We start from the raw sequence: 57,327 nt of genomic DNA, 5'->3' as shown, positions 1-57,327 counted from the left end.
GTCCTTGAACTCCTGGGGCAGCTCGAAGTCCTCCGGGCCCTGGCCCGCTCCGGGCAGCCCGAAGGCGCCTCCCTGGCCGGCCGCGCGGCGCTCGGCGAGGGCCTGCTCGTCGGCCTTGCGCTTCATCGGGTTGCCCGAGCGCTGCTTGCCCTTGGCCTTCTTCTGCTGCTTGCCCTTCTTCCGGGCGCCGCCCATCCCGGGCATCCCCGGCATCCCCGGCATGCCCGGCATCCCGCCCTGGGCCATCTTCGACATCATCTTGCGGGCCTCGAAGAAGCGCTCCACGAGGTTCTTCACCGCGCTGACGTCCACGCCGGAGCCGCGGGCGATGCGGGCCCGCCGCGAGCCGTTGATGATCGTGGGGTCGGTGCGCTCGGCCGGGGTCATCGACTTGATGATCGCGGCGGTGCGGTCCACGTCGCGCTCGTCGATGTTGTCGATCTGCTCCCGGATCTGCCCCATGCCGGGCATCATCCCCAGCAGCTTGGAGATGGAGCCCATCTTGCGGACCTGCTCCATCTGGGCCAGGAAGTCGTCGAGCGTGAACTCCTTGGGACCCTTGGCCAGCTTGGCGGCCATCTGCTCGGCCTCTTGCCGGCTGAAGGTCTGCTCGGCCTTCTCGATGAGGCTGAGGACGTCGCCCATGCCCAGGATGCGGGACGCCATGCGGTCCGGGTGGAACGCGTCGAACTCGTCCAGCTTCTCGCCGTTGGAGGCGAACATGATCTGGCGGCCGGTGACGTGGGCGATCGACAGGGCCGCGCCGCCGCGGGCGTCGCCGTCGAGCTTGGAGAGCACCACGCCGTCGAAGCCGACGCCGTCGCGGAACGCCTCGGCGGTGTTGACCGCGTCCTGGCCGATCATGGCGTCGACGACGAAGAGGACCTCGTCGGGACGGACGGCGTCGCGGATGTCGGCGGCCTGCCGCATCATCTCGGAGTCGATGCCCAGGCGGCCGGCGGTGTCGACGATGACGACGTCGTACTGCTTGGCGCGGGCGTACTCGATCGAGTCCTCGGCGACCTTCACCGGGTCGCCGACGCCGTTGCCCGGCTCCGGCGCGTAGATGCCCACCCCCGCGCGCTCGGCGACGACGGTGAGCTGGTTGACGGCGTTGGGGCGCTGGAGGTCGCAGGCGACCAGCAGAGGGGTGTGCCCCTGGGTCTTGAGCCAGCGCCCCAGCTTGCCCGCCAGGGTGGTCTTGCCCGCGCCCTGCAGACCGGCGAGCATGATCACCGTCGGCGGGTTCTTGGCGAACCGCAGGCGGCGGGTCTCGCCGCCGAGGATGCCGATCAGCTCCTCGTTGACGATCTTGATGACCTGCTGGGCCGGGTTCAGCGCCTTGGAGACCTCGGCACCGAGGGCGCGTTCCTTGACCTGCTTGATGAAGGCCCGCACCACGGGCAGGGCGACGTCCGCCTCCAGCAGGGCGATACGGATCTCGCGCGCCGTGGCGTCGATGTCCGCCTCGCTCAGACGGCCCTTGCCCCTGAGGTTCTTGAACGTCGCTGTGAGGCGATCGGAGAGAGTGTCGAACACGTCGGTCGCGGATCCTTCGCGTTGGTGGCGGTGTCGGCGGTCGACCTCCAAGAGTATCGGCCCGCCCGCGGTGCGGTCAGCCGCCCAGGGCCCGCTCCAGCTCCCGGGCGAGCCCGGCGGCCTCCCGCGGCGGCAGCGGAGCGCCGTCGGGGCCGGTGACGTAGAAGGCGTCCACCGCGTTGGCGCCGAGGGTGCTGACCCGGGCGCTGCGCACGGTGACGCCGGCGTCCTCCAGGGCCCGCCCGATGCGGTACAGCAGTCCGGGGGCGTCCTGTGCGCGCACCTCGATCACCGTCGCCAGCCGCGACCCGGCCGGGGCGAGGGCCACCCTCGGCGGCGGGGCCCCGGCGCCGCGCCGGCGGGCGCGGGAGTGGGCCCTCTCCCGTTCGGCGAGGCGGGCGGGGACGTCGAGGGAGCCCTCCAGGGCGCGCGCCAGGTCGGCGCGGAGCCGGGCGGCCTGCGGCAGCGAGCCGTACTCGGCGGCCACCCGCCAGTTCAGCAGCAGGACGGGTCCCCGGCCCGGGAGGTCGACGGCACGCAGGTCGGCGGCGCGCACGGTCAGCCGGTGCAGGGCCAGGACGCCTGCGGCGGCGGGCAGGACGCCGGGCTGGTCCGGCAGGGCGATGAGGAGTTCGACGCCGACCGGTTCCGGGCCCGCGTCCTTCCCGGCCTGGTCCGCCCGGTCCGCCTCGGCGAGGGTCTCGGCCCGGGTGCGCAGGGAGAGCACCGGCCCGCCGGTGCGCCACGCCTCGGCGGCCAGCCGTTCGGCCTCGGCGGTGGGCCGGGGGGCGGGGCGCTCCCGCTCCCCCGCTTCCTCCGTCTCCCCCGCGAGCACCGCGCCGGCCCGCTTCACCAGGTCGGCCACGAGTCCGGCGCGCCAGGCCGACCAGGCGGCGGGCCCGGTGGCCAGGGCGTCGGCCTCGGTCAGCGCGTGCAGCAGTTCCAGGGTGCCGGTGTCGCCGACGGCCTCGGCGACGGTGCGGACGGTGGCCGGGTCGTCCAGGTCGCGCCGGGTGGCGGTCTCGGCCAGCAGCAGGTGGTGGCGGACGACGGTGGCCAGGGTCTGGGTGTCGGCGGCGTCGAAGCCCATGCGGGCGGCCAGGTCGCGGACGATGGTCTCGCCGGTGACGCTGTGGTCGCCGGGCCAGCCCTTGCCGATGTCGTGCAGCAGCGCGGCGACCAGCAGCAGGTCGGGGCGGTGGACGCGGCGGACGCGCGCGCCGGCCCGTACCGCGGTCTCGATCAGGTGGCGGTCGACGGTCCAGCGGTGCACGGGGTTGCGCTGCGGTCGGCAGCGCACCCGCTCCCAGTCCGGCAGCAGGGCGGTGACCAGCCCTTCCGCCTCCATCGCCTCCCACACCCCGACGGCGGCCTCGCCCGCGCCGAGCAGCGTGACGAACTCCTCGCGGGCCTCGGCGGGCCAGGGCACCGGCAGCGGCGGCGCGGCGGCGGCCATCTTCCGCAGGGCGGGGCGCGCCAGCGGCAGCCCGGCCTGGGCCGCCGCGGCGGCGGCGCGCAGCGGCAGTACGGGGTCGCGTTCGGGGCGCGCGGTACGGGCGAGCACCACCTCGCCGTCCTGCTCGACGACGTTCTCGGCCAGCGGGGCGCGCGGGGCGGACCGCGCGGCGCGCCCCGGGCGCGGGCGGCGGGCGCGCAGCACCCGGCCCACCTCGCGCCAGGTGACGTCGCCGGCGTAGGAGATCACCCGCGCCGCCTCGTACACCCGGCGCAGCAGCGCGTCCGCGTCCGGCAGCGCGAGGGCCTCGGCGACCTGGTCCTGGTCCTGGAGGGCGAGCCGGTCGCCGGCGCGGCCGGTGGTCAGGTGGAGGGCGTCGCGCACGTCGAGGAGGGTGCGGCGGGCCTCGTCCAGGCCATCGCGGGGGGCGTCGGCCAGCCAGGAGGCGGCCACCGCGCGCAGGGCGGTGGCGTCGCGCAGGCCGCCGCGGGCCTCCTTGAGGTCGGGTTCGAGGAGGAAGCGCAGCTCGCCGTGGCGGCGGGCGCGCTCCTCGACCGCCTCGCGCAGCTCGGGCAGCCGCCGGGGGGCGTCGGCGCGCCACCGGGCGAGCATCCGGGTGCGCAGCGCGGCGGTGAGCTCCGGGTCGCCGGCGACGTGCCGGGCGTCGAGCAGGCCGAGCTGCACCTTGAGGTCGCCGGCCGCGGCCCGCTCGGCCTCGCCGGGGGTGCGCACCGAGTGGTCCAGGGCGATCCCGAGGTCCCAGACGGGGTACCAGACGCGGTCGGCGAGGGCGGCGACCTCGTCCGCGCCCCGGCCGGTGTGCAGGAGGAGCAGGTCCAGGTCGCTGCGCGGGGAGAGCTCCCCGCGGCCGTAGCCGCCGACGGCGACGAGCGCGACCCCCCGCCCCGCGTCGCCCAGCAGCGAGGCGAGCCAGGCGTCGGTGATCCCGGCCAGGGCGGCGCGGCGCGGCGGCCCGGACCGCGACCCCCCGGTGAGGAGGCGCAGCCGGGCCGCCGCGTAGCCGTCGGGCGCCGTGGTCATGCGGTCTTCCGCCCCGGCCCGGTCACAGCGCGTCCGGGCCGCGTTCGCCGGTGCGGACGCGTACCGCCGTCTCGACGGGGACGCTCCAGACCTTGCCGTCGCCGATCTTGCCGGTGCGGGCGGCCTTGACGACCACGTCGACGAGCTGCTCGGCGTCCTCGTCCTCGGCCAGGACCTCGATGCGGACCTTGGGGACGAGGTCGACGGTGTACTCCGCGCCGCGGTACACCTCGGTGTGGCCGCGCTGCCGTCCGTACCCGCTGGCCTCGGTGACGGTGAGGCCCTGGACGCCGAACGCCTGGAGCGCCTCCTTCACCTCGTCGAGTCGGTGCGGCTTGATGACTGCGGTGATGAGCTTCACGCGTCCACCTTCCTGTCGGGCGACGGGGCCGTCGCGCTGTCGTTGTGCGCGCCGGCGAACCCGGCGGTGCCGCGGGACGCGGGCGAGCCGCCCACCGCGCTGAAGTCGTACGCGGTCTCGGCGTGGTACGCCTGGTCCAGGCCGGCGGTCTCGTCGTCCTCGCTCGCCCGGAAGCCGACGGTGACGTCGACCAGCTTGGCGAGGATCCAGGAGACCACGAAGGAGAAGGCCATCACCGAGAAGGCGCCGGTGGCCTGCTTGCCCAGCTGGGTGAGGCCGCCCACGCCGTCGACGGCCAGGACGCCGACCAGCAGGGTGCCGATGACGCCGCCGACGAGGTGGACGCCGACGACGTCCAGGGAGTCGTCGTAGCCGAGCCTGTACTTGAGGCTGACGGCCCAGGAGCAGACCAGACCGGCCACCAGGCCGATGACGATCGCGCCGACGGCGTTGACGTGCGCGCCGGCGGGGGTGATGGCGACCAGGCCGGCGACGGCGCCGGAGGCGGCTCCCAGGGTGGTGAAGGCGCCGTGCCGGACGCGCTCGTACAGCAGCCAGCCCAGGATGGCGGCGGCGGTGGCGACCTGCGTGTTCAGGGCCATGGTGGCGGCGGTGCCGTTCGCGCCCAGCGCGGAGCCGGCGTTGAAGCCGAACCAGCCGAACCACAGCAGGGCGGCGCCGAGGACCACCAGCGGGAGGCTGTGGGGCCGCATGGGCTCCTTCCTGAAGCCGATGCGCTTGCCGACCACGAGGACGGCGGCCAGCGCGCCGACGCCGGCGTTGATGTGGACGGCGGTGCCGCCGGCGAAGTCGATGACCTCGAGTTCGAACAGCCAGCCGCCCTCGGCCCACACCCAGTGCGCGACGGGGAAGTAGACGACCGTGGCCCACAGGGTGATGAACAGCGCCCAGGCGCTGAACTTCACGCGGTCGGCCAGGGCGCCGCTCATCAGGGCGGGCGTCAGGACGGCGAACATGAGCTGGAAGAGGACGAAGGCGAAGACCGGGATGCCCTCCGTGCCGCCGGTCAGCGTCTCGACGTCGATGCCGCTCAGGCCGGCGTACTCGAGGTTGCCGATCAGGCCGCCGGTGTCGGTGCCGAAGGCGAGCGAGTAACCGTAGAGCACCCACAGGACGCTCACGACGCCCAGGGAGATGAAGGACATCATGAGCATGTTCAGGGCGCTCTTGACCCGGACCATGCCGCCGTAGAACAGGGCCAGACCGGGCGTCATCAACATGACCAGCGCCGCGCTGATCAGTACGAAAGCGGTATCCGCGCCGTTCAATGTGGGCGTCTCCTCGCGTACGCGACCCGTGGGGGCGGATCTGGGGGTCAGGATGAGCCACAGATTTCCGAAGCCCCGTTTCCGCCGGTGCAGCGCGGCGTTTCGCGGCCGTGACGAAGGCGCGTCCCGTGTTACGGCCGGATGAACGCACCCGCCGGCGGAGGCAGCGCGGCCGCGGGTCCGGCCTGCCGCCGCCCGTACCGCGTACCGCCCCGACCGGGCGCGGAGGCCGTGCGGGGCGGGCGCGGGCCGGCACGGCCGTCACGGTCGTATAACAACCCGGGAACGGCGCGGAGGCGGCCGGGAAGGGACGGCGGGGGCGGCGGGGTGGGACGGCGGGGCGGAGTGGAGTGGGGCGGCGGCGGGATCGGCCGGGCCGGGTCAGCCCGCGAGGGCGGCCTCGCCCTCGGGCAGCGCCCCGGCGAGCCGCTCGGTGAGCTCGACGACCTCGGCGACGTCCCCGAACTCCCGGGCCGCCGTGGCCACCGTCTTGCGGATGCGGTTGTCGACCCGCTCCGAGCGGAGACGTTGCGCCACCTCCAGCGCCCGGCCGGCCATCTCGGCGCACCACTCGGGCTCGCGCTGCAGCAGGTGGACGGTGGCCATGCCGGCGAGGCTGAGCGCGTAGGAGCGCTGGTGGCCGCTGCCGTCCTCGCCGCACTCGCGGCCGAACAGGTCCACGGCCCGCTGCATCGCCGGCTGGGCGAGCGAGGTGTAGGCGGGGCTGCGGCCCGCCACGTAGGCGAGGTCGCGGTAGGAGTGGGCGTTCTCGGCGTTCAGCTCGGCCTCGGAGAAGAAGGAGATCCAGTCCGGGTCGGCGTCGCCCGGCGCGGCCTCGGCGAAGGTCTCCTCGGCCATCCGCACCGCCCGGTGGCACTTGTCGGGCCGGCCCATGTTGGCGTACGCGCGCGCCTCCAGCGCGTACAGCATGGCCTGGGTGCGGGGGGTGGCCCCCTCGCGGCCGCCGTACTGCGCGAGGTGGATCAGCTCCAGCGCGTCCTCGGGGCGGCCCAGGTGGATCATCTGGCGGCTCATGCCGGACAGCACGTACGAGCCCAGCGGCCGGTCGCCGGCCTCCTTGGCGGCGTGCAGGGCGAGGACGAAGTACTTCTGGGCGGTGGGCTGGAGCCCGACGTCGTAGCTCATCCACCCGGCCAGCTCCGCCAGCTCGGCGGTGACCCCGAACAGCCGCTGCCGCACCGGCTCGGTGTGGTGGTCCTGGAGGAGGTCGGTGACCTCGTGGAGCTGGCCGACGACGGCCTTGCGCCGCAGTCCGCCGCCGCACTGGGCGTCCCACTGGCGGAACATCACGATCGTCTGCTCCAGCAGTTCCAGCTCCGGCCCCGACAGCCGGTGCGCGCGGCGCGCGCCGCGCTCCCGCGGGGGGGCCGCCGGGGCGCCGGGGGTCCGCTCGCCGGGGAGCGGTCCGGCCGGGTTGGGCACCAGCCAGCGCTGCATCGGCTCGATCAGGGCGGGCCCGGCGGCCATGCCCAGGGAGGCGCCCAGGAAGCCGCTGCGGGCCAGCATCAGGTCGCTGCGCGAGAACTCACTGATCATCGCCGCGGTCTGCGGCCCCGTCCAGGGCAGGTCGACACCGCCGGCGGAGGCCGTCTGGCGGACGGTGCGCAGCCCCAGGTCCTCGACGGCGACCACGCAGCCGAAGCGCTCGGAGAACAGCTCGGAGAGGATGCGCGGGATCGGCTCGCGCGGCTGCTCGCCGTCGAGCCAGCGGCGCACCCGGGAGGTGTCGGTGCTGATGTGGTGCGCGCCCATCTGGCGTGCGCGGCGGTTCACCTGCCGGGCCAGCTCGCCCTTGGACCAGCCGCTGCGCACGAACCACGAGGCGAGCTGTTCGTTCGGGCGCTTCCCGGCGGTACCGCTTCCGCCGCTGCTGCCGTTGCCGCCCACTGGAACGCCCCCATCCCGGCCCGTACGCGTCCTGTCCCCGGCCCGCATGGCCTCTCGGCATGCCTCCGGCATAGGCGCACGCCGGACGTCTTCCGTGTGTCTGTGTCGCCGTGTGAACCGAAAGTAATCCTACGATCACTGATGTGGCGAGTGAAATTGCAAAACCGCCACCATTCGCCACCCCTTCGGATGAATCCAAGGAGCGCTCCGCGCGGTTCACTTGACCCAGGGCGCCCGCGACCGGTTGAAGCGATGCGTACCAGGGGCGCGCGTCGACCGGCGCACCCCTATCCAGACCCCGTCGCTCCACTTCGACCCGGGCCACCCGGCGTCGCTCCGTGCGACGGTTTCGTAACCAAGAGCACACGGGACCCGTTGGAGGGGGCATGGGCTTCACCATCGGCAGCATCCGCGAGATCCGGGAGCTCCGGGAACTGCGGTCCGGCACCCGGCGCCGGGGCCGCGCCCCGGTGTGCACGGCCGTGGCCGAGTACACCGGTCTGTGGGGCTGGGACGTCGTCCCCGGAGCGCGCGCCACGCGCGGCGGCGGCCGTACCGAGTGCACCTGCGGGGACCCCGGCTGCCCCTCCCCCGGCGCCCACCCCCTGGACGAGTCGCTCCGGGTGCCGGCCGGCGCGACGCTGGACGAGGCCACCAGGGCCTGGGAGCGGGTGCCCGGCGCCGCGCTGCTGCTGCCGGTGGGCCGCGCCTTCGACGTCATCGAGGTCTCCGAGGCGGCCGGGCGCCGCGCGCTGGCCCGGCTGGAGCGGATGGGGCTGCCGCTCGGACCGGTCGCCGTCGCCCCGCACGGCCGCGCCTGGTTCTTCGTGGCCCCCGGCGCCGCCGCCGGCCTCCCCCGGCTGCTGTACCGGATGGGCTGGGACGACGCGGTGCTGGACCTGCGCGGCCTCGGCCCGGGCGACCACGTCACCGCGCCGCCCTCCGACCTCGGCGGGCTCGGCCCGGTCCGGTGGCTGCGGCCGCCCACCCTGGAGGGGGCGGGCCGTCCCCCGCAGGCCAGGCTGCTGGTGGGCACCCTGGCGTACGTCTGCCACCGCGAGCTGCCCCGCGCCTGATCCGCGTCCGGGCGCTCCGTCCGGCGCTCCCCGCCCGGGCCCCGCCGCGTTCCCGGCCGCCCGCGGCCGTTCGCGGCGGGGCGTCTCCCGCGCGGTGCGTCAGTCGCCGAGCAGGGCGTCGACGAACGCCTCCGGCTCGAACGGCGCCAGGTCGTCCGCGCCCTCTCCCAGGCCCACCAGCTTGACCGGGACCTTCAGCTCGCGCTGGACGGCGATGACGATGCCGCCCTTGGCCGTGCCGTCGAGCTTGGTGAGCACGATGCCGGTGACGTCCACGACCTCGGCGAAGACCCGGGCCTGGATCAGGCCGTTCTGCCCGGTGGTGGCGTCCAGGACGAGCAGGACCTCGTCGACCGGGCCGTGCTTCTCCACCACGCGCTTGACCTTGCCCAGCTCGTCCATCAGGCCGGTCTTGGTGTGCAGCCGTCCCGCGGTGTCGACGAGCACGACGTCCGCGCTCTCGTTGATGCCCTCCTTGACCGCGTCGAAGGCGACCGACGCCGGGTCGCCGCCCTCGGGGCCGCGGACGGTGCGGGCGCCGACGCGCTCGCCCCAGGTCTGGAGCTGGTCGGCGGCGGCGGCGCGGAAGGTGTCGGCGGCGCCGAGGACCACGGACCTGCCGTCGGCGACCAGGACGCGGGCGAGCTTGCCGGTGGTGGTGGTCTTGCCGGTGCCGTTGACGCCGACGACCAGCACCACGCCCGGCCGCACCACGCCCTCGGACGACACGCCGCCCTCGGTGTGGACGGTGCGGTCCAGATCGGTGCCGATCAGGGTCAGCAGCTCCTCGCGCAGCAGGGCGCGCAGTTCGGCGGGCGTACGGGTGCCCAGCACCCTCACCCGCTCGCGCAGCCGCTCGACCAGCTCCTGGGTGGGGGCGACGCCGACGTCGGCGGTGAGCAGGGTGTCCTCGATCTCCTCCCAGGTGTCCTCGTCGAGGTGGTCGCGGGAGAGCAGGGTGAGCAGGCCCCGGCCCAGGGTGTTCTGGGAGCGCGACAGGCGCTCGCGCAGCCGCACCAGGCGTCCGGCGGTGGGTGCGGGCACCTCGATCCCGGGCTGCGGGGGCGCGGGGGGCGCGGCGGCCTCCGCGTCCGTCGCCCCGACCGGGGGCTGCGGCAGCTCGACCTCTTCGATGGTGCGGCGTTCCTCCGCGCGGGGAGGCCCGGCCTCCTCACCGACCTGCGGTTCGGTCGGGGGCGCGGTGATGGTCGGAGGGGGGGCGGAGCGGTCCGGTCGCGGCGTCTTCTTCTTGCGGACGCCGGTGACCACCAGTCCGCCGATCGCCACGACGGCGACCACGGCGATGACTACGGCAAGGATGAGGATGTCCATAACTCGTCCAGTATCGGCCACGGGCGGCCGCGGCACGCCTGTCCGCCCCGGCGGCGCCGTGCGCGTCCCGGCGCGGACGCGGGCGCCGCCCCGGCTCGGTGGAGGCCGGGGCGGCGCCCGTGGCGGCGCGGGGAGGGGCGGGGAGGCGCGGGGCTCAGCCCATCTCCTCCAGCGCCCTGCCCTTGGTCTCCGGTACGAACTTGAGGATGAACGGGATGGAGAGCAGGGCGAAGACGGTGTAGATGACGTACGCGCCCGAGAGGTTCCAGTCCGACAGGCTCGGGAAGGTGACGGTGATCAGCCAGTTCGCCACCCACTGGGCGCCGGCGGCGACGCCGAGGGCCGCGGCGCGGATGCGGTTGGGGAACATCTCGCCGAGCATCACCCAGACCACCACGCCCCAGGAGAGGGCGAAGAAGAGGACGAAGGAGTGCGCGGCGACGAGCGCGACGGTGCCCTGGAGGTCGGGCAGGGTGATGTCGTCGCCGGTGCCGCTCTTGTAGGAGAAGGCCCAGGCCGCGGCGCCGAGGGAGAGCGCCATGCCGGTGGAGCCGATCAGGGCCAGGGGCTTGCGGCCGATCCGGTCCACCAGGAGCATCGCGATCACCGTGCCGACGATGTTGATGATCGAGGTGGTGAAGGAGTAGAGGAAGGAGCTGTTGGGGTCGATGCCGACCGACTGCCACAGCGAGGCGCTGTAGTAGAAGATCACGTTGATGCCGACCAGCTGCTGGAACAGCGACAGGCCGATGCCCACCCAGACGATCGGCAGCAGGGCGAAGCGGCCCCCCAGCAGGTCGCGCAGGCTCGGCTTGCGCTCGCCGCGCATGCGCTCCTCGATCCCGGCGATCCGGGCGTCCAGGTCGGTTCCGGCGGGCTCGACGTCCGCGAGGACGGCCCTGGCCTCGTCGGCCCGGCCCTGGGCGACGAGGTGGCGCGGGGACTCGGGTATGCGCAGGGTCAGCAGCCCGTACAGCACCGCGGGGACGACCTCGATGCCGAGCATGAGCTGCCATGCCTCGACGCCCAGCAGCCGCCCGCGCTGCTCGCCGTCGGCGAGGTTCAGCACGCCCCAGTTGACGAGCTGGGACACGGCGATGCCCAGCACGATCGCGGCCTGCTGGAAGGAGGCGAGCCGGCCGCGGTACTCGGCCGGGGCGACCTCCGCGATGTAGGCGGGGGCGATCACCGAGGCCATCCCGATGGCGACACCGCCCAGGGTCCGCCAGAAGGCCAGGTCCCACAGGGTGAAGGGGAGCATGGAGCCGATGGCGCTGAGGGCGAAGAGCACCGCGGCGATCTGCATCACCCGGATGCGGCCGAGCCGGTCGGCGAGCCGGCCCGCGGTGGCGGCGCCGATCGCGGCACCGATCAGGGCCGCGGCGATGACCTGGGCGAGCGCGCCGGAGGCGACGTCGAATCTGCCGCGGATGCCCTCGACCGCACCGTTGATCACGGAACTGTCGTAGCCGAAGAGGAAGCCCCCCATCGCCGCGGCGGCGGCGATGAAGACGACGTGTCTGAGGTGCCGGTGCCGTACGGCCGGGGTGTCCGGCCCGTCCGGTCTCACCTGCGCGGTGCTGGTCACGGTGTACTCCTGCGGTCCCCGGCGACGGTGCCGGGTGGGGTGCCGGGTGGTGGTGTCACGTTGTTGCCGCCTTGTACCCGGCACGCACGATGGCATGCCGCTGCTTGAAGGCACGGACAACCATGCAGAGACTATTCCTTCAAAAATTGAAGTCAATAGCGGGGCAGGATCCGAAATGGATCACGAGTGTGACTTTTTACGTTCGGGAAGTGAAGCAAGAGTGAAGGCCGAAGCCGCGTGCGGGAGCCTCAGCGGAGCCGTTGGCTGATGACCTTCGACACCCCGTCGCCCTGCATCGAGACGCCGTAGAGGGCGTCGGCGACCTCCATGGTCCGCTTCTGGTGGGTGATCACGATGAGCTGGGAACTCTCCTGCAGCTCCTTCATGATCCCGATGAGCCGCTGGAGGTTGGTGTCGTCCAGGGCCGCCTCGACCTCGTCCATGACGTAGAACGGGCTCGGCCTGGCCTTGAAGATCGAGACCAGCAGCGCCACGGCCGTCAGCGAGCGTTCGCCTCCCGACAGCAGCGACAGCCGCTTGACCTTCTTGCCCGGTGGACGGGCCTCGACGTCCACGCCCGTGGTGAGCATGTTCTCCGGGTCGGTGAGGACCAGCCGCCCCTCGCCGCCGGGGAAGAGCCGCGAGAAGACGCCCTCGAACTCGCGGGCGGTGTCGTGGTAGGCCTCGGTGAAGACCTGCTCGACCCGTTCGTCCACCTCCCTGACCACCTGGAGCAGGTCGGCCCTGGTCTTCTTCAGGTCCTCCAGCTGCTCGCTGAGGAAGCGGTGCCGCTCCTCCAGGGCCGCGAACTCCTCCAGCGCCAGCGGGTTCACCTTGCCCAGCTGCTGGTACGCGCGCTCGGCCGCCCGCAGCCGCTTCTCCTGCTCGGCCCGGACGAAGGGGACCGGGCGGTTGCGCGGGTGGTCGGGATCCTCCGGGAGCCGCTCGCCCTCGGCCGGCGGGGACGGCGGCACGGGCTGGTCGGGGCCGTACTCGCGGATCAGCACGGCCGGCTCCACCCCCAGCTCCTCCAGGGACCTGGTCTCCAGCTGCTCGATCCGCAGCCGCTTCTCGGCGCCCAGCACCTCGCCGCGGTGCACGGAGTCGGTGAGCTTGTCCAGCTCCTCCTTCAGCTCCCGCCCCCGGTTGCGCTCGGCGACCAGTTCGCGCTCCCGTTCGGCCTTCGCCCGCTGGGCGGTCTCCCGCTCCTCCTCGGCGCGCGCCAGCGACACCTCCACGTGCGCCAGCAGCTGCCGGGCGCCGGAGGCGACGGCCGAGGCGACCTCCCGTTCGTGCCGCAGCCGGGCGCGCCGGCGCTCCGCCCGCGCCCGCGCCTCCCGCTCGGCGCGCGCCGCCCGGTCCAGGGCGTCCGCCCGTCCGGCGAGCCCCTTGACGCGCTCCTCGTGGGTGCGCACCTGGAGACGCGCCTCCATCTCCGTCTGCCGGGCGTTGGCCCCGTCGGCCGCCAGCCGGTCGCGCACCGAGGTGTCCGGCTCCTCCTCGCCCGGCTGCTCCTCGGCCACCGCCAGCCGCTCGGCGAGCTCCTCGGCCTCCTCCCGTGCCCGGGCGAGCGCCTCCTCGGCCTTCGCCACGGCCGCCGCCGCGCGCCCGGCCTCCCCGGCCGCGGCCCGCGCCTGTCCGCCCAGCCGCCCGAGCCGGCCGGCGACCTGCGACTTCTCCCTCTCGGCGGCGCTGCGCCGCGCCCCCAGCTCCTCGACCCGGGCGGCGCACGCGCGCCGCCGCTCCCGGGCCCGCTCCCGTTCCCCGGCCAGTTCCTCGCACCGGCCGTCCAGTTCGGCCAGTTCGGCGGCGGCCTCGTCCACCGACGCCCGCACCTCCAGCAGCGACGGCGCCCCGGCGGAGCCGCCCTGCGCGACGTGGGCGCCGAGCAGGTCCCCCTCGGCGGTGACGGCGGTCAGCTCCGGACGCGCGGTCACCAGGTCCACCGCGTCCTGGAGGGTGCCGACCACCGCCACGCCGCGCAGCAGCCTCCGCAGCGCGGGCACCAGCGCGTCCGGCCCGGTCACCAGGTCCGCCGCCCACCGCGCGCCGGGCACGTCCGGGGCGCCGGGCGCCTCCTTCTCCGGCTCCTCCGGCGCGCCGCCGAGGACCAGCGCCGCGCGGCCGGCGTCGTGCTTGCGCAGCAGGCGCAGGGCGTCGGCGGCCGTGGCGGGCCCGTCCACGGCGACGGCGTCCGCGGCCGGGCCGAGGGCGGCGGCGACGGGCACCTCGAAGCCGGGGGTGACGGTGAGGAGTTCGGCGGCCGGGCCGAGCAGTCCGGTGAGCCGGTCACGGGCGCCGAGCAGGGCGCCGGTGCCGTCCTTGCGGCGCAGTCCCAGGGCCAGGGCGTCGCGGCGGGCGGCGGTCGCCGCGCGCTCGCGCTCGGCGGCCGACAGCGCCTCGCGGGCCGCGCTCAGCGCCGCCTCGGCCTCGGCCAGTTCGCGCTTGGCCGCGTCGTGGCCCTCGGCCAGTTCGGCGTCGTCCGCGTCCAGGCCGTCCACCTCGGTGCGCAGCGCCTCGTACTCCTCCTGGGCCGCCGCCGCGCGCTCGGCCGCCTCGTCCCGGGCGGTGGCCAGCCGGTCGATCTCGGCCTGCGCGGAGGCGGCCCGGCCGCGGGCGGCGGTGACCTGGCCGTGCAGCCGGGCCAGCCCCTCGCGGCGGTCGGCGATGGCGCGGGCGGCGTCCTTCAGCCGCCGCTCCTCCCCGGCCAGGGCCCGCTCCAGCTCCGCGCGGTGCGCGACGGTGTCCTCCAGGGCCCGGCTCGCCGCCTCCAGCGCCGCCGTCAGCTCCGCCTCCTGCTCGCGGATCCGGGCGGCCTCGCGCTCCATGTCCTCCGGGTCGCGCCCCCGGCGCTCCTCGGCGGGCTCGGCGGAGGCGCTGCGGACCCGGGCGTCGGCCAGGTTCATGGTGCCGCGCACCCGCTCGGCGAGCTGCGACAGCTCGTACCAGGTCCGCTGCGCCCGCTCCAGCCGCGGGGCCAGCTCCCTGAGCCGCTCCTCCAGCACGGCCTCGCGCCGCAGCGCCTCCTTCAGGTCGCCCTCCACCGCCTCCTTGCGCCCCTTGAGCGCGGCCTCGTCGGCGAGTTCGGCCCTGAGGGCCGCGCGCAGGGCGACCAGGTCGTCGGCGAGCAGCCGCAGCCGGGCGTCGCGCAGATCGGCCTGGATCACCGCGGCGCGGCGGGCGACGGCCGCCTGCCGCCCCAACGGCTTGAGCTGGCGGCGCAGTTCGTCGGTCAGGTCCTGGACGCGGGCGAGGTTGGCCTGCATCGCGTCCAGCTTCCGCAGCGCCTTCTCCTTGCGCTTGCGGTGCTTGAGGACGCCGGCCGCCTCCTCGATGAAGGCGCGGCGGCCGGCCGGGTCGGCGTGCAGGACGGAGTCGAGCTGCCCCTGTCCGACGATGACGTGCATCTCGCGGCCGATTCCGGAGTCCGACAGCAGCTCCTGGATGTCCAGCAGACGGCAGGTGTCGCCGTTGATCTGGTACTCGCTGCCGCCGTTGCGGAACATGATCCGCGTGATGGTGACCTCGGCGTACTCGATGGGCAGCGCGCCGTCGGAGTTGTCGATGGTCAGGGAGACCTCGGCCCGGCCGAGCGCGGGGCGGCCGGAGGGGCCCGCCGTCCCGGCGAAGATGACGTCCTCCATCTTGCCGCCGCGCAGCGACTTGGCACCCTGCTCGCCCATCACCCACGACAGCGCGTCCACGACGTTGGACTTGCCGGAGCCGTTGGGACCCACCACACAGGTGATGCCCGGCTCGAACCGCAGTGTCGTGGCCGAGGCGAAGGACTTGAACCCGCGCAGGGTCAGGCTCTTGAGGTGCACGTTCCGGACTTTACTCCCAGGTGTCGGTTTCACGACCGAAGCGAGTTTCGCCGCTGAACGGGTGGGGCACATCACACGGTAAGCGCCACACCCGGGCCGGAAACGACGAAGGGACGCCGAAGCGTCCCTTGCAGTTTTCTCCAGCGGCTTGGCGCTGTGCTCCCCGGACCGGCCGGTCAGGTGAGCGCAGGCTCCGCCTTGGATACGTCGATGCTGTCCAGCAGCGACTCGCCGTGCCGTGCAGCGGCGGCCGACAGCGCGTCGTTCTCGGCCTGGATCCGTACGAGCTCGGATTCCAGGTCCTGAACACGCTGCTGCAGCCGTCGCATCTCGGCGAGGACTCGGGGGTCGGAACCGCCGACGTAACCGAGAAGCGCCTTTGCCATGATGGATGGTCCTCCACACTGAGTGACCGACCGAAACGGTGGTGGGTCGTGAGGGATTCGCACCCGCGGTTGCTGTTATGCCTTCGTTCCGAAGGCCGAACAGCTGCGGTGCGCGGGGCTTCCAGCGTCTCACCAAAAGTTTTGACGGTCAACACGATCACGCCGCGCGCCCCGGCGGCCTTGACTCGACGGCACTCAAGTTGCCGGAGGGCCCGCGGGGTCCTGTGGGGGTGACACTGGCCGCAGCCTTGCACGTCACGCGGTGAAAGGCAACCGCTTTGGATCATCGGATCGCGAAGCCCTCGTAGCCCCCGCGCGGCGGACCCCAGATCTCGGTCACACCCTCCACCCGGCCCGGCGTGTCACCCGTACGGAGCCACTCCAGCAGCTGTTCGCAGCGCTCCCGCGGCCCCTCGGCGACCACCTGCACCCGGCCGTCGCCGAGATTGAGCGCGAAACCCTCCAGTCCGCCGATCCGCAGCGCGCTGGCCCGGGTGAACCAGCGGAAACCGACCCCCTGCACCCGCCCGCGCACCCAGGCCGTCATCCGTACGGCCTCCCCGGCCGCGCCCTCACCGGCGCCCTCCGTCTCCGTACCCATGAGGCGCACGCTATCCGGACGCACGCCGCTGCCACACACCCCACGCCCCTTCCCGCTCACGTTTCCGCTGTTCGCTCCTCCGCCTCCCGGGGATGCCGTACAGTCACGCCGCAACGGGTCTCACTCTTTCGAGTGACATAAGTGACGCCGATCACGTGAGGACTGCAGCAGATGGGACGCCACCGCCGCGCCGAACCGGTTCCCGCTCCGGCCCCCGTCACACCGAGCCGCGCGGCGGGCGGGCGCCACCGCGGCCCGCACCGCAAGCGGAGCGCCGCTCCCGTCCGCACCGGCCTCCTCGGGGCCTCGGCAGCGATGGCGATGGGCGCCGTGGCGGTGGCCTCGGGACTGCTCCCCGGCCCGAACGGCGACTACACCGTCGGTGGATTCGCCCCTCCCTCCGGCGTGACCCCGGGCGGCGGCCTGTCGGACCTGCAGACCCAGGGCGCGGTGACGCCGCCCGCCCCGGACGACCGCGGCGACGGCTCCACCGCCAGCCGCGGCGACGGCCGCACCACCTCGCCCGGCGCCGAATCCCCGCGCGGTCCCGGCCCGGAGAAGCCGGACGCCACACCGTCCGGGAAGCCGGCCGAGCCGACCCCGTCGCACAGCAGTACGCCCCCGGCCGGCGGGAACGACACCCCCCGCGAGTCCTCCGGAACCCCCGGCGCCCCGAGCGAGCCCCCCGCCTCCTCCCACAGGCCCACGGCCCCGGGCTCCCCCTCCCCCGACGAGGAGACGGCCGCCGAGGCCGAGGTGCTGAGGCTGGTCAACCTGGAGCGGGCCAAGGCCGGCTGCCGGCCGGTCACCGCCGATCCCGAACTGGCCGAACTGGCCGGGGAGTTCAGCCGGGACATGGCCGCCCAGGGCTTCTTCTCCCACACCGGCCCCGACGGCGACACCCCCTGGGACCGCGCCGAGGCGGCGGGCATCGACAACCTCGGCGGCGAGAACATAGCCCGCGGCCAGGCGAACGCCCAGTCGGTGATGGACGCCTGGATGGACAGCCCCGGCCACCGCGCCAACATCCTCAACTGCGACTACCGGACCCTGGGCGTGGGCGCGCACTTCGCCGAGGGCGGCCCGTGGTGGACGCAGAACTTCGGCTTCTGACCGCCTCCCGGCCGGACGCCCGCCGCCCCGCTCCCGGCGGCGGGCGCGCTCAGCGCGCCGGGCGGGGCGGGCGCTGGCAGCGCGGGCAGAAGTAGCTGGAGCGGTTCATCCAGGGGCTGCGGCGCAGCGGGGTGGCGCAGCGGCGGCAGGGCCGGCCCTCGCGCCCGTAGGCGTCCAGGGAGCGCTCGAAGTAGCCCGACTCGCCGTTGACGTTGACGTACAGGCTGTCGAAGCTGGTGCCGCCGACCGCGAGGGCGGCGTTCATCACGTCGCGGACGTGGCCGAGGAGTTCGGTGGTGCGCGGACGGGTGAGGGTGGCGGTGGGGCGGTCGTAGTGCAGCCGGGAGCGCCACAGCGCCTCGTCCGCGTAGATGTTGCCGACCCCGCTGATCAGCGACTGGTCCAGCAGCGCGCGCTTGACCGTGCTGCGGCGGCGGCGCAGGGCCGTGTGGAAGGCCGTCTCGTCGAAGGCCGGGTCCAGCGGGTCGCGGGCGATGTGGGCCACCACGTCGGGCAGTCCGTCGGGGGTGACGGGGTGCAGCGACAGCCCGCCAAAGGTGCGCTGGTCGACGAAGCGCAGTTCGGTGCCCTCGGTGTCCGCGAAGCGGACGCGCACGCGCAGGTGCTTCTCGTCCGGGGCGCCGTGCGGCTGGACGAGGAGCTGTCCGCTCATGCCGAGGTGGGCCAGGACGCAGTGGCCGGTGCCCTCCAGCGGCAGCCACAGGTACTTGCCGCGGCGCCGGGGGGTGCCGACGCGCGCGCCGCGCAGCCGGTCGGCGAAGTCGGCCGCACCGGCGAGGTGGCGGCGGATCGCGCGGGGGTGCAGCACCTCCGTCTCGGCGACGGTCCGGCCGCCGACCCAGCGCTCCAGTCCGCGCCGGACGACCTCGACCTCGGGCAGCTCTGGCAACGACGGCTCCTCGTCAACGGGTCCCCGGGGACGGCGCGGGGGGGTGCGGACACTGGTGGAACGACGCGCCCACCCGCCCGGATTCCGGGCGGGTGGACGGAAGGTGTGCGGCGGATCGCGGAAGCGGGTCAGGACACCTTCTCGGCGGCCTGGCCGTCCCGCTGGTCGGCGGCGGTCCGGATCGCGCGCCAGGCGGCCTCCGCCGCCTGCTGCTCGGCTTCCTTCTTGCTGCGGCCGGTGCCGGTGCCGTACGCGACACCACCGACGCGGGCGGCAGCCGTGAAGGTCTTCTCGTGGTCGGGGCCGGTCTCGCTGACCAGGTACTCCGGAACGCCCAGCCCCTCGGCCGCGGTCAGTTCCTGGAGGCTGGTCTTCCAGTCCAGCCCGGCGCCGAGGTTGGAGGACTCCTCGATCAGCGGGTCGAAGAGGCGGTGCACCAGCTCGCTGGCCGCCTCCAGCCCCCGGTCGAGGTAGACCGCGCCGATCACGGCCTCCAGGGTGTCGGCGAGGATCGACGCCTTGTTCCGGCCGCCCGTGCCCTCCTCGCCCCGGCCGAGCCGGATGAAGGCGCCCAGGTCGAGATCGCGGGCGACCCCGGCCAGGGCGCGGGAGTTGACCACGGCCGCGCGCAGTTTGGCGAGCTGCCCCTCGGGCAGGTCGGGGTGGGTGCGGTAGAGGGTGTCGGTGACCACCAGGCCCAGGACGGAGTCCCCCAGGAACTCCAGGCGCTCGTTGGTGGGCAGTCCGCCGTTCTCGTACGCGTAGCTGCGGTGCGTCAGCGCACGCGTCAGAAGGGCGGACTCGAGTTGGTACCCGAGCCGCCCTTCCAGAAGCGTGTGGGACGAGGCCGCGTCCACCAGACCCGCCCTCTGCGCCGTTTCACCCCCGCCTTTGCGGGGGGAGCTTCCGGGCGTAGTGGCGTCTGACATGGAGCCCGTCACCAGCCGATCAGACCTCGAGGACCTGGCGGCGGTTGTAGGTGCCGCAGTTCGGGCAGGCGATGTGCTGCTGACGGGGCTCCTGGCAGCGCTCGCACTTCACCAGGGTCGGGACCGCAGCCTTCCACTGCGACCGGCGGTGGCGCGTGTTGCTGCGCGACATCTTCCGCTTCGGAACAGCCACGGCTATTTCTCCTGTGGATCGTCCCCGGCGGGCCGGGGTGCGTTGTCTTCGTCCTTCTCGCCGTCCCGGATGGTGCCGGCGAGTCCTTCGAGAGCCGCCCACCGGATGTCGACGGCCTCGTTGTGGTCGTGCCCGGGGTCGTCCGCGAGCCTCGCCCCGCAGCGGGGGCAGAGTCCGGGACAGTCCTCCTGGCACACCGGCTGCAGCGGCAGTGACAGCACCACCGCGTCACGCAGCACGGGCTCGAGGTCGAGCAGGTCGCCCTCGAGTCGGAACGTCTCCTCGTCCTCGGCGTCGTCGCCGGTGTCCGCGAAGCGGCTCCGGTCGTCGGCGTCGGGGTAGGAGAACATCTCCTGGAAGTCCGCCTCGCACTCCTGCTCCAGCGGCTCCAGACACCTTACGCACTCCCCCCTCAGCGGCGCACGGACGGTGCCCGTGACGAGCACTCCCTCCATGACCGACTCCAGGCGGAAGTCGAGTTCCATGGGCGCGCCCTCCGGCACCCCGATGACCTCGACGCCGAGGTCCCTGGGAGCCGGAATCGTGCGGGAGGACTCCTTGAGCGCACCCGGACGGCGCCCCAGCTCGCGCGTGTCGAGCACGAGGGGGGAACGGGGGTCGAGGGGGGCGTTCAGGGCTTCCTGCTTTCTACGGTCTGACACCGGCTGACTCCGATTCCTGCGTCCTGGGCAGCCGAACGTCGCGGGCGGGCCACGACCGAATGGCCAGGATACTGGACCGGCCGCTCCGGTCCCAATCGGGGCCGACCGGGCTCCGGGCCGGCCCGGAGCCCGCCGGGCTAACGGCCCTGCTCGTACTGCCGCAGCTGCTCCATGTCGATCATGCTGGTGTCGAAGAAGCTGGTCTCGTCCAGCGCGGTGGGCTGCTGGGCCTGCTGGGGCTGGTACGGCGGCGGCGCGGGGACGGGGGTCCGGCCGCCCTGCTGGTAGGCGTACGGGTCCTGCTGCGGCGGCTGCCCGTACTCCTGCGGGTAGCCGTAGCCCCCCTGCTGGTGCCGGGGCTCGTACGCGGGCTGCTGGGCCTGCTGCGCGGGCTGGTAGGCGTACGGGTCCTGCTGCGGCGGCTGCCCGTACTCCTGCGGGTAGCCGTAGCCCCCCTGCTGGTGCTGGTAGGCGTACGGGTCCTGCTGCGGCTGGGGCTCGTACGCGGGCTGCGGCGGCTCCACGGGGGCGGCGTGGACCCGGGGCGCCTGGGGTGTCCGGGGCTCCTGGGCGACGGCGGCGAGGTCGGCGAGGTAGTCGGCGTCGCTCTGCTGCTGCCCGTGCTCGTCCTGGGCCGCCAGGTGGGCGCCCAGATCGTCGGTGGGCTGGTGGCCGGTGAGCTTCTGGCGGCCGCGCCCGACCGCCTCCAGGGTCTTGGTGAGGACCGCCTCGAAGGCCCGGAACTGGGTCTCCACGTACGCGTCGGCGCGCTCCCGCAGCTCGGCGGGGTCGGCGGAGCGCTCCGGGATGTCCTCGTCGCCGTCCCGGCCGTAGGGGTCGGCGCCCGGGCCGCGGCCCAGGAGCTTCTCCCGCCCCCGGTCGACCGACCCGATGGTCTTGCTCAGCACGACCTCGAAGTTGGCGAGCTTGCTGTCGACGTAGTCGTCGGCCTCGGCGCGGATCTCCTCGGCCTCCTGCCGCGCCTGGGCCAGGATGCGGTCGGCCTCCACCTGCGCGCGGCGGGCGACCTCGGTGCCGGAGACCAGCGAGCCGCGTTCGGCCTGCGCGGAGTCGATGATCCGCTGGGCCTCCTGCCGGGCCTCGGCGATCATCTGCTCCCGGTCGCCGATCAGCTCCCGGGCCTGGGCGAGCGAGCCGGGCAGCGCCTGCCGCACCTCCTCCAGCATGCCCAGCAGCTCCGCGCGGTTGACCACGCAGGAGGCCGACATGGGCATGGAGCGTGCGCCTTCGACCGCCGCGACGATGTCGTCGAGTTTCTGCTGTACGTCCACGGGAGCGACTGTACGGGCAGCGGCCGCCGGTGCGACACCGGATGCCGGAACCGGCCGGGGCGGGCGCGCGGGGCGCGCCCGGGGCCGGGTCGCCGGGGGCGGGCCTCAGCGGCGGGTCAGGCGCCCGCGCAGGGCCTCCAGCACGACGGGCGGCACCAGGTGGGAGACGTCGCCGCCCCAGGCCGCGACCTCCTTGACCAGGCTGGAGGAGAGGAAGCTGTAGGTGGGGTTGGTCGGTACGAACAGCGTCTCCACGCCGGAGAGCCCGTTGTTCATCTGGGCCATCTGGAGTTCGTAGTCGAAGTCGCTGACCGCCCGCAGGCCCTTGACGATGGCCGGGATCTCGCGCTGCTTGCAGAAGTCCACCAGGAGGCCGTGGAAGGCCTCGACCCGCACGTTGCCGTACTCGGCGGTGACCCGGTGGATCAGGTCGATGCGCTCGTCGACGGTGAACAGGCCCTGCTTCGACTTGTTGATCATCACCGCGACGTACACCTCGTCGTAGAGCCTGGAGGCGCGGGAGATGATGTCGAGGTGTCCGTTGGTGATGGGGTCGAAGGACCCCGGACAGACGGCGCGGCGCACTGGCGTTTCCTCGCTCTCCGTACGGGTCATGACGCGTCGGTGACCTCTTCGGCTTCTTCGGCGGCGCGACCGTACCAAAGCGTGCCCTCGCCGTAGCGGCGGGACCGCAGCCCCTCGAAACCGGCGGGCCAGCGGAATTCGCCGCCTCTGGTGCTGCGTTCCACGGTGGCGAGGGCTCCGCCCGTGAGCCAGCCCCGGGCCCGGAGTGTGAGAAGGATCTCGCGCAGTTCGTGGTCCCCGACGGCGTACGGCGGATCGAGGAAGACCACGTCGTACGGCTCCCCGGGAGCCTCCGCGCGCACCAGCTGCTCGGCCCGGCCGGCCCGTACCTCGGCGCCGGGCAGGCCGAGACCGCGGACGTTCTGCCGGATGGTGCGCACGGCCCGGACGTCGGACTCGACCAGCAGGACGTGCGCGGCGCCGCGCGAGAGCGCCTCCAGGCCGACCGCGCCCGAGCCCCCGTACAGGTCCAGCACCCGCAGGCCCTCCAGCGGGCCGAGCAGCGACTCCCAGGTGGAGAACAGGCCCTCGCGCGCCCGGTCGGAGGTCGGGCGGGTGCCCTGGCCGGGCGGCACCGCCAGCCGTCGTCCGCCGGCCGCTCCGGCGATCACGCGGGTCATCGCTTCACCGTCTCCAGGGTGCTCGGGCAGGGGCGCTGGGCGGCGGCCCGGCGGGCCGCCGCCCACCACGATAGGCGGGCCCGGGGGCTTCGGCCCGCCGCCCCGTCCCTCCCGGCCGGGGTGGGCGGCGCGGCCATCGTCACCGGAGGGCCGACACCGGAGGGCCGTCACCGGAGGCCCGTCACCGGAGGGTCCCGCCGCCGGCGGTGGCGTCCGGCGTCCCGGCGGTCAGCCCTTCTCCAGGTACTCCTCGCGCTCGGCGTCCAGCAGGGCGTCCAGGGCCGCGCGCAGCTCGGGCAGGCCCTCCAGCTCGGGGTCGGCGGCGACGATCTCGGTCGCCGCCGCCCGGGCGGCCACGATGACCTCCTCGTCGTCGATGACGGCGAGCATCCGCAGGGACGACCTGGTGCCGGACTGGGCCTGGCCCAGTACGTCGCCCTCGCGGCGCTGCTCCAGGTCGATGCGGGACAGCTCGAAGCCGTCCAGCGTCGCGGCGACCGCCCCCAGCCGGGCGCGGGCGGGACTGCCCTCGGGGGCCTCGCTCACCAGCAGGCACAGTCCCGGCGCGCTGCCGCGTCCCACCCGGCCGCGCAGCTGGTGGAGCTGGGAGACGCCGAAGCGGTCCGCGTCCATGATCACCATCACGGTGGCGTTCGGCACGTTCACGCCGACCTCGATGACGGTCGTGGCGACCAGGACGTCCAGCTCGCCCGCGGTGAAGCGGCGCATCACCTCGTCCTTGGCGTCCGGCTGCATGCGGCCGTGCAGCGCCGCCACCCGCAGGCTCTGGAGGGGGCCGTCGGCGAGCTGCCCGGCGACGTCGAGGACGGCCAGCGGGGGGCGGCGCTCGCCGTCCCCGCCGGCGCCCTCGCCGTCCCCGCCGCCGTCCCCGCCGTCCTCACCGCCGCCCCCGCCGTTCCTCCGGGCGCCCGCGGGCTCCTCCTCGTCGCCGATGCGCGGGCAGACCACGTACGCCTGGTGCCCGGCCGACACCTCCTCGCGCACCCGCTCCCAGGCGCGGGCGAGGAAGTGGGGCTTCTCCGCGGCGGGGACCACATGGCTGGCGATGGGCGAGCGCCCGGCCGGGAGCTGGTCGAGCACGGAGGTCTCCAGATCGCCGAAGACCGTCATCGCGACCGTGCGCGGGATGGGGGTGGCGGTCATCACCAGCAGGTGCGGGGGCTGCTCGCCCTTGGAGCGCAGGGCGTCGCGCTGCTCCACCCCGAAGCGGTGCTGCTCGTCCACCACGACCAGGCCCAGGTCGTGGAACCGGACCCTGTCCTCGATCAGGGCGTGGGTGCCGACGACGATCCCGGCCTCCCCGGTGGCCAGGTCCAGCAGCGCCCGGCGGCGGGCGGCGGCCCCCATGGACCCGGTGAGCAGCACCACCTTGGTGCCCTGCTCGGCGCCGCCGAGCATGCCGCCCTCGGCCAGCTCGCCCATCATCTCGGTGATGGAGCGGTGGTGCTGCTGAGCCAGCACCTCGGTGGGGGCGAGCATCGCGGCCTGTCCGCCGGAGTCCACCACCGCGAGCATGGCCCGCAGCGCCACCAGCGTCTTGCCGGAGCCGACCTCGCCCTGGAGCAGCCGGTGCATGGGGTGCTCGGTGGCCAGGTCGTCGAAGATCTCCCGGCTGACGGCGCGCTGGCCGTCGGTGAGCGTGAACGGCAGCCGGGCGTCGAAGGCGTCCAGCAGCCCGCCCTCGCGCGGCTTGCGCGCCACGGCCGGCAGCTGGCCCTCGGCCAGCCGGCGGCGGGCCAGGGCGACCTGGAGGACGAACGCCTCGTCCCACTTCAGCCGGGCCCGCGCCAGCTCCACGTCCGCCTTGGTGCGCGGCCGGTGGACCTTCTCCAGCGCCTCCGGCAGCGTCGGCAGACCGCGTTCGGCGCGCAGCGCGGCGGGCAGCGGGTCGGCGACGCCGGCCCAGCCGGTGGCCCGCAGGGACTCCACGACGGTGGTGACGGCCTTGGCGATCTTCCACGACTCCAGCTGCTTGCACGCCGGGTAGATCGGCATGAGCCTGCCCGCGAAGGCGTCCACCGCGTCCGCCCCGCTGTCGGCGCCCAGCAGCTCGTAGGCGGGGTGGGAGAGCTGGAGCTTCCGGTTGAACACCCCGACCTTGCCGGCGAACATCCCGCGGCGGCCGGGCAGCAGCTCCCTGTGGTGGTGGTGGACGGTCTTGCCGAAGAAGACCAGCTGGAGGCGGCCGCTGCCGTCGGTGAGGGTGACCTCCAGGCGCTTGCCGCGCCCGTGGTTGAAGGTGAGCACCCGGGAGTCGGCGACCTGGGCGACGACGGTGACGTGCTCGTCCAGCGGCAGGTCGGCGAGCCGGGTCAGCTCACCGCGCTCGGCGTACCGCCGCGGGTAGTGGTGCAGCAGGTCGCCGACGGTGCGCAGGCCGAGGTGCTCGGCCATCACCTTCGCGGTGGTGCCGCCGAGCACCTTCCTCAGCGGTTCCGTCAGGGGGTCTTGCGGGTTCTCTTCCAGCGCGGGCACGCCCCCATTGCACACCACGGCACCGACAGCGCGGGGCGCGCGACCCGCTCACTCCACGCCGATCAGCAGCGGACCGCTCTGCCGTCCCTCGTAGACGAGCGTGTCGACGGCCAGGTGGGTCCGGCGCACATGGTCCTCCAGGTACTCGGCCAGGTCCCCGGAGGCGTCCGCGCCGACCACCAGCGTCACCAGCTCGCCGCCCGCCGAGAGCATCCGGTCCAGTACGGCGGCGGCCACCTGGGCCGCCTCCGCGCCGATCAGCGCCACGTCCCCCTCGATCAGGCCGAGGACGTCCCCGGCCTGGCAGATCCCGGCGGTGGTCCACGCCTGCCGCTCGGCGACGCACAGCTCGCCGTACCGGGTGGCCCCGGCGGCGGAGGTCATGGCGACGACGTCCTCGTCGAAGCGGCGGCCGGGCTCGTGGACGGCGAGCGCGGCGATGCCCTGCACCGGGGAGCGGGTGGGGATGATGGCGACCCGCAGCCCCTCGGCGCGGGCCTGCTCGGCGGCCGCGGCGGCGGTGTGCCGCAGCTCGGGGTCGTTGGGCAGCAGGACGACCTCGGGCGCGTTCGCCCGCCGCAGCGCCTGCACCAGCTCCCCGCTGGCGGGCGGCTCCCCGGGCCGCACGGTGACGGTCGTGGCGCCCGCCGCGGCGCACAGCTCGGCCAGCCCGTCGCCGGGCACCACCGCGACCACGGCGCGGGGGACGGCGTGCCGCGCGGCGCGGGCGGCCTGCCGGTCGCCCTGCGCGCCGAAGTGCGTGATCCGGATGCGGAACGGGCGGCCCGCCTCGATGCCGGCCTCCACGGCGGCGCCCGCGTCGTCCACATGGACGTGGACGTTCCACAGCCCGTCGCCGCCGACCACCACCAGGGAGTCGCCGAGGGCGTCGAGCCGGGCGCGCAGGGCGGCCACGGCGTCGTCGTCGGCCTCCAGCAGGTAGAGCACCTCATAGGCCGGACCGCCCGGGCCGCCCGGACCGTCCGGACCGCCCGGCGCGGCGCAGCCCTCGCCATCCGGCCCGGAGTCCGGGCCCGGGTACGGCACGGGCGCACCGGCGCGGCCGGCGGCCGGGTCCTCGGGCCGCTCCCCGGTGAGCGTGGCGACCAGCGCGCCCAGGACGGTGACCAGACCGTAGCCGCCCGCGTCCACCACGCCCGCGCGGGAGAGCGCCGGGAGCTGGTCGGGGGTGTCCTCCAGGGCGGTGCGGGCGGCGGCCCAGGCCGCGCGGGCCACCGCGGCGCAGTCGCCCGCGGCGCTCGCGGCCGCCTCGGCGGCGGCCGCCGCCACGGTGAGCACGGTCCCCTCCACCGGGTGGGCGACCGCGGCCCGGGCCGCGGTCGCGGCGCGGCGCAGCGCGCGCCGCAGCAGTTCCCCGTCGTCCTCGCCGCAGGAGTCCCCGTCCGATGAGTCCCCGCCCGATGAGCCCCCCTCCGGGGAGGTCCCCCCGCGGGGACCGTCCGGGCCCGCGCCGTCCTCCGCCGCGCCGACCTCCTCGGCCATGCCGCGCAGCAGCTGCGCCAGGATCGTCCCGGAGTTGCCGCGCGCGCCGATGAGCGCGCCGTGCGCCATGGCCCGGACGGCCTGGGCCGGGGTGGGCTCCCCCGCGCACGCTGCCTCCACGGCCCGGGCGGCGGACTCCACGGTCAGGTAGAGGTTGGTGCCGGTGTCGGCGTCCGCCACCGGGTAGACGTTGATCGCGTCGATCGTCTCGCGGGCGCGGCCCAGCGCGTCGAGCGCCTGGGCGCACCAGCTCCGTACCGCGGCGGCGTCGAGCGGGTGCGGCACGGACGGGCCTCCTGGGGGCTTGCGGCCGGGCGGCCGGACGGACAGCGGCGACGGGCGAAGGCTAGTGCCCGGGGCGGCCCGTGACCGGGGGCGGGGGGCCGGGAGGCGGCGGGAAGGTGGTGGGGGACGGCGGGGAAGCGGTGGGGGGACGGCGGGGAGGTGGTGGGGAGCCGTGGTAATTTCGTGGTCCGGACGGGGGCGAGGTATGCTTCCCCGGTTGCCCGACCCGCTCGGGCTCTACCCAATTCCCTGGCAGTGCCGGTCATCCTCTGATCCTGCCGACGCCGGGATTTCACTGTACGTGCATCTGAAGTCTTTGGAGTGACCCGTGGCTGCCAACTGCGACGTCTGCGGCAAGGGGCCGGGCTTCGGCAACAACATCTCGCACTCGCACCGCCGTACGTCCCGCCGTTGGAACCCCAACATCCAGCGGGTGCGTGCGATGGTCGGGCGGACGCCGAAGCGGCTCAACGTCTGCACCTCGTGCATCAAGGCCGGCAAGGTCTCGCGCTGAAACGCCTGACCTCTCCCCCGCCGCTCGGCGGGGGTGATCCGGTCTCGCGCTGACGCAACGCCCAGCGCGGCCACTTTGCCGGTTGTGCCGAGAAGCCGGTCCACTGCTGTGGACCGGCTTCTCGGCGTACCCGGGTCCGGGTGCTCAGGCCTCCCGGCCCAGCCGCCAGCCGTGGTCCACCGGTCCGATGCCGCCGCCCAGCGCGAAGCCCGCCGCGACGGCGCCCGTCACGTACTCCTTGGCGTCGGCGACCGCCTGCGGGACCGTTCGTCCCTTCGCCAGCTGCGCGGCGATCGCGCTCGCCAGGGTGCAGCCGGTGCCGTGGGTGTGGCGGTTGTCGTGGCGGGGGGCGCGCAGCCAGTGCTCGGCGGCGCCGTCGGTGAGCAGGTCCACCGCGTCCCCGTCCTTGAGGTGGCCGCCCTTGATCAGCGCCCACCGCGGCCCGTACGCCAGCACCGCCTCCGCCGCGCGCGGCAGATCGGCCTCGCGCTCCACCCGTACGCCGGTGAGCTGGGCGACCTCGTCCAGGTTGGGGGTGGCGACGGTGGCCCTGGGCAGCAGCTCGGTGCGCACCGTCTCCAGCGCCTCGGCCGCCAGCAGCGGGTCGCCGTGCTTGGAGACCCCGACGGGGTCCACGACCACGGGCGCCGTGAGGCCGTCCAGCAGGCCGGCGACCGTCGCGACCAGTTCGGCGGTGGCGAGCATGCCGGTCTTGACCGCCTGCACCCCGATGTCGTCCACGACGCTGCGGAACTGCTGTCGCACCGCCTCGGCGGGCAGCTCCCAGGCGCCCTGCACGCCCAGGGAGTTCTGCGCGGTGACGGCGGTGAGCACGCTCATCCCGTGGGTGCCGAGCGCGAGCATGGTCTTCAGGTCGGCCTGGATGCCCGCTCCGCCGCCCGAGTCGGATCCGGCGACGGTGAGGACGCGCGGTGGTGGTGTACGCATGCCCGCAGCCTACGGCCGGGGAGCCGGGCTCCCCCCGGCCCCCTCAACTCCCGAAGTGGTCCCAGCCGCCGGCCCGGTTCCAGGGGGCGCCGTCCACCGTGGCCTGCGGCGCCGCGGAGGGGTGGAGCACCTCGCCGATCCGGCGCCAGCGGGCGGGCAGCTTGGCGTCCGCGGGGAAGGTGGCGACGATCGCGTGGTCCTCTCCCCCGGTGAGCACCCACTGCAGCGGGTCGACGCCCACCGCCTGCCCGATGTCGGACATCTGGGCGGGGACGTCGAGGGCGGCCGAGCGGATGTCGATGCGGACCTTGCTGGCCTCGGCGATGTGCCCGAGGTCGGCGACGAGTCCGTCGCTGACGTCGGTCATCGCGGTCGCGCCCAGCTCGGCCGCCGCCGGGCCGGCGTGGTACGGCGGCTCGGGGCGGCGGTGGGCCTCGACGAAGGCGCGCGGCGAGCGGAACCCGCGCGCGAGCACCGCGTGTCCGGCCGCCGACCAGCCCAGCCAGCCGGTCACCGCGACGACGTCGCCGGGCCGCGCCCCGGAGCGGGTGACCGGCTCGCGGCCGTGCAGGTCGCCCAGCGCGGTGATCGCCACGGTGATGGTCTCCCCGCGCACCACGTCCCCGCCGACCACGGCCGCGCCCGCGACCTGGCACTCGTCGTGGAGGCCGTCCATCAGCTCGGTGGGCCAGGTGGCCGGGAGTTCGGCGGGTACGACGAGTCCGAGCAGCAGCGCGGTGGGCTCGGCCCCCATCGCGGCGATGTCGGCCAGGTTCTGCGCCGCGGCCTTGCGGCCGACGTCGTAGGCGGTGGACCAGTCGCGCCGGAAGTGCCGTCCCTCCAGCAGCAGGTCGGTGCTGGCCACGACGCGCCGGTCGGGCGCGGCGACCACGGCCGCGTCGTCGCCCGGACCGATCCGCACGGCCGGGGTGGGGGTGATCCGCGAGGTCAGCTCCCGGATCAGCCCGAACTCCCCGAGCTCCCCCACGGTCCGGCCGGGGGTCCTGGGGGCGGCGCCCCCGGGGAAACCAGAGGGAGACCGCCCCCCGGGAGAACTCAGCATCGTCGTGCCCCTTCGTCAGTGCGCTCGAACGGTACCGTCGCGGCCGCCCCTCCGGTCCCCCACCCCGCCGTCCTGCCGTGCCCGCCCGCGGTGCGGGTCTCCCCGGCGGAGTCGGCGACGCGATACCGTGGCGTCCCTTCAACTCCCATGATCCTCGTAGCCGCCCTGGAGGTTCCGTGGTACAGGCGTACATCCTGATCCAGACAGAGGTCGGCAAGGCGTCGACCGTCGCCGAGGTCGTCGGCGAGATCCCCGGGGTGACCCGGGCCGAGGACGTGACCGGTCCCTACGACGTGATCGTGCGGGCCGAGGCCGACACGGTGGACGACCTGGGCCGCATGGTGGTGGCCCGGATCCAGCACGTGGAGGGCATCACCCGTACCCTGACCTGCCCGGTCGTCCATCTGTAGCTCCCCCGTATGCTCGCCCGGTGAGCTCTTCGCCCCGCCGGTCCCTCCCGTCGGCCCTCCGGCCGCCCGCCACCGCGCTCGCCGTGCTCGCCGTGCTCGTCGCGGCGGCCGGCTGCGCGTCCGGTGCGTCCGGTGCGTCCGGTGACGACGCTCCCCGTCCGTCCCCGCCGAGCCCGACGGGCCGGGCCGCCGAGACCTGCCGCGCGCTGTACGACGCGCTGCCGGAGAAGGTGGAGGGGCAGTCCCGGGTCGCGATCGAGCCCGAGACGCGGTACGCCGCCGTGTGGGGCGATCCGGCGATCGAGCTGGGCTGCGGGGTGCCGCGGCCCGAGGTGCTCACCCCCGGCAGTGAACACTACAACCCCACCTCCGACTCGGTGGAGGTGAACGGCGTCTCCTGGCTGCTGGAGGAGCGGGACGGCGGTTACCGCTTCACCCTCCTGGACCGTGAGGTCTTCGTCCGGGTGACGGTCCCCGACGCGTACGCGCCCGAGGTCAACGCCCTGGTCGACCTCGCGGACGCGGTGCGGGGGGCCGTTCCCGAGAAGCCGCTGTGACGTCCCGCTGACGGCGTCCGCCCCTCCCGTACCGCCCGTCCCCCCGCCGCGGGCCCGCACCCGTCGCGCGGGCCGCGGCGGGCGCGCTCAGCGCAGGCCGGTCGAGCGGCGCAGGGCGGCCCTGATGAGGCGGTCGACCAGCTCGGGGTAGCCGACGCCGCTGGCCTCCCACATCCGCGGGTACATGGAGATGGGCGTGAAGCCCGGCATCGTGTTGATCTCGTTGATGACGAACTCGCCGCTGTCCAGCAGGAAGAAGTCCGCGCGGACCAGGCCCTCGCAGGAGGCCGCGTCGAAGGCGCGCACCGCCAGCTCCTGGACCCGCCGGGTCTGCTCGTCGGTCAGCGGGGCGGGCACGACGCCCTCGGCGGAGTCGATGTACTTAGCCTCGAAGTCGTAGAAGTCGTGGGCGGTGGCCGGCGGGATCTCGGCCGGGAGGCTGGCGCGGGGGCCGTCCTCGAACTCCAGGACGCCGCACTCGATCTCGCGGCCGCGCAGCAGCGCCTCGACGATGATCTTCGGGTCGTGGCGCCGCGCCTCGGCGATCGCCTCGTCCAGGCCGGCCAGGTCGTCGACCTTGGTGATGCCGAAGGAGGACCCGGCGCGGGCGGGCTTGACGAAGACCGGCCAGCCGTGGTCGCCCGCGAAGTCCACGATCCTCTTGCGCGCGGCGTTCTCGTCCCGCTCCCACTCCCGCGGCCTGACCACCGTGTACGGGCCGACGGGCAGCCCGAAGGAGGTGAAGACCCGCTTCATGTACTCCTTGTCCATGCCGACCGCCGAGGCGAGCACGCCCGAGCCGACGTAGGGCACGCCGGCCAGGTCCAGCAGGCCCTGGATCGTGCCGTCCTCGCCGTAGGGGCCGTGCAGCATGGGGAAGACGACGTCGACCTCCCCGAGCACCTTGGGCACCGAGCCCGGCTCGCTGTAGACGACCTCGCGGTTGTCCGGCTCGAAGGGCAGCAGCACGGAGCCGGTGTCGGACTCGGCGAGCTGCTCCACGTTCGGCAGGGCGCGGTCGGCGATCGCCATCCGCTCGGGGTCGTCGGCGGTCAGCGCCCAGCGGCCGTCGGCGGTGATGCCGATGGGCAGGACGTCGTAGGCCGTGCGGTCGATGGCGCGCAGTACGGCGCCCGCGGTGACCACGGAGATCCCGTGCTCGGAGCTGCGGCCGCCGAAGACGACGGCGACGCGCGGCCGCCGGCCGGCCGGCGGGGGCGTCTGGGGGCCTGGGGAGAAGGACTGGCTGCTCATATCCGGGCGAGATTACCTGACGTGATGGCGGTGGGCGGTCAGCGGCGCTCGGCCTTGGCGCTGCGCGACATCAGTTCCTTCAGAGCGACCAGCGGGGGCTTGCCCTCGTGGACGATGTCGACGACGGTCTCGGTGATGGGCATGTCGACGCCGTGCCGCCGGGCCAGGTCCAGCACCGACTCGCAGGACTTGACGCCCTCGGCGGTCTGCCGGGTCGCGGCGATGGTCTCCGCCAGGGACATGCCCTTGCCGAGGTTGTGTCCGAAGGTGTTGTTGCGCGACAGCGGCGAGGAGCAGGTGGCGACCAGGTCCCCCAGGCCCGCCAGGCCCGCGAAGGTGTGCTCGTCGGCGCCCATGGCCAGACCGAGCCGGGTGGTCTCGGCCAGGCCGCGGGTGATCAGCGAGGCCTTGGCGTTGTCGCCCAGGCCCATGCCGTCGGCGATGCCGACCGCCAGCGCGATGACGTTCTTGACGGCCCCGCCCAGTTCGCAGCCGACGACGTCGGTGTTGGTGTAGGGGCGGAAGTACGGGGTGTGGCACGCGCCCTGGAGCCGCCGGGCCACCTCCTCGTCGCGGCAGGCGACGACGGAGGCGGCCGGCTGCCGCTCGGCGATCTCGCGGGCCAGGTTGGGGCCGGACAGCACGGCGATCCGGTCCGGATCGGCCCCGGCGACCTCCTCGATCACCTCGCTCATCCGCTTGGCGGTGCCGAGTTCGACCCCCTTCATCAGGGAGACGAGCACGGTGTCGGACGGCAGCAGCGGCGTCCACGCGGAGAGGTTGCCGCGCAGGGTCTGGGAGGGCACGGCCAGCACCGTGAACTCCGCGCCGTCGGCGGCCTCGGCGGGGTCGGTGGTGGCGCGCACGGTCTCGGGGAGCGTGACCCCCGGCAGGTAGTCGGGGTTGGTGCGGGTGGTGTTGACCGCCTCGGCCAGCTCCGCGCGGCGGCCCCACAGCGCCACCTCGCAGCCCGCGTCGGCGAGCACCATCGCGAAGGCGGTGCCCCATGATCCGGTGCCGTACACGGCGACTCGCGTCACGCGCTCTCCCCCTCGGCCGCCGCGTGGTCGACGGCCGTCTCGTTCCCGGTGCCGTTCCTGGCGGGCTCCCTGCCCGCGACCGCGCTCGCGGCGGACTCGCGCCGGTCCCGCGCGAGCGCCCGGCGGCGGCCGTGGCGCTGGGCGGGCGCGGCCTCGCCGCGCACCTCGGCCAGCAGCTGCGTGATCGCGTCCATGATGACGTCGGTGACCTCGCGCAGCAGTTCCGCGGTGGGCTCGCGGTCGTAGAACCGCGACAGGTCGAGGGGCGGACCGGCCAGCACCGTCAGCGTCCTGCGCGGGAAGAGGCGGATCTTCCCGATCCCCGCGTACGGCGGCACGGCCTCGTTGGCGCCCCACTGCGCGACGGGGATGACGGGCGCCTTGGTCAGCAGGGCGACGCGGGCGGCGCCGGTCTTGCCCTCCATCGGCCACATGTCCGGGTCGCGGGTGAGGGTGCCCTCGGGGTAGAAGGCCACGCACTCGCCCCTGCCGATCGCGTCGACGGCGGCCCGGAAGGCGCTCACGGCGTCGGCGGTCTCGCGGTAGACGGGGATCTGCCCGGTCCCGCGCATCACCGCGCCCACGAATCCGCCCCTGAACAGGGAGTCCTTGGCGAGGAAACGGGGGACGCGTCCGGTGTTGTACTGGTAGTGGGCGTAGGAGAGCGGGTCCAGATAGGAGTTGTGATTCACCACGGTGATGAATCCACCGTCGGCCGGAATATGCTCCATTCCACGCCAGTCCCGCTTGAACAGCACCACCAGGGGCGGTTTCGCCAAAACCGCGGCAAAGCGGTACCAGAAGCCGATTCTGCGGCGGGACACCCGGACACCATCTCCTCTTGCCTGCTGCGGCACACGCGCCGCCGGGAACAACCGCACAAGTGTCGCCCCGGGTCGTCGCCCTGTCGAGCACACCGTAACCCCGAGGGCTCCGGACGGCTCCGGCGGCGGGTGAGAATGGGATCGATGCATCGCGACGACGAAACGGGGGCCGTGGGGCCCGCGGGGCCCGCGGGGATCACGGCCCCGTGGACGCTGATCGTGCCCCTCAAGCCCCTGGCGCTGGCGAAGAGCAGGCTGGGCCCGGTGGCCGGGGAGGGGCTGCGGCCCGGGCTGGCCCTGGCCTTCGCCCAGGACACCGTGGCGGCGGCGCTGGCCTGCCAGGCGGTGGAGGGTGTGGTGATCGTCACGGACGACCCGCGCGCGGGGGCGGAACTGGCCGCGATGGGGGCGCGGATCGTGCCGGACGCTCCGGACGCCGGGCTGAACGCCGCGCTCGAGCACGGCGAGGCGGCCGTGCGGGCGGAGCGCCCCGGCGCCGCGGTGGCCGCGCTGAACGCCGACCTCCCCGCGCTGCGGCCCGTGGAGCTGGCGCGGGTGCTGGAGGCGGCGCGGGCGCACCGGCGGGCCTTCGTCGCCGACGCGGCCGGGGTCGGCACCACGCTGCTCGCCGCGGCCGGCGGCGCCGCTCTGGCCCCGGCCTTCGGGGGCGCCTCGCGCGCCCGTCATCTGCGCTCCGGCGCGGTGGAGATCGCGCTGCCCGGTGTGGAGAGCGTCCGGCGGGACGTGGACACCGGCGAGGACCTGGCCGCCGCGCTGGCGCTGGGCGTGGGCCCGCACACGCTCAGAACGTCTGCAGCGTCACCAGCGTGATCCGGCGCCGCTCGCCCTCGCCCTCGGTCTCGATCCGCACCCGCTGGCCCGGGCGCAGCAGCCGCAGGCCCCCCGCGTCGAAGGCGGCGGCGCCGAAGGGGAGGGGCGTGCCGTCGTCGAGGAGCACGCTGCCGCTGCGGGTCGCGGGGTCATAGGTGTACGCGGTGGCCTGCATGGCCTCGAGCCTAGACGAGCCGGGCGGCGCCACGGCGGGGCGGAGCGGGCCGTACGGAGCGGGCCCGGGGCGGACGCGTACGGTCTGCGGGCCCGGAACGGACCGCGGGCCGGGCCCCCGGGAGTCCGGCCCGGCGCGGTCGCCGTACGCCCGCCTCACTTCCTGCGGGCCGCCGCCCTCTTGCGCGCCGAGGTCCTGCGGCCGGGGGCCTTCTTGGCCGGGGCCTTCTTGGCGGCGGCCTTCTTCGTGGTGCTCTTCTGGGCGGCCGCCTTCTTGCCCGTGGCCTTCTTCGCCGTCGCCGTCGCCGTCTTCGCCGGGGCGGCCTTGGCCGTCGTCTTCTTGGCGGCGCCCTTCTTCGCGGGCGCCGTCTTCTTCGCGGTGGCGGCGGCCTTCTTCGCCGGGGCCGCCTTCTTGGCCGCGGCCTTCTTCGCCGTCGCCTTGCGGGTGGTGGCGCCGGCCCCGCCCGAGAGGCTGCCCTTGGGGGCCTTCTTCACGGCCACCTCGCCGCCCTTGGGGAGCTTCTTGGCGCCGCTGACCAGGTCCTTGAAGCCCTGCCCGGCGCGGAAACGCGGAACGGAGGTCTTCTTGACCCTGACGCGCTCGCCGGTCTGGGGGTTGCGGGCGTAGCGGGCCGGGCGCTCGACCTTCTCGAACGAGCCGAAACCGGTGACCGAGACCCGGTCGCCGGCGACGACCGCGCGGACGATCGCGTCCAGCACCACGTCCACCGCGTCGGCGGCCTGCTGGCGTCCGCCGAGCCTGTCGGCAATTGCTTCAACGAGCTGCGCCTTGTTCACGTCTTCCCCTTCGGAGGCATTGCCAGAACGAATCTGTCCGAGCTTTTTCGCACGTTAGGCAGATATTCACCGCAAATCAAACGCGAAACGTGCGAATCACCCTTGTGTCGCAACAAAATCGACCATCACGCGCTTCCGTCCGCGCGCCGGTCTTCCCGTTCCGCGGGGAAGCCGTCCCGGTCGATCTCCTCCATCAGCCGGTTCAGTCGCCGCGCCGCGCCGGCCAGGTCGTGTTTCGCGGCGGCGGTGACGACGAGGATCCTGCGGGCGAGTGCCGCCCGTACGTCCTCGGGCACTTGCAGCGCGCGCACCATGGCGTGCGCGTCCTTCAGCCGGGTGGCGACGAGCTCGTGGAGCGGCAGTTGACCGTCGCGTTCCATGCACCGATTGTGCCATTGGAGGTGAGTTGTCACCTCCAAGGGGCCCAACACGCCGTGGGGCGGACACGCACGGGTGAGGCAACTCCGCCGCGCGGGGCGGCCCTTGCCCCCTGCGCTTCCTCCGGTTCCCCCCGGCTTCCCCCGATCCCCGTCCGCACGCCCGAGCGCCCCCGGCTCGTGAAGCCGGGGGCGCTCGGGGAGGGCTCGGGCGCGGAGGCGCCGGACGCGGGTCAGGCGGTCAGGGTCCGCGGTTTGAAGGAGGGCCGCTCCGTCTCGTACGCGGCGATGTCGTCCTCGTGGCGCAGGGTGATGCTGATGTCGTCCAGCCCCTCCAGCAGGCGCCAGCGGGCGTTCTCGTCCAGCTCGAAGTCCGCCTCGACGCCGGGCGCGGTGACCTTGCGCGCCACGAGGTCGACGGTGATCTCGGCCGTCGGGTCGGCCTCGGTCAGCTCCCACAGCTCGTCCACGGTCCGCTGCGGCAGGACGACGGTGAGCAGGCCGTTCTTCAGCGAGTTGCCGCGGAAGATGTCGGCGAAGCGGGAGGAGATCACGGTCTTGAAGCCGTAGTTCTGCAGCGCCCAGACGGCGTGCTCGCGCGAGGAGCCGGTGCCGAAGTCGGGTCCGGCGACCAGCACCGTGGCGCCCTGCCGCTCGGGCCGGTTGAGCACGAACTCCGGGTCCTTGCGCCAGGCCTCGAACAGGCCGTCCTCGAAGCCGTCGCGGGTGACCTTCTTCAGCCAGTGCGCGGGGATGATCTGGTCGGTGTCGACGTTGCTGCGGCGCAGCGGGACGGCGCGGCCGGTGTGTGTGGTGAAGGCTTCCATGGCTGCTCTCAGACTCCCGCGGGCTGGCGTACGTCGGACAGGTCGGCGGGCGAGGCCAGGTGGCCCAGCACGGCGGTGGCGGCGGCGACCTGCGGGGAGACCAGGTGGGTGCGGCCGCCCTTGCCCTGCCGGCCCTCGAAGTTGCGGTTGGAGGTGGACGCGGAGCGCTCACCGGGCTTGAGCTGGTCGGGGTTCATGCCCAGGCACATCGAGCAGCCCGCGTGCCGCCACTCGGCGCCGGCGGCGGTGAACACCTTGTCCAGCCCCTCCTCGACGGCCTGGAGCGCGACCCGTACCGAACCGGGCACGACCAGCATCCGCACCCCGTCGGCGATCCTCCGGCCCTCCAGCACGGCCGCGGCCGAGCGCAGGTCCTCGATGCGGCCGTTGGTGCAGGAGCCGACGAAGACGGTGTCCACGGCCACCTCGCGCAGCGGCTGCCCGGCCTCGAGCGCCATGTACTCCAGCGCCTTCTCGGCGGCCAGCCTCTCGCTGGGGTCGGCGAAGGACGCCGGGTCCGGCACCGAGGCGCTCAGCGGCGCGCCCTGCCCGGGGTTGGTGCCCCAGGTCACGAACGGCGCCAGCTCGGAGGCCTCGATGACCACCTCGTGGTCGAAGACGGCGTCGTCGTCGGTGCGCAGGGTCCGCCAGTACTCCACGGCCGCGTCCCAGTCGGCGCCCTCGGGCGCGTGCTCGCGGCCCCTGAGATAGGCGAACGTGGTCTCGTCCGGGGCGATCATGCCCGCGCGGGCGCCGGCCTCGATGGACATGTTGCAGATGGTCATCCGCGCCTCCATCGACAGCTTCTCGATGGCCTCGCCGCGGTACTCCAGGACGTAGCCCTGGCCGCCGCCGGTGCCGATCCGCGCGATGATCGCCAGGATCAGGTCCTTGGCGGTGACGCCCTCGGGCAGCTCGCCGTTGACCGTGACGGCCATGGTCCTGAACGGCGCCATCGGCAGGGTCTGGGTGGCCAGGACGTGCTCGACCTGGCTGGTGCCGATGCCGAACGCCAGCGCGCCGAAGGCGCCGTGCGTGGAGGTGTGGCTGTCGCCGCAGACCACCGTCATGCCCGGCTGGGTCAGTCCCAGCTGCGGTCCCACCACGTGGACGACGCCCTGCTCGACGTCGCCGAGCGGGTGCAGCCGCACACCGAACTCCGCGCAGTTCTTGCGCAGCGTCTCCAGCTGGACGCGCGAGACGGGGTCGGCGATGGGCTTGTCGATGTCGAGGGTCGGGGTGTTGTGGTCCTCGGTGGCGATGGTGAGGTCGGTGCGCCGCACCCGGCGCCCGTTCTTGCGCAGCCCGTCGAACGCCTGGGGGCTGGTGACCTCGTGCAGCAGGTGCAGGTCGATGTAGAGGAGGTCGGGCTCGCCTTCCGCGCGCCGGACGACGTGGTCGTCCCAGACCTTCTCCGCGAGTGTCCGTCCCATCGCTTTCCCTCCGACCGGCCGCGTTGCCGGCCTCGTCTCGACGTCCATGCCGCCGCCTCCGCGAGAGCGGGGTGGCGACTGTCACCCCAGCTTGGCGGGTTCGCGGGGAAATTGAACTTGCGTTTCGTAATGTGAGACGCGAATATCGTTGCATGGACAACTCTAGCGGCGTCGGCGTACTCGACAAGGCGGCTCTGGTATTGAGCGCTCTGGAGTCCGGTCCGGCCACCCTCGCCGGGCTGGTCGGAGCGACCGGGCTCGCGCGCCCCACGGCGCACCGGCTCGCGGTGGCACTGGAACACCACCGCTTCGTGGCCCGCGACATGCAGGGCCGTTTCATCCTGGGCCCGCGGCTGGCCGAGCTGGCCGCCGCCGCGGGCGAGGACAGGCTGCTCGCCTCGGCCGGCCCGGTGCTCACGCACCTGCGCGACGTCACTGGGGAGAGCGCCCAGCTCTACCGCCGCCAGGGGGACATGCGGATCTGCGTCGCCGCCGCGGAACGGCTGTCCGGACTGCGGGACACCGTACCGGTCGGCTCCACCCTCCCGATGAAGGCCGGCTCCGCGGCCCAGGTCCTGATGGCCTGGGAGGAGCCCGAGCGGCTGCACCGCGGACTGCAGGGCGCCCGCTTCACGGCGACGGCCCTCTCCGGCGTACGGCGGCGCGGCTGGGCCCAGTCCATCGGTGAGCGCGAGCCCGGCGTCGCCTCGGTCTCCGCGCCCGTACGCGGTCCGTCCAACCGCGTGGTGGCCGCCGTGTCGGTCTCGGGACCGATCGAGCGCCTGACCCGCCACCCGGGCCGTATGCACGCCCAGGCGATCGTGGAGGCCGCCGGCCGCCTGACCGAGGCGCTGCGCCGCAACGGGGGCTGACCGCCGGACGGACGGGGCCCGGCCGCCGGGCCCCGCCGGGCGCCGCGCCGACGGCGGATCCCGGCGACGGCGACAGAAGGCAACGGCGACAGAGAGCAACGGAAAGAGGCCCTCCGCCGAAGCGGAGGGCCTCTTCTCTCCTGTACCCCCGACCGGATTCGAACCGGCGCTACCGCCTTGAGAGGGCGGCGTGCTAGGCCGCTACACAACGGGGGCCCCAGCAGCGGTCCCGAAGGACCGAGTACCCCCGACCGGATTCGAACCGGCGCTACCGCCTTGAGAGGGCGGCGTGCTAGGCCGCTACACAACGGGGGCTTGGATCTCGCTGGGAAGATCGCGCTGGGGTACCAGGACTCGAACCTAGACTAAGTGAACCAGAATCACTCGTGCTGCCAATTACACCATACCCCACCACATCTCAACCCCTCGCGGGGTCTTGATCGGGTGGCCGCCTCGCGGTTTTCCGGCCTTTCGGCCCGTTCCGCCTGGCGACGGGAAGAACATTACCCGATCGAAGCCCGTGCTCCAAAACGAGTTCCCGCCGGGTCGTCCGGCCGCGTCACCGGCCCCTCCGGGCCGGTCGTCCGCGACGGACGGGGCACACAGCGTGACGGCGGGTTCGCGAGGGGGCCGGAGGAAGCCGAGGGGAGCCGGGAGGGAGCCGGAGGACGCGGACCCGGGGAACGGACGCCGTTCGCCGGGAACTTGTCCGGGCCCGGGGGCCCGCGTGCCGCGCACGCGAAGGAGGCCGGGAGCAGGGCTCCCGGCCTCCTTCACAGGGTTCCTCCGGACCTCGGGACGGCCCTCACGCCTGGGCGCCGGCCTCCAGCTTCGCCAGGGCGGCGTCCACGCGGGCCAGGGTGCGCTCGCGGCCCAGGACCTCCAGGGACTCGAACAGGGGCAGTCCGACGGTGCGGCCGGTGACCGCGACGCGGACCGGGGCCTGGGCCTTGCCCAGCTTCAGCCCGTGCTCCTCGCCGGCGGCCAGGACGGCCTCCTTGAGGGCCTCGGCGTTCCACTCGGCCTCGGCCAGCTTCGCCCGCGCGGTGCGCAGCAGGGCGTCCGCGCCCGGCTTCATCGCCTTGGCCCAGGCCGCCTCGTCCTGGACCGGCTCGTCCAGGAAGAGGAAGTCGACGTTGGCGGTGATGTCGGACAGGACGGTGAGGCGGGTCTGGGCCAGGGGCGCCAGGGCCTCGAAGGCGGCGCGGTCGAAGCTCTCCGGCGTCCACGGGGCGTGCGGGGCCCGCAGCCACGGCTCGCAGCGGGCGATGAAGTCCTTGGTGTCCAGGTCCCGGATGTGGGTGGCGTTGATGGCCTCGCACTTCTTGAGGTCGAAGCGCGCCGGGTTGGCGTTGACGCTCCCGATGTCGAAGGCGGCGACCATCTCCTCCATCGAGAAGATGTCCCGGTCCTCGGCGATCGACCAGCCCAGCAGGGCCAGGTAGTTGAGCAGGCCCTCGGGGAGGAAGCCGCGCTCGCGGTAGAGGTTGAGCGAGGACTGCGGGTCGCGCTTGGAGAGCTTCTTGTTGCCCTCCCCCATCACGTACGGCAGGTGCCCGAACTCCGGGATGCTCCCGTTGCCCACGCCGATCTCCGCCAGCGCCCGGTACAGCGCGATCTGGCGGGGTGTGGAGGAGAGCAGGTCCTCGCCGCGCAGGACGTGGGTGATCTCCATCAGCGCGTCGTCGACCGGGTTGACCAGCGTGTACAGCGGGGCGCCGTTGGCGCGGACGATGCCGTAGTCGGGGACGTTCTCGGGGGTGAAGGTCAGCTCGCCGCGGACCAGGTCGGTGAAGGTGATCGGCGTGTCCGGCATCCGGAAGCGGACGATGGAGGGGCGTCCCTCGGCCTCGTACGCGGCGCGCTGCTCGTCGGTCAGGGCGCGGCACTTCCCGTCGTAGCCGGAGGGCTTCCCGGCCCTGCGGGCGGCCTCGCGGCGCTCCTCCAGCTCCTCGGCGGTGCAGTAGCAGCGGTAGGCGTGGCCGGCCTCCGTCAGCCTCCGCGCGACGTCGGCGTAGATCTCCATGCGCTGCGACTGGCGGTAGGGGGCGTGCGGGCCGCCGATCCCGGGGCCCTCGTCCCAGGTCAGGCCCAGCCAGCGCATCGAGTCGAGCAGCAGCTCGTAGGACTCCTCGGAGTCGCGGGCGGCGTCGGTGTCCTCGATGCGGAAGACCAGGGTCCCGCCGTGGTGCCGGGCGAACGCCCAGTTGAACAGGGCGGTGCGGACCAGGCCCACATGGGGGTTGCCGGTCGGCGAGGGACAGAACCGTACGCGTACGTCAGATGCGCTAGCCACGCTTGATCACCTTGTTGGTGAGAGTGCCGATGCCTTCGATGGTGACGGCGACCTCGTCGCCGACGGTGAGGGGGCCGACGCCCGCCGGGGTGCCGGTGAGGATGACGTCCCCGGGGAGCAGCGTCATCGCCTCGGTGACGTGGACGACCAGGTCCTCCACCGAGCGCACCATCTGGCTGGTGCGGCCGAGCTGCCGCTGCTCGCCGTTGACGGTGCACATGACGGCCAGGTCCGCCGGGTCGACGTCGGTGACCACCCACGGGCCCAGCGGGCAGGAGCTGTCGAAGCCCTTGGCCCTGGCCCACTGGGGCTCGGCGCGCTGGACGTCACGGGCGGTGACGTCGTTGGCGCAGGTGTAGCCGAGGATGACGTCCGCCACCCGCTCGCGGGGCACCTGGCTGCACATCCGGCCGATCACCACGGCCAGCTCGGCCTCGTGGTGCAGCTCGCGCGAGAAGGTCGGGTGGACGATCGGGTCGCCGGGCCCGACCACCGAGGTGGAGGGCTTGAAGAACGTGACCGGGACCTCGGGGACCTCGTTGCCCATCTCCGCCGCGTGCTCGGCGTAGTTGCGGCCGATCGCCACCACCTTGTTGGGCAGCACGGGCGGCAGCAGCCGCACCTTGTCCAGGGGGACGCGCCGGCCGGAGCGCTCGAACTCGGCGAAGGGATGGCCCTTGATGATGTCGAGGACGAGGTCGTCGCCGGCCTGGGCGTCCCCTTCCACGACTCCGAACGCGACGTTGCCGTCGATGGAGAATCTGGCGATGCGCACGGGTGGTGCTGCCCCTCGTTGATCGCGGGTGGGAGATGACACTCAAGGGTAAGCCCCGCACACTCGCGGTGTGCGGGGCCCTGCCGTGCGCATGTGTGGAGGTGTCGCTTCCGGGTACCGGACGGAAGCGGGGTGGAGACCCTGCCGGGCGCGGGTCAGCGCAGACGCGCCATGAGCGCGTGCTCGACCAGGGTGATCAGCGCGCTCTTCGCCTCCGCCCGGTGCCGGGCGTCGGTGGTGATGATCGGCGCGTCCGGACCGATCTGCAGCGCCTCGCGCACCTCGTCCGGCGTGTACGGCTGGTGCCCGTCGAACCCGTTCAGCGCGATCACGAACGGCAGACCCGAGTTCTCGAAGTAGTCCACCGCCGGGAAGCAGTCCGCCAGCCGGCGGGTGTCCACCAGCACCACCGCGCCGATCGCACCGCGCACCAGGTCGTCCCACATGAACCAGAACCGGTCCTGCCCCGGCGTGCCGAACAGGTACAGGATCAGGTCCTGGTCCAGCGTGATGCGGCCGAAGTCCATCGCCACGGTCGTCGTGGTCTTGTCCGCGGTGTGCGTCAGGTCGTCGATCCCGGCGGACGCGGCGGTCATCACGGCTTCGGTGCGCAGCGGGTTGATCTCCGACACGGCGCCCACGAAGGTCGTCTTGCCCACGCCGAACCCGCCCGCCACCACGATCTTCGCGGAGGTGGTGGAGCGGGTTGCACCGCTAGAGCTTGCGAAGTCCACTGAGCACCCTTTCGAGCAGTGTCACATCTGGCTGGCCACCGGCGGACTCGTCACCGCCGGGCTGGTGAATGGCGACGAGGCCGGCCTCGGCCAGGTCGGCCACGAGGATACGGGCGACGCCCAAGGGAATGGTGAGAAGTGCGGAGATCTCCGCTACCGATTTGATCTCGTAACACAGATGGCAGATCCGCTGGTGCTCCGGGAGCTGGCCCTGGAGGTGGGCGGGCTGCGCGGTGGTGTGCACCAGCGCCTCGATGGCGAGCTGGTAGCGCGGCCGGGTACGTCCCCCGGTCATGGCGTACGGACGCACCAGCGGCGACGGTCCGCCGTTGTTCGCGGGGTCCTCGGCGCGGCGGGGCCGCGGGGGCCGCTCCGGCTGCCGGGGCTGAGGAGGCTGCTGGGGCTGCTGGTACCGGGGGTACTGCCGCGGCCCGGGCTGGGACGGGGGCTCCTGCCACTGCCGGCTCGGGGCGGAGGGGAAGTTGAAGCGCTTCATGGGCGGGTCGTGCTGCGGCTGAGACTGGTGCTCACCGCCGTAGGGACCGCCTGGGGGCGTTGCCACGTCTCCTCCTCCACTGCCGGACGTCCTGGGGCCGCCGTCTTCCGGATACCGCTAGCCCATCGCGTCCCCGCACCTTATGGCGCGGAGACGCGATACGCACGGTCTGTATTGCTAGTTGAGCAGACTTCCCTGCAGTTCGGCGCGGAGGTCGGGGGTCAGCACCGTACCCGCGCGATCCACCAGCAGGGCCATCTCGTACCCGACCAGACCGATGTCCGCCTCCGGATGCGCCAGCACCGCCAGCGAGGAACCGTCGGAGATCGACATGATGAAGAGGAACCCCCGCTCCATCTCCACCACCGTCTGATTCACCGCACCCCCCTCGAAGATGCGCGACGCACCAGCGGTCAGCGAGGTCAGACCCGACGCGACCGCCGCCAACTGATCGGCACGATCCCGCGGAAACCCCTCGGACATGGCCAGAAGGAGGCCGTCGGCGGAGACCACCACCGTGTGCGACACCCCCGGGGTGTTGTCCACGAAGTTGGTGATCAACCAGTTCAGGTTCTGCGCCGCCTGGCTCATCGGGCTCACACTAACGCTCCTGATCGTAGGTGCTGCCGGGGCCGAAGCCCGGTCGGTCATTCTGGGCGGCGTCCGAGCCGCCCGCGGTGCGTCCCCGCCGGACGCCGCGGTGCAGGTTGCTCAACCTGCCGCGGACCTCCTCCGGGTCGCGGGAGACCTGGGGGCCGCCCTGGGGTGTCTGCTCCGCGGCGCCCTCGACCAGGTTGGCCCTGGGCACGCGGCGGGGCAGTCCGGAGGGAGTGACTCCGCCGGCCTTGGGGTCGCGGAGCCGCTCCGCCCGCTGCCAGCGCTCGTCATTCGCCGTGCGCCAGCCGGAATCGTCGGAGCGATCCGCCTGCCGGGGCACTTCCGGAGATTCCGTTTGCGGCTGGTACTGCGGAGCCGAGGCTTCCCCGGACTGCTGCTTCCTCGACTCCCGGCGCGGAAGTCCTGCGCCGGTCACAGAGGAGGAGCCGTCCAGGGCATGGCCCGGTCGGTCGAAGCCTACGCGTTCCCGGTCGTCTTCGGGAGCGCTGGGGACGGATTCCGTTTCCGCTTTCCGGACGGTCTCCTGCCCGGCGTCGTAGCCGCTCCCGTCGTACCCGGTCCCGTAGTCCTGCCGGTACTCGCCCTGGTAGTCACCCTGGTGGTCCCGGCCGTATCCGCCGTCCTGCTGCGGGTAGGGCTGGTGCTGGTACCCGCCCTGGTACTGCTGGCCGTACCCCGTCTCCTGGTCGTACCCCGTCTCCTGGTCGTACCCCGTCTCCTGGCCGTACCGGGCGTCGTCGGGGAACCCGGCCTGCGCGCCCTGCGCGCCGTACTGCCCCGTCTGCTCGGGGTCGTAGGGGACCTGCTGCCGGGAGGCGTACCGCTCCTGCCCGTTCCCCTCGTCCCCGTACCCGCCGTCCTGCTGCGGGTACTGCTGCTGCGGCTGGTGGGCCTCCAGCGCCGCACGGCGCTCCTCGCGCATCAGCGAACGGCCGACCGGGTCGAGCGGGGAGGGTTCCTCCTGCGCCCCGTCCTGGGAGCCGCCGTAGCGGGAGTCGTCGAAGCCCAGGTCGGCGGCGGACAGCTGCCGCTGCTGGTTGCCGTAGCCGGGCTGGGCGGCGTACGGCTGCTCCGGGACGATCCGGGAGACGGTGAAGTCCTCCTCCTGGAGCTCGTCCTGGCCGCCGCCGCCGTGGGTGATCTCCTCGGGGAGCATGACCAGCGAGGTGGTGCCCGCCTGCTCGCCCGAGGGACGGAGCTGGACGCGGATGCCGTGCCGGCTGGCGAGGCGGCCGACCACGAACAGGCCCATGCGCTGGGAGATGGCCGCGTCCACCGTCGGCGGGTTGGCCAGCTTGTGGTTGATGTCGGCGAAGTCCTCGGGGGTGAGGCCGATGCCCTTGTCGTGGATCTCGATCATCACGCGGCCGTCGGGCAGCCGGGTCGCGGTGACGCGGACCTTGGTCTGCGGCGAGGAGAACGAGGTGGCGTTCTCCAGCAGCTCGGCCAGCAGGTGCACGAGGTCGGTGACGACGGCGCCGTGGATCTCGCTCTCGGAGACGCCGGACAGCTCGATGCGCTCGTAGTCCTCCACCTCGGAGGAGGCGGCGCGCAGCACGTCCACCAGCGGCACCGGCTGGGTCCAGCGGCGGCCGGGCTCCTCGCCCGCCAGGACCAGCAGGTTCTCGCCGTTGCGGCGCATGCGGGTCGCCAGGTGGTCCAGCTTGAAGAGGTTCTCCAGCTGGTCCGGGTCGGCCTCGTTGTTCTCCAGGTCCGTGATGAGGGCGAGCTGGCCCTCGATGAGGCCCTGGTTGCGGCGCGAGAGGTTGGTGAAGATCGCGTTGACGTTCCCCCGCAGCAGCGCCTGCTCGGCGGCGAGCCGGACGGCCTCGCGGTGGACCTGGTCGAAGGCCCGGGCGACCTCGCCGATCTCGTCGCGGCTGTTGATCGGGATCGGCTTGACGCGGGTGTCGACCTTGCCCGGGTCGGTGCGGGAGAGCTGGTCCACCAGCATCGGCAGCCGCTGCTGGGCGATGTCGAAGGCGGCGGTGCGCAGCCGGCGCATGTTGCTGCTCATCGAGCGGGCCATCATGCCGGCGATGACGAAGGCGATCACCAGGGCGGCGAGCACGATGACGGAGTTGACGATCGCCTCCCGCTTGGCGTCCGAGGCGATCTTCGCGGTCTCGCTCACCGCCCGGTCGGTGAGGTTCTTCTCCACCTCGCGGTACGCGTTGAACTTGGCGGTGGCGGCGGTGTACCAGTTCTCGGCGGTGACGCCGCCGGCCCGCAGCTGCTGGGGGGAGGCCCCGGAGGCGATGGCCTGGATCATCCTGTCGGTCGCGGGCGGGGGCGTGAAGTCCCGTCCGGCGGCCGCCGCCTCCTCCTCGGCCTCGTTGAGCCGCTCCTGGGCGTCCTCGTTGGCCTTGGCCATCTCGTCCTGCAGCAGCGTCCAGTCCTCCGGGGAGGAGCCGCCGCGGTACTCCTCGACGGCGATGTTCTCCAGGTACGCGTAGGAGCTGAAGGCGGTGAGCTGGCGCTTCTTGTCCGTGGCGTCCGGCCCGGGCTTGATCAGCAGGTGGGTGCCGATGGAGCGCTGCAGGGACTCGGCGGCCTTGGCGAGCGAGGCGGCGTAGACGGTGCGGCCGTAGGAGGTGATGTTGCCGGTGCCCAGACCCAGTTCGTTGGCGAACTCCATCAGCGGGTGCTGGACCTGGACGTAGCCCTCCTCGGTCTCCACACCGCTCAGCCGCTCGGTGTAGGCGGCCTCGCGCAGCTCCTCCAGCTTCGGTTCGACCTTGACGAAGACGTCGAGGCGGCGCTTGAGGTTCTGCTGGTCGGGCATCTGGTCGACGCGGCGGTGGAACTCGTCGCGGGCGGCGTCGGTGACACCGCGCACCTCCTGGATCACCGGGTCGTCCGTCCTGCCCTGCAGGAGCGGAGCGGCGGTGCGGTCGCGCTCGTCGATCAGGGCGTGGCCGTACGCGGCGGCGGCCCGGACCAGCTCGGCGGTGCGGTTGGCGTCCTCCGCCTCGTTCAGGGTGTCCAGGGAGTCCTGCACCCGGAAGCCGCCGAAGACCAGGGCGACGAGCACAGGGATGAGGAGGATGGCGTTCAGCCTGGTGGCCACACGCCAGTTGCGCACCGCGAGGCGGCCGCCGCTGCCACCCGTCCCCCCGCCGTTCCCGGGCAGGTCGGAGTGCGCCTCCGCGGCGCGCTGCGGCGGCGTGAAGTTGCCACGCGGCTCCCCGGGCGGGGAGCTCGGATTGCTTCGCCTCACTCGACCAAACCTCTCGGCTTCAGCCCATCGTCTTCGATGAAACCGTAACTACTGCTGAGTTCAGCGAATTTCAGCACGCCGGACAGAAGCTTTCCAAACACCTGGACCAGTGGCGAATCCCACGGAGACACCGGGATGAAAAGGGGCATCAGGCCTATATATTGACAAAGGTCTAAAGTTTTGTGCGCGCTGGGGAACGAGGCGCTCGCGGCGAGTGGTATCGGCTCCGCAATTCTCTGTCGAAACGTTATGAAGACCGGGACGGACCGGGCGCGAGGCCCGGTCCGTCCCGGCGACTGATCCATAACCCGCTGTCGCGATCGGCGACTTGGACCGGTCCGGAGGCTTTCCGCGCGGGACCGGTGCGCGCGGGGCGCGGGTCAGCGCAGACGTGCCAGGAGGGCGTGCTCGACCAGGGTGATCAGCGCGCTCTTCGCCTCCGCCCGGTGCCGGGCGTCGGTGGTGATGATCGGCGCGTCCGGACCGATCTGCAGCGCCTCGCGCACCTCGTCCGGCGTGTACGGCTGGTGCCCGTCGAACCCGTTCAGCGCGATCACGAACGGCAGACCCGAGTTCTCGAAGTAGTCCACCGCCGGGAAGCAGTCCGCCAGCCGGCGGGTGTCCACCAGCACCACCGCACCGATCGCACCGCGCACCAGGTCGTCCCACATGAACCAGAACCGGTCCTGCCCCGGCGTGCCGAACAGGTACAGGATCAGGTCCTGGTCCAGCGTGATGCGGCCGAAGTCCATCGCCACCGTGGTGGTCGTCTTCCCGGCCGTGTGCGTCAGGTCGTCGATCCCGGCGGACGCGGCGGTCATCACGGCTTCGGTGCGCAGCGGGTTGATCTCCGACACGGCGCCCACGAAGGTCGTCTTGCCCACGCCGAACCCGCCCGCCACCACGATCTTCGCGGAGGTGGTGGAGCGCGGTGCGGGAGTCCCGTAGGCGGCCTGCGGGCTAGAGCTTGCGAAGTCCACTGAGCACCCTTTCGAGCAGTGTCACATCCGGTGCGCCGCCGGGCTCGCTGCTGCTACCCGGCTGGTGGATCGCCACCATCCCGGCCTCGGCCAGGTCGGCCACGAGGATCCGCGCCACTCCCAGGGGTATCGCGAGCAGCGCCGAGATCTCCGCGACCGACTTGACCTCCTGGCACAGGTGGCAGATCCGCTGGTGCTCCGGGAGGAGCCCCATGAGCTGTGCCGGGTCGGCGGTGGTGCTCACCAGCGCCTCGATGGCGAGCTGGTAGCGCGGCCGGGTACGTCCCCCGGTCATGGCGTACGGCCGCACCAGCGGCTGGTCGCCCTCACCGCCGTACGGCGCGTGGTCGTTCAGGCCACCGTACGGACCGGGTGAGGCGGGCGGCGGGGTCATGGCTCCTCCGAGCGAGGCATGTGGTCGACGATGCGGACTGTAGTGCTCGTGTGGGGGGAGCGCGGCCTAGTTGAGCAGACTTCCCTGCAGTTCGGCGCGGAGGTCGGGGGTCAGCACCGTACCCGCGCGATCCACCAGCAGGGCCATCTCGTACCCGACCAGACCGATGTCCGCCTCCGGATGCGCCAACACCGCCAGCGAGGAACCGTCGGAGATCGACATGATGAAGAGGAACCCCCGCTCCATCTCCACCACCGTCTGATTCACCGCACCCCCCTCGAAGATGCGCGACGCACCAGCGGTCAGCGAGGTCAGACCCGACGCGACCGCCGCCAACTGATCGGCACGATCCCGCGGAAACCCCTCGGACATGGCCAGAAGGAGGCCGTCGGCGGAGACCACCACCGTGTGCGACACCCCCGGGGTGTTGTCCACGAAGTTGGTGATCAACCAGTTCAGATTCTGCGCCGCCTGGCTCATCGGACTCAACTAACGCTCCTGCTGGTAGGTGGGGCCTGTGCCGCGGCTGCCGCTGGCCTGGCCGTTTCCGGCCTGTCGGCCCTGCTGGATGCCCCGGCGGAGATTGGTCAGCCGACCGCGCACGTCGTCGGGCGCGCGGGAGACCTGCGGGCCGGCCGGCGTGGACGGGCGCTGCTGCGCGGTGCCCGCCACGAGGTTGGCGCGCGGTACACGGCGAGGCAGTCCGGAGGTGGTCACCCCGCCCGCGGCGGGCTGGCGGAGCTGCTCGGCCCGGCGCCAGCGCTCGTCGTTCGGGGTCTCCTGCCACCCGGATCCGGCGTCGCCGCCGGGTCCGCCGGCGGACTGCCGCCGGGGTGCCGGCTGGGCGGGCCGCTCGGACCGCTGCGGGGACGCCGGGCCGGACGCCCGGGCCGACGGGGACTCGCCCGACGGCGGGGCGGCCGGGGTCTGCCTGGCGTTGAACCAGGTCGACTCGATCGACTCAAAGATCGGCGTGCGCTCGTCCGAACCCGCCGCGGCCGGGCTGCTGCCGGGCAGCTCGTAGGCGGAGGTCTCGCGTCCGGCGGGAGGCAGGCCCTGCCGGGGGACGGCGTACTCACCGGTGTCCTGCGGGCTCTGCGGCCGCTGGTACTGACCGGTGTCCTGGGAACCGCTCGGAACCGCGTACTCGCCGGTGTCCTGCGGGCCCTGGGGCCGCTGGTACTGACCGGTGTCCTGGGAACCGCTCGGAACCGCGTACTCGCCGGTGTCCTGCGGGCCCTGGGGCCGCTGGTACCGGCCGGTGTCCTGCGGGCCGCCCTGCTCCAGACGCGGGAGCTGCGCGGTCTCGTCGGGGCCGGCGGGCTGCGGGTACGCGCCGGGGCCGCCCGGGCGGGCGAACTCCGAGGCGGTCTCGGCCTCCTCGTGACCGCGCGGCGCGTCGGGGACCTCGCGCGGGCCGGACGTCCGCTCGCCGCGGCCGTCGGCCCAGCTGGGGCGACGCTCGCCCGGGCCCGCGGGCAGTTCGCCCCCGAAGGCCCCGTCGCGCTGCGGCTGCTGCTGCTGACCGGTGCGCGGCTCGGGGCGCGCGCCGCCGGACCCGAAGGCGCCCGCGCCCGCCGGGGCGCCCGCTCCGGGGCGGGTGGGCTGTCCGGGGCCGGGACGGCCGGGGGCGCCGAAGCCCCCGCCCGCGGGACCGCCGGCCGGGCCGCCGGGGAAACCGCCGGCCGGAGCGCCGGGCAGGGCGGCGCGGGAGGAGCCTGCCTGGACCTGGTTGCGGGTGGGCAGCGCACCGAGCCGGCTGGTGCCGGCCGGCGCCCCGCCGCCCTGGGGCTCGCGCCGGAGCGTGGCGGACGGGCCGGCGCCCTGACCGCCGTCGCCGGAGGGCTTCTTCTGCTGGCCACCGCGCTGGGTGACGTCGACCGGGAGCATGACCAGCGCGGTCGTGCCGCCGGAGTCGGAGGGGCGGAGCTGGATGCGGATGCCGTGGCGCAGGGACAGGCGGCCGACCACGAACAGGCCCATGCGGCGGGAGACCGAGACGTCCACCGTGGGCGGGTTGGCCAGCCGCTCGTTGATCGCCGCCAGGTCCTCGGGCGACAGGCCGATGCCGGTGTCGTGGATCTCGACCAGCACCCGCCCGTCGGGCAGCGCGTGACCGGTGACCTTGACCTTGGTCTGCGGCGAGGAGAACGAGGTGGCGTTCTCCAGCAGCTCGGCCAGCAGGTGCACGAGGTCGTTGACGACCCGGCCCGCGACCTCGGTGGTGGGAACGGCGTTCAGCTCGATGCGCTCGTACTGCTCCACCTCGGACGCGGCGGCGCGCAGCACGTCCACCAGCGGCACCGGGCGGGTCCAGCGGCGGCCGGGCTCCTCGCCCGCCAGGACCAGCAGGTTCTCGCCGTTGCGGCGCATGCGGGTCGCCAGGTGGTCGAGCTTGAACAGCGAGGAGAGCTGGTCCGGATCGGCCTCGCGGGACTCCAGCTCGGAGATGAGCGAGAGCTGGCGCTGGATCAGGCCCTGGCTGCGGCGCGAGAGGTTGGTGAACATCGCGTTGACGTTCCCCCGCAGCAGCGCCTGCTCGGCGGCGAGCCGGACCGCCTCGCGGTGGACGTCGTCGAACGCCGCGGCCACCCGGCCGATCTCGTCGCGGCTGTGGACGCCGACGGACTCCACGGAGGTGTCGACGTCCTGCGGGTCGGCCTCGGAGAGCTGCTTGACCAGCTCGGGCAGACGGCGGCGGGACACGTCCTGCGCGGTGTCCTGCAGCCGGCGCAGCGAGCGGATCATGGAGCGGGCCACGACGAACGCGCCGACCAGCGAGATGCCGAGCACGAGCAGCACCAGGACGCCGTTGAGGAACGCCGACTGCTGGGCCTCGGCCCGCAGCGTACGGGCCTGCTCATCCATCTGGGTGAGCAGCGAGGCCTCGATCTTCCGCATCTGCTCGATCTTGACCTGGTCCTGGTCGAACCAGTCCAGGTAGGAGCGGTTCTCGCGCGAGATGCCCTCGGGGTCCTTCACCACGCGCTCGGCGTACTGGTCGGCCGAGGTGATGTTGACGATGCCCTCGTCGAGCGGCTTGGTGAGCTCGGCCGCGTCGTTGTTGCCGTAGATGTCGGCGAAGCGCTTGCGGGCCGCGCTCTCGCTCTCCCAGGCGGTCCTGATGTACAGGTGGTCGTTGTCCGAGAGCTTGGGGCCGTCCTCGCGGGCCAGGCCGGCGCTGATGATCGCGCGCTGCATGGAGGCGTACTCCTTGGCGGAGGAGAACGCGGCCAGCGCACGGGTGCTCTGGATCATCTGCGGGTTGCTGGTGGCCTGCGCCATGTCCTGGGACAGGCTCAGCAGCGACTGGATGAGCTGGTTGTAGTCGTTGACCGTCTGGGAGATGTTGTCCGGGTTGTCGTACGCCCGGTCCCGGATGCTCTTGAGCCTGTTCAGCTGGCGGGAGATGTCGGTGATCGTGGCGCGGACGCCGGAGAGGACCTCGTTGTCGGCCGCCTCGACCGCGGGGGTGGCGTCGAAGAACGCGGCCTTGACCTGGTCGGTCTCCTCCCGGGGGCCGACGACCGAGTCGTCCTTGGGGTTGCCGGTGCCGGTCAGCGGGCCGGCCGAGCGGTCCCGCTCCTCCTGGAGGGCCGTCGCCAGTTCGGTGGCGCGCTCGGTCATCTCCGTGAGGAGCTTCATGTTGTCGAGCTGGTCGACCTCGGACAGCGAGCTGCTGATGCGCAGCGCGCCCAGCGAGGTGGCCGCGACGACCGGAAGGGCCAGCAGCGAGACCAGACGGGTGCTGATGCGCCAGTTGCGCAGGGCCAGGCGGGAACCCGTCGAGCTGGGCTCCTTGGGCTTCGGGCCGCCCTCCGGCTCGCCGTCCGGCCGCGCCGCGGCGCGCTTGGCGTTGTCGGCGTCGAGGGCCTGCTCCCGGCCGCCGCTCTCCTGGGCGCGCTGTGGTGAGGAGCCGCGGTCGGTCGCACCGCGCAGCTCCGGGTCCCCCACAGCGCTGCCATCCCTCTTGAAACGTCCCTGCACTAGCGTCGCAACCTCTGGACCAGGCGTCCCCCCGCGAACGGCGGAACGGTATCGAGTCGGGAAGGCCCGAGGGACCCCCCTGACGGTCGTGAGTGACCGGCGCGCCCCCAAGTCCCCGCCGCACGGCGCTCCTCTGCGCCCCTTGCGCGCCGGGTCGTCTCCTGCGGCGGTCCGTGGAATTCCAGCACAGTGCCGGATCTCCAACAAGGGCCGTGGATGAGGCTGTGACATGCGTGACGCTGCGCAGACACCGTGTCGCGGAGGGTGTAAGCACATACGGTGCATCACGGACTTTTGGCAGCTGACGTCACACGTGAGCCGCTAGGGTGCCCACTGCCCCGGTAGCGCCGCCAGAGGGCGGAACATGCGGGTTGCGGGGCTTACGTCCGTTTACGGTTCCCTCTGAAGGGTTCCCTTATGCGGCTTTTGCCCGCCGTTTCGTGAGTAAAATCACAGACGGATCGTTATCCGGGTCATCCCTGGAAGGGAAGAGGGACCCTTACGCTCACCTTTACACAGGTCATGTAAACGACAAGAAGGCGAACGAGGCAGACTCGGTGAAGACGACGATGATCATGCGCAGCGTTGCCAACCCGCGGCGTACCACCCTGGCCCACCTCAAGGACGCCGACGAGCTGACCGTGGCCTCCCCGGCCGAGCGCGCGGAGACCGGGAAGCCGGTGGCCGGCCTTCCGGCCCAGACGGCCAACCCCCGCCGGACCGTCCTGGTGGACGCCCCCGTCGGCTGACCGCTTTTCCGGCCGTTCTCCGGCCGCTTCCATGACGGCGGACTCCGTCGGCCCCGTACGCCTCGGGCGTACGGGGCCGACGTCTGTGCGCGGTGGTGGAGGGCCGTGCCGCTCTAGCCCTGCCAGCTGTGGGGGGCCCGGAAGCCGGAGACGCGCTCCAGACGGCGCCAGGGCGCGGTGCTGCGACGCGGGCGGGAGGCGGCCGGCCGGGCCCGGTGGGCCGCGGCGCGGGCCAGCAGCAGGGCGGTGACCGCGGCGAGCTCCTCCTCGCTGGCGCGGCCCTTCTCCACCCGGACCACATCGGTGACGGTGGCGGTGCGATCGTTCACTGGACTCGTCCTCACAGGTGTCACTGGGGCGGGTTGCCGTGCTTGCGGGCGGGCAGGTCGGCGTGCTTGGCGCCGAGCATGGCCAGGGCGGCGATGAGGACCGGACGGGTCTCGGCGGGGTCGATGACGTCGTCGACCAGGCCCCGCTCGGCCGCGTAGTAGGGGTGCATCAGCTCTGCCTTGTACTGCTTGACCAGCTCGGCGCGGGTGGTCTCGGGGTCGTCGGAGGCGGCGATCTGCCGGCGGAAGATCACACCCGCGGCGCCCTCGGCGCCCATCACCGCGATCTCGTTGGTGGGCCAGGCGTAGGTCAGGTCCGCGCCGATGGACTGGGAGTCCATCACGATGTACGCGCCGCCGTAGGCCTTGCGCAGGACGACGGAGACGCGCGGCACGGTGGCGTTGCAGTACGCGTACAGCAGCTTGGCGCCGTGCCGGATGATCCCACCGTGCTCCTGGTCCACACCCGGCAGGAAGCCGGGCACGTCCAGCAGTGTGACGATGGGGATGTTGAACGCGTCGCACATCTGCACGAAACGGGCGGCCTTCTCCGAGGCGTGGATGTCCAGCACGCCCGCCAGCTGCCGGGGCTGGTTGGCGACGATGCCCACCACCTGCCCGTCCAGCCGCGCCAGCGCGCAGATGATGTTGGTGGCCCACCGCTCGTGGACCTCCAGCACCTCGCCGTCGTCGACGATCTCCTCGATCACCGCCCGCATGTCGTAGGGGCGGTTGCCGTCGGCCGGTACCAGGTCCAGCAGCGCCTCACCGCGCCGGTCGGCCGGGTCGGAGCACTCCGTGCGCGGCGGGTTCTCCCGGTTGTTGGACGGCAGCAGGGAGAGCAGGTAGCGGACCTCCTCCAGACAGGTGGCCTCGTCGTCGTAGGCGAAGTGCGCCACGCCGGAGGTCGCGGCGTGTGTGTCGGCGCCGCCCAGCCCGTTGTGGGTGATCTCCTCGCCGGTGACGGCCTTGACCACGTCCGGGCCGGTGATGAACATCTGCGAGGTCTCGCGGACCATGAACACGAAGTCGGTCAGCGCCGGGGAGTAGGCCGCGCCGCCCGCGCACGGGCCCAGCATCACCGAGATCTGCGGGATGACCCCGGACGCCTTGGTGTTGCGGCGGAAGATGCCGCCGTAGCCGGCCAGCGCGGTCACGCCCTCCTGGATGCGGGCGCCGGCCCCGTCGTTGAGGGAGACCAGCGGCGCGCCCGCCGCGATGGCCATGTCCATGATCTTGTGGATCTTGGTCGCGTGGGCCTCGCCCAGCGCTCCGCCGAAGATGCGGAAGTCGTGGGCGTAGACGAACACCGTCCGGCCCTCCACCGTCCCCCAGCCGGTGATGACACCGTCGGTGTACGGCTTCTTGTCCTCCAGGCCGAACCCGCTGGCCCGGTGCCGGCGCAGCGGCTCCACCTCCTGGAAGGAGCCCTCGTCCAGCAGCAGATCGATCCGCTCACGCGCGGTCAGCTTGCCCTTGGCGTGCTGCGCTTCGGTGGCCCGCTCGCTCGGGCCGCGCCGGACCTGTTCACGGATGGCGTGCAACTCCGCCACACGGCCACGGGCATCGCTCGCCGCGGGCGGCGTCTGGGACAGATCGGTCATGTACAGACCCTACGAAACGGCCGCACTGTTCGCCGTCGTCAGATTCGTACAGTCTCAGCCCGCGATTCATGGCCACGCTGGACAGAACCGCGCCCCTGACGCCGTTACACCAGGCAGGATCCCCAGTTTCCTCCTGTGTGGACTGTGGAGATCCCACAGTCCACACAAGTCCACACAGGAGGCGTTTTCAGGCTCGGGTGGGCGTGTCGTGACGGCCGGTCAGCCCTGGGGCTCGACGCCGGCGCGCAGCAGGCCGTACGCGTAGGCGTCGACGAGGGCCTGCCAGGAGGCGGCGATCACGTTGTCGGCCACTCCGACGGTCGACCACTCGCCGGCGCCGTCGCTGGTGGAGACCAGCACCCGCGTGGTGGACTCGGTGCCGTGGGTGCCCGCCAGGATGCGGACCTTGTAGTCCACCAGCTCCATCTGGGCGAGTTCGGGGTAGATGCGCTCCAGCGCCAGCCGCAGCGCCCGGTCCAGGGCGTTGACGGGGCCGTTGCCCTCGGCGGTGGAGACGGTGCGCTCGCCCTTGGCCCACAGCTTCACGGTCGCCTCGTTGGCGTGGGAGCCGTCGGGGCGGTTCTCCACGATGGCACGCCAGGACTCGGTGGTGAAGAACTGCTGGGGACGCCCCTCCCCCCTGCCCCGCTCCAGCTCCTCCCGCAGCAGCAGCTCGAAGGACGCGTCGGCGGCCTCGTAGCTGTAGCCGCGCAGCTCGCGCTCCTTGACCCGCTCCACGATCCGGCCGACCAGCTCGCGGTCGCCGCCGAGGTCGATCCCCAGTTCCTGACACTTGAGCTCGATGGAGGCGCGGCCGGCCATGTCGGAGACGAGCATCCGCAGGCGGTTGCCGACCAGTTCGGGGTCGATGTGCTGGTAGAGGTCGGGGTCCACCTTGATGGCGGAGGCGTGCAGGCCGGCCTTGTGGGCGAACGCGGAGACGCCCACGTACGGCTGATGGGTGGAGGGCGTGAGGTTGACGACCTCGGCGATGGCGTGGGAGATCCGCGTCATCTCGCGCAGCGCGCCCTCGGGCAGGACGTCCATGCCGTACTTCAGCTGGAGGGCGGCGGCCACCGAGAAGAGGTTGGCGTTGCCCACGCGCTCGCCGTAGCCGTTGGCGGTGCACTGCACGTGGGTGGCGCCGGCGTCCACGGCGGCCAGGGTGTTGGCGACGGCGCAGCCGGTGTCGTCCTGGGCGTGGATGCCCAGCCGCGCGCCGGTGTCGGCGCGCACCGTCCGCACCACGGCCTGGATCTGGCCGGGGAGCATGCCGCCGTTGGTGTCGCACAGCACGACCACGTCGGCGCCGGCCTCGTACGCGGTGCGCACCACCTGCTTGGCGTACTCCGGATCGGCGTGGTAGCCGTCGAAGAAGTGCTCGCAGTCGACGAAGACCCGGCGGCCCTGCTCCCGCAGGTGCTCCACGGTGTCGCGCACCATCGCCAGGTTCTCCTCCAGCGTGGTGCGCAGCGCCAGCTCGACGTGGCGGTCGTGCGCCTTGGCGACGATGGTGACCACCGGCGCCCGCGAGTCGACCAGCGCCCGCACCTGCGGGTCGTCGGCGGCGGCGACGCCCGCCCTGCGGGTGGCGCCGAACGCGACGAGCTGTGCGTGGCGGAAGTCGATCTCCTCGCGGGCGCGCCGGAAGAACTCGGTGTCCCGGGGGTTGGCGCCGGGCCAGCCGCCCTCGATGAAGCCGACACCGAAGTCGTCCAGGTGACGGGCGATGGTCAGCTTGTCCGCGACGGAGAGGTTGATGCCCTCCCGCTGTGCCCCGTCGCGGAGCGTGGTGTCGAAGACGTGGAACGCGTCGCCGGGGGACGCGTCCCCCGGCTGCCGGGAGTCCGCGGCGTCGGTCATGCTGGTCTGGCTCCTGTCGATGGATGTAGGTCCGGGATGCTTGGCCCTACTTGTCCCCATCATCCCTCACGCCCTCGTCCCGGCCGGATGTGCCGGAAAACGAAAAGACCCCTCGCGGGTGCGAGAGGTCTGCGCGCGGGTCTGGGGCACGGTGTCCGCCGCCGCACCGGGTACGTACGGAGACGGTCACTGCGGACCGGCGCGCCTGCTGCCGATAATCGTGGCGAGGTGAGGCACGGGCACAGTCTGGCACGGATCCACTCCGCGGAGAGAACGGTCTCACCATGTGGTCGGTTCCGGCGCGGTCCGTTCCGGCGCGGTCCGTTCCGGCGGGCGGGTGCGGGAGGGCCGGGGGCGTCCCGGCCCTCCCG

50 protein-coding genes and 3 tRNA genes (1 of these 53 only partly in view) are annotated in these 57,327 nt (G+C 73.3%); 8 read left to right on the top strand and 45 right to left on the bottom strand.

What is annotated here, in order from left to right; all coding sequences use genetic code 11:
* The 5 genes from ffh to QC029_RS15970 all read right to left on the bottom strand — a co-directional run.
* A protein-coding gene (gene ffh, locus QC029_RS15990; protein ID WP_279556329.1) for a signal recognition particle protein crosses the window boundary here: on the bottom strand, positions 1–1,539 show its 5' portion. The gene continues 18 nt to the left of window position 1, outside the view; the window shows 1,539 of its 1,557 coding nt (coding positions 1–1,539); its start codon is at positions 1,537–1,539; its stop codon lies off the left edge, out of view.
* 76 nt (positions 1,540–1,615) lie between these two features.
* Entirely contained in the window at positions 1,616–4,036 is a 2,421-nt protein-coding gene (locus tag QC029_RS15985; protein WP_279556328.1) for a [protein-PII] uridylyltransferase, read from the bottom strand.
* A gap of 22 nt (positions 4,037–4,058) precedes the next feature.
* Positions 4,059–4,397 carry a P-II family nitrogen regulator gene (locus QC029_RS15980; RefSeq protein ID WP_279556327.1) on the bottom strand — a complete coding sequence of 113 codons (339 nt, stop codon included), beginning with the start codon at positions 4,395–4,397 and terminating at the stop codon, positions 4,059–4,061.
* Complete coding sequence (locus QC029_RS15975) at positions 4,394–5,686, bottom strand: ammonium transporter (RefSeq protein ID WP_279556326.1); 1,293 nt, start codon at positions 5,684–5,686, stop codon at positions 4,394–4,396. Before QC029_RS15975 ends, QC029_RS15980 begins: the two co-directional genes overlap by 4 nt.
* Before the next feature lie 381 nt (positions 5,687–6,067).
* Entirely contained in the window at positions 6,068–7,642 is a 1,575-nt protein-coding gene (locus QC029_RS15970) for a hypothetical protein (protein WP_279556325.1), read from the bottom strand.
* 338 nt (positions 7,643–7,980) lie between these two features.
* On the opposite strand from QC029_RS15970, the gene QC029_RS15965 reads away from it, so the two are divergent.
* The gene (locus QC029_RS15965; RefSeq protein ID WP_279556324.1) at positions 7,981–8,670 is read left to right on the top strand and encodes a bifunctional DNA primase/polymerase; all 690 of its coding nucleotides are present in this window, start codon (positions 7,981–7,983) and stop codon (positions 8,668–8,670) included.
* Positions 8,671–8,769: 99 nt separating this feature from the next.
* Here QC029_RS15965 and ftsY read toward each other — a convergent pair whose 3' ends face one another.
* The 5 genes from ftsY to QC029_RS15940 form a co-directional block, all read right to left on the bottom strand.
* Positions 8,770–10,002 (bottom strand): signal recognition particle-docking protein FtsY, encoded by a 1,233-nt coding sequence (gene ftsY, locus QC029_RS15960; RefSeq protein ID WP_279556323.1) that lies wholly within the window; start codon positions 10,000–10,002, stop codon positions 8,770–8,772.
* Between the two features lie 154 nt (positions 10,003–10,156).
* The gene (locus QC029_RS15955; protein WP_279556322.1) at positions 10,157–11,686 is read right to left on the bottom strand and encodes a sugar porter family MFS transporter; all 1,530 of its coding nucleotides are present in this window, start codon (positions 11,684–11,686) and stop codon (positions 10,157–10,159) included.
* 152 nt (positions 11,687–11,838) lie between these two features.
* The gene (gene smc, locus QC029_RS15950) at positions 11,839–15,414 is read right to left on the bottom strand and encodes a chromosome segregation protein SMC (protein WP_279556321.1); all 3,576 of its coding nucleotides are present in this window, start codon (positions 15,412–15,414) and stop codon (positions 11,839–11,841) included.
* A 176-nt stretch (positions 15,415–15,590) separates the two neighbouring features.
* Positions 15,591–15,800, bottom strand: coding sequence for a hypothetical protein (locus QC029_RS15945; protein ID WP_279556320.1), 210 nt, complete (start codon positions 15,798–15,800; stop codon positions 15,591–15,593).
* 283 nt (positions 15,801–16,083) lie between these two features.
* Positions 16,084–16,401 (bottom strand): acylphosphatase, encoded by a 318-nt coding sequence (locus QC029_RS15940; RefSeq protein ID WP_279556319.1) that lies wholly within the window; start codon positions 16,399–16,401, stop codon positions 16,084–16,086.
* 171 nt (positions 16,402–16,572) lie between these two features.
* Between QC029_RS15940 and QC029_RS15935 the strand changes: the two genes are divergently transcribed.
* Positions 16,573–17,514, top strand: coding sequence for a CAP domain-containing protein (locus QC029_RS15935; RefSeq protein WP_279556318.1), 942 nt, complete (start codon positions 16,573–16,575; stop codon positions 17,512–17,514).
* 49 nt (positions 17,515–17,563) lie between these two features.
* Here QC029_RS15935 and mutM read toward each other — a convergent pair whose 3' ends face one another.
* The 9 genes from mutM to QC029_RS15890 form a co-directional block, all read right to left on the bottom strand.
* A complete protein-coding gene (gene mutM / locus QC029_RS15930; RefSeq protein WP_279556317.1) occupies positions 17,564–18,424 on the bottom strand; it encodes a bifunctional DNA-formamidopyrimidine glycosylase/DNA-(apurinic or apyrimidinic site) lyase in 861 nt (286 codons plus the stop codon).
* A 128-nt stretch (positions 18,425–18,552) separates the two neighbouring features.
* Positions 18,553–19,353: a ribonuclease III gene (rnc, locus tag QC029_RS15925; protein ID WP_279556316.1), complete on the bottom strand. Its 801-nt coding sequence runs from the start codon at positions 19,351–19,353 to the stop codon at positions 18,553–18,555.
* A gap of 19 nt (positions 19,354–19,372) precedes the next feature.
* The gene (rpmF, locus tag QC029_RS15920) at positions 19,373–19,546 is read right to left on the bottom strand and encodes a 50S ribosomal protein L32 (protein WP_031508259.1); all 174 of its coding nucleotides are present in this window, start codon (positions 19,544–19,546) and stop codon (positions 19,373–19,375) included.
* A gap of 2 nt (positions 19,547–19,548) precedes the next feature.
* Positions 19,549–20,208, bottom strand: coding sequence for a DUF177 domain-containing protein (locus QC029_RS15915; RefSeq protein ID WP_279556315.1), 660 nt, complete (start codon positions 20,206–20,208; stop codon positions 19,549–19,551).
* Positions 20,209–20,345: 137 nt separating this feature from the next.
* Positions 20,346–21,500, bottom strand: coding sequence for a cell division initiation protein (locus QC029_RS15910; RefSeq protein ID WP_279556314.1), 1,155 nt, complete (start codon positions 21,498–21,500; stop codon positions 20,346–20,348).
* 105 nt (positions 21,501–21,605) lie between these two features.
* A complete protein-coding gene (gene coaD / locus QC029_RS15905; protein WP_279556313.1) occupies positions 21,606–22,085 on the bottom strand; it encodes a pantetheine-phosphate adenylyltransferase in 480 nt (159 codons plus the stop codon).
* A gap of 26 nt (positions 22,086–22,111) precedes the next feature.
* Positions 22,112–22,705, bottom strand: coding sequence for a 16S rRNA (guanine(966)-N(2))-methyltransferase RsmD (gene rsmD / locus QC029_RS15900; RefSeq protein ID WP_279556312.1), 594 nt, complete (start codon positions 22,703–22,705; stop codon positions 22,112–22,114).
* Positions 22,706–22,933: 228 nt separating this feature from the next.
* On the bottom strand, positions 22,934–25,120 hold the full coding sequence (gene recG / locus QC029_RS15895) for an ATP-dependent DNA helicase RecG (RefSeq protein ID WP_279556343.1): 2,187 nt from the start codon (positions 25,118–25,120) through the stop codon (positions 22,934–22,936).
* A gap of 129 nt (positions 25,121–25,249) precedes the next feature.
* Positions 25,250–26,989: a DAK2 domain-containing protein gene (locus tag QC029_RS15890; protein WP_279556311.1), complete on the bottom strand. Its 1,740-nt coding sequence runs from the start codon at positions 26,987–26,989 to the stop codon at positions 25,250–25,252.
* A 328-nt stretch (positions 26,990–27,317) separates the two neighbouring features.
* Here QC029_RS15890 and rpmB point away from each other — a divergent pair, with 328 nt between their 5' ends.
* Entirely contained in the window at positions 27,318–27,503 is a 186-nt protein-coding gene (gene rpmB, locus QC029_RS15885; RefSeq protein ID WP_093662092.1) for a 50S ribosomal protein L28, read from the top strand.
* Positions 27,504–27,647: 144 nt separating this feature from the next.
* Here the strand turns inward: rpmB and thiD are convergent, their stop codons facing one another.
* Positions 27,648–28,451, bottom strand: coding sequence for a bifunctional hydroxymethylpyrimidine kinase/phosphomethylpyrimidine kinase (gene thiD, locus QC029_RS15880; RefSeq protein WP_279556310.1), 804 nt, complete (start codon positions 28,449–28,451; stop codon positions 27,648–27,650).
* A gap of 43 nt (positions 28,452–28,494) precedes the next feature.
* A complete protein-coding gene (locus tag QC029_RS15875) occupies positions 28,495–29,439 on the bottom strand; it encodes a thiamine-phosphate kinase (protein ID WP_279556309.1) in 945 nt (314 codons plus the stop codon).
* Between the two features lie 251 nt (positions 29,440–29,690).
* Here QC029_RS15875 and QC029_RS15870 point away from each other — a divergent pair, with 251 nt between their 5' ends.
* Both QC029_RS15870 and QC029_RS15865 read left to right on the top strand, forming a co-directional pair.
* Positions 29,691–29,924: an Lrp/AsnC family transcriptional regulator gene (locus QC029_RS15870; RefSeq protein ID WP_279556308.1), complete on the top strand. Its 234-nt coding sequence runs from the start codon at positions 29,691–29,693 to the stop codon at positions 29,922–29,924.
* A gap of 20 nt (positions 29,925–29,944) precedes the next feature.
* Positions 29,945–30,481: a DUF3515 domain-containing protein gene (locus tag QC029_RS15865; RefSeq protein ID WP_279556307.1), complete on the top strand. Its 537-nt coding sequence runs from the start codon at positions 29,945–29,947 to the stop codon at positions 30,479–30,481.
* 87 nt (positions 30,482–30,568) lie between these two features.
* On the opposite strand, the gene QC029_RS15860 is transcribed toward QC029_RS15865, so the two are convergent.
* The 3 genes from QC029_RS15860 to QC029_RS15850 are packed head-to-tail and all read right to left on the bottom strand — an operon-like array spanning position 30,569 to position 33,599.
* The gene (locus QC029_RS15860) at positions 30,569–31,735 is read right to left on the bottom strand and encodes a D-alanine--D-alanine ligase family protein (protein WP_279556306.1); all 1,167 of its coding nucleotides are present in this window, start codon (positions 31,733–31,735) and stop codon (positions 30,569–30,571) included.
* A 38-nt stretch (positions 31,736–31,773) separates the two neighbouring features.
* Positions 31,774–32,775: an NAD(P)-dependent glycerol-3-phosphate dehydrogenase gene (locus QC029_RS15855; RefSeq protein WP_279556305.1), complete on the bottom strand. Its 1,002-nt coding sequence runs from the start codon at positions 32,773–32,775 to the stop codon at positions 31,774–31,776.
* Positions 32,772–33,599 (bottom strand): 1-acyl-sn-glycerol-3-phosphate acyltransferase, encoded by an 828-nt coding sequence (locus tag QC029_RS15850; protein ID WP_279556304.1) that lies wholly within the window; start codon positions 33,597–33,599, stop codon positions 32,772–32,774. The genes QC029_RS15855 and QC029_RS15850 overlap by 4 nt, the downstream gene beginning before the upstream one ends.
* A gap of 144 nt (positions 33,600–33,743) precedes the next feature.
* On the opposite strand from QC029_RS15850, the gene cofC reads away from it, so the two are divergent.
* The gene (cofC, locus tag QC029_RS15845; RefSeq protein ID WP_279556303.1) at positions 33,744–34,430 is read left to right on the top strand and encodes a 2-phospho-L-lactate guanylyltransferase; all 687 of its coding nucleotides are present in this window, start codon (positions 33,744–33,746) and stop codon (positions 34,428–34,430) included.
* On the opposite strand, the gene QC029_RS15840 is transcribed toward cofC, so the two are convergent.
* The 5 genes from QC029_RS15840 to leuC all read right to left on the bottom strand — a co-directional run bounded on the left by QC029_RS15840 (position 34,402) and on the right by leuC (position 38,039).
* Complete coding sequence (locus QC029_RS15840; RefSeq protein ID WP_031508236.1) at positions 34,402–34,605, bottom strand: hypothetical protein; 204 nt, start codon at positions 34,603–34,605, stop codon at positions 34,402–34,404. The two genes, cofC and QC029_RS15840, sit on opposite strands and share 29 nt — an antisense overlap.
* A gap of 155 nt (positions 34,606–34,760) precedes the next feature.
* The gene (locus tag QC029_RS15835) at positions 34,761–35,402 is read right to left on the bottom strand and encodes an HU family DNA-binding protein (RefSeq protein ID WP_279556302.1); all 642 of its coding nucleotides are present in this window, start codon (positions 35,400–35,402) and stop codon (positions 34,761–34,763) included.
* Positions 35,403–35,527: 125 nt separating this feature from the next.
* Complete coding sequence (locus QC029_RS15830; protein ID WP_279556301.1) at positions 35,528–35,782, bottom strand: hypothetical protein; 255 nt, start codon at positions 35,780–35,782, stop codon at positions 35,528–35,530.
* A gap of 230 nt (positions 35,783–36,012) precedes the next feature.
* Complete coding sequence (gene leuD / locus QC029_RS15825; RefSeq protein ID WP_279556300.1) at positions 36,013–36,606, bottom strand: 3-isopropylmalate dehydratase small subunit; 594 nt, start codon at positions 36,604–36,606, stop codon at positions 36,013–36,015.
* Positions 36,607–36,614: 8 nt separating this feature from the next.
* Positions 36,615–38,039: a 3-isopropylmalate dehydratase large subunit gene (gene leuC / locus QC029_RS15820; protein ID WP_279556299.1), complete on the bottom strand. Its 1,425-nt coding sequence runs from the start codon at positions 38,037–38,039 to the stop codon at positions 36,615–36,617.
* 152 nt (positions 38,040–38,191) lie between these two features.
* Here leuC and ndgR point away from each other — a divergent pair, with 152 nt between their 5' ends.
* Positions 38,192–38,911: an IclR family transcriptional regulator NdgR gene (gene ndgR / locus QC029_RS15815; protein ID WP_093662066.1), complete on the top strand. Its 720-nt coding sequence runs from the start codon at positions 38,192–38,194 to the stop codon at positions 38,909–38,911.
* Positions 38,912–39,054: 143 nt separating this feature from the next.
* Here the strand turns inward: ndgR and QC029_RS15810 are convergent.
* The 13 genes from QC029_RS15810 to QC029_RS15750 all read right to left on the bottom strand — a co-directional run bounded on the left by QC029_RS15810 (position 39,055) and on the right by QC029_RS15750 (position 52,411).
* A tRNA-Glu gene (locus tag QC029_RS15810) sits at positions 39,055–39,127 on the bottom strand.
* A 26-nt stretch (positions 39,128–39,153) separates the two neighbouring features.
* Positions 39,154–39,226: transfer RNA gene (locus QC029_RS15805), tRNA-Glu, on the bottom strand.
* Positions 39,227–39,250: 24 nt separating this feature from the next.
* Positions 39,251–39,322 (bottom strand) — tRNA-Gln (locus QC029_RS15800).
* 394 nt (positions 39,323–39,716) lie between these two features.
* A complete protein-coding gene (gltX, locus tag QC029_RS15795; RefSeq protein WP_279556298.1) occupies positions 39,717–41,207 on the bottom strand; it encodes a glutamate--tRNA ligase in 1,491 nt (496 codons plus the stop codon).
* Positions 41,200–41,982, bottom strand: coding sequence for a fumarylacetoacetate hydrolase family protein (locus QC029_RS15790; RefSeq protein ID WP_279556297.1), 783 nt, complete (start codon positions 41,980–41,982; stop codon positions 41,200–41,202). The genes gltX and QC029_RS15790 overlap by 8 nt, the downstream gene beginning before the upstream one ends.
* 155 nt (positions 41,983–42,137) lie before the next feature.
* Positions 42,138–42,716, bottom strand: coding sequence for an ATP/GTP-binding protein (locus tag QC029_RS15785; protein WP_165869416.1), 579 nt, complete (start codon positions 42,714–42,716; stop codon positions 42,138–42,140).
* Positions 42,697–43,278, bottom strand: coding sequence for a DUF742 domain-containing protein (locus QC029_RS15780; protein WP_279556296.1), 582 nt, complete (start codon positions 43,276–43,278; stop codon positions 42,697–42,699). Before QC029_RS15780 ends, QC029_RS15785 begins: the two co-directional genes overlap by 20 nt.
* Before the next feature lie 111 nt (positions 43,279–43,389).
* The gene (locus QC029_RS15775; RefSeq protein ID WP_026057603.1) at positions 43,390–43,803 is read right to left on the bottom strand and encodes a roadblock/LC7 domain-containing protein; all 414 of its coding nucleotides are present in this window, start codon (positions 43,801–43,803) and stop codon (positions 43,390–43,392) included.
* Between the two features lie 10 nt (positions 43,804–43,813).
* A complete protein-coding gene (locus QC029_RS15770) occupies positions 43,814–47,050 on the bottom strand; it encodes a nitrate- and nitrite sensing domain-containing protein (RefSeq protein ID WP_279556295.1) in 3,237 nt (1,078 codons plus the stop codon).
* A 380-nt stretch (positions 47,051–47,430) separates the two neighbouring features.
* Positions 47,431–48,030: an ATP/GTP-binding protein gene (locus tag QC029_RS15765; RefSeq protein ID WP_279556294.1), complete on the bottom strand. Its 600-nt coding sequence runs from the start codon at positions 48,028–48,030 to the stop codon at positions 47,431–47,433.
* On the bottom strand, positions 48,011–48,424 hold the full coding sequence (locus QC029_RS15760; protein ID WP_101255539.1) for a DUF742 domain-containing protein: 414 nt from the start codon (positions 48,422–48,424) through the stop codon (positions 48,011–48,013). Before QC029_RS15760 ends, QC029_RS15765 begins: the two co-directional genes overlap by 20 nt.
* Before the next feature lie 66 nt (positions 48,425–48,490).
* Entirely contained in the window at positions 48,491–48,904 is a 414-nt protein-coding gene (locus QC029_RS15755) for a roadblock/LC7 domain-containing protein (RefSeq protein ID WP_026057603.1), read from the bottom strand.
* Between the two features lie 9 nt (positions 48,905–48,913).
* On the bottom strand, positions 48,914–52,411 hold the full coding sequence (locus tag QC029_RS15750; RefSeq protein WP_279556293.1) for a nitrate- and nitrite sensing domain-containing protein: 3,498 nt from the start codon (positions 52,409–52,411) through the stop codon (positions 48,914–48,916).
* 557 nt (positions 52,412–52,968) lie between these two features.
* Here QC029_RS15750 and QC029_RS15745 point away from each other — a divergent pair.
* Positions 52,969–53,160: a hypothetical protein gene (locus tag QC029_RS15745; RefSeq protein WP_279556292.1), complete on the top strand. Its 192-nt coding sequence runs from the start codon at positions 52,969–52,971 to the stop codon at positions 53,158–53,160.
* Positions 53,161–53,273: 113 nt separating this feature from the next.
* On the opposite strand, the gene QC029_RS15740 is transcribed toward QC029_RS15745, so the two are convergent.
* The 3 genes from QC029_RS15740 to cimA form a co-directional block, all read right to left on the bottom strand.
* Positions 53,274–53,489: an acyl-CoA carboxylase epsilon subunit gene (locus QC029_RS15740; protein ID WP_279556291.1), complete on the bottom strand. Its 216-nt coding sequence runs from the start codon at positions 53,487–53,489 to the stop codon at positions 53,274–53,276.
* A 20-nt stretch (positions 53,490–53,509) separates the two neighbouring features.
* On the bottom strand, positions 53,510–55,093 hold the full coding sequence (locus QC029_RS15735; RefSeq protein ID WP_279556290.1) for an acyl-CoA carboxylase subunit beta: 1,584 nt from the start codon (positions 55,091–55,093) through the stop codon (positions 53,510–53,512).
* A 219-nt stretch (positions 55,094–55,312) separates the two neighbouring features.
* A complete protein-coding gene (gene cimA, locus QC029_RS15730) occupies positions 55,313–56,956 on the bottom strand; it encodes a citramalate synthase (protein WP_279556289.1) in 1,644 nt (547 codons plus the stop codon).
* Positions 56,957–57,327: the final 371 nt, after the last annotated feature.

This window comes from Streptomyces sp. DH37, from assembly GCF_029813835.1.
Taxonomy (GTDB): domain Bacteria; phylum Actinomycetota; class Actinomycetes; order Streptomycetales; family Streptomycetaceae; genus Streptomyces.
This window is presented reverse-complemented; position numbering and strand designations above follow the sequence as displayed.

Excerpts from the sequence above, each read along its gene's own strand:
- QC029_RS15985 (WP_279556328.1), bottom strand. The coding sequence starts at position 4,036 with ATGACCACGGCGCCCGACGGCTACGCGGCGGCCCGGCTGCGCCTCCTC.
- QC029_RS15970 (WP_279556325.1), bottom strand. The coding sequence starts at position 7,642 with ATGCGGGCCGGGGACAGGACGCGTACGGGCCGGGATGGGGGCGTTCCA.
- QC029_RS15965 (WP_279556324.1), top strand. The coding sequence starts at position 7,981 with ATGGGCTTCACCATCGGCAGCATCCGCGAGATCCGGGAGCTCCGGGAA.
- ftsY (WP_279556323.1), bottom strand. The coding sequence starts at position 10,002 with ATGGACATCCTCATCCTTGCCGTAGTCATCGCCGTGGTCGCCGTCGTG.
- QC029_RS15955 (WP_279556322.1), bottom strand. The coding sequence starts at position 11,686 with ATGCCATCGTGCGTGCCGGGTACAAGGCGGCAACAACGTGACACCACC.
- QC029_RS15945 (WP_279556320.1), bottom strand. The coding sequence starts at position 15,800 with ATGGCAAAGGCGCTTCTCGGTTACGTCGGCGGTTCCGACCCCCGAGTC.
- QC029_RS15940 (WP_279556319.1), bottom strand. The coding sequence starts at position 16,401 with ATGGGTACGGAGACGGAGGGCGCCGGTGAGGGCGCGGCCGGGGAGGCC.
- QC029_RS15935 (WP_279556318.1), top strand. The coding sequence starts at position 16,573 with ATGGGACGCCACCGCCGCGCCGAACCGGTTCCCGCTCCGGCCCCCGTC.
- rnc (WP_279556316.1), bottom strand. The coding sequence starts at position 19,353 with ATGTCAGACGCCACTACGCCCGGAAGCTCCCCCCGCAAAGGCGGGGGT.
- rsmD (WP_279556312.1), bottom strand. The coding sequence starts at position 22,705 with ATGACCCGCGTGATCGCCGGAGCGGCCGGCGGACGACGGCTGGCGGTG.
- recG (WP_279556343.1), bottom strand. The coding sequence starts at position 25,120 with ATGGCCGAGCACCTCGGCCTGCGCACCGTCGGCGACCTGCTGCACCAC.
- thiD (WP_279556310.1), bottom strand. The coding sequence starts at position 28,451 with ATGCGTACACCACCACCGCGCGTCCTCACCGTCGCCGGATCCGACTCG.
- QC029_RS15860 (WP_279556306.1), bottom strand. The coding sequence starts at position 31,735 with ATGAGCAGCCAGTCCTTCTCCCCAGGCCCCCAGACGCCCCCGCCGGCC.
- cofC (WP_279556303.1), top strand. The coding sequence starts at position 33,744 with ATGCATCGCGACGACGAAACGGGGGCCGTGGGGCCCGCGGGGCCCGCG.
- QC029_RS15840 (WP_031508236.1), bottom strand. The coding sequence starts at position 34,605 with ATGCAGGCCACCGCGTACACCTATGACCCCGCGACCCGCAGCGGCAGC.
- QC029_RS15830 (WP_279556301.1), bottom strand. The coding sequence starts at position 35,782 with ATGGAACGCGACGGTCAACTGCCGCTCCACGAGCTCGTCGCCACCCGG.
- leuD (WP_279556300.1), bottom strand. The coding sequence starts at position 36,606 with ATGGAAGCCTTCACCACACACACCGGCCGCGCCGTCCCGCTGCGCCGC.
- leuC (WP_279556299.1), bottom strand. The coding sequence starts at position 38,039 with ATGGGACGGACACTCGCGGAGAAGGTCTGGGACGACCACGTCGTCCGG.
- ndgR (WP_093662066.1), top strand. The coding sequence starts at position 38,192 with ATGGACAACTCTAGCGGCGTCGGCGTACTCGACAAGGCGGCTCTGGTA.
- QC029_RS15775 (WP_026057603.1), bottom strand. The coding sequence starts at position 43,803 with ATGAGCCAGGCGGCGCAGAACCTGAACTGGTTGATCACCAACTTCGTG.
- QC029_RS15760 (WP_101255539.1), bottom strand. The coding sequence starts at position 48,424 with ATGACCCCGCCGCCCGCCTCACCCGGTCCGTACGGTGGCCTGAACGAC.
- QC029_RS15755 (WP_026057603.1), bottom strand. The coding sequence starts at position 48,904 with ATGAGCCAGGCGGCGCAGAATCTGAACTGGTTGATCACCAACTTCGTG.
- QC029_RS15735 (WP_279556290.1), bottom strand. The coding sequence starts at position 55,093 with ATGACCGATCTGTCCCAGACGCCGCCCGCGGCGAGCGATGCCCGTGGC.
- cimA (WP_279556289.1), bottom strand. The coding sequence starts at position 56,956 with ATGACCGACGCCGCGGACTCCCGGCAGCCGGGGGACGCGTCCCCCGGC.